The 56064-nt window shown below is 65.2% G+C and carries 52 protein-coding genes (2 of these 52 cut by a window edge); 21 read left to right on the forward strand and 31 right to left on the reverse strand.

Annotated elements, in window-relative coordinates:
- The 5 genes in view from EPK82_RS01205 to EPK82_RS01225 are tightly spaced (each overlapping or abutting the next) and all read left to right on the forward strand, a layout consistent with a single transcriptional unit that may run on beyond the window.
- Positions 1-121 carry the 3' end of a heme lyase CcmF/NrfE family subunit gene (locus EPK82_RS01205; RefSeq protein ID WP_134675542.1) on the forward strand. 1853 nt of this gene lie to the left of the window's left edge, so 121 of the gene's 1974 nt are visible here — the last part of the coding sequence; the start codon falls outside the window, past its left edge; its stop codon occupies positions 119-121.
- Positions 118-657, forward strand: coding sequence for a DsbE family thiol:disulfide interchange protein (locus EPK82_RS01210; RefSeq protein WP_037050505.1), 540 nt, complete (start codon positions 118-120; stop codon positions 655-657). Before EPK82_RS01205 ends, EPK82_RS01210 begins: the two co-directional genes overlap by 4 nt.
- Positions 654-1142 carry a cytochrome c-type biogenesis protein gene (locus EPK82_RS01215; RefSeq protein ID WP_037050507.1) on the forward strand — a complete coding sequence of 163 codons (489 nt, stop codon included), beginning with the start codon at positions 654-656 and terminating at the stop codon, positions 1140-1142. The genes EPK82_RS01210 and EPK82_RS01215 overlap by 4 nt, the downstream gene beginning before the upstream one ends.
- A complete protein-coding gene (gene ccmI / locus EPK82_RS01220; protein WP_134675543.1) occupies positions 1139-2350 on the forward strand; it encodes a c-type cytochrome biogenesis protein CcmI in 1212 nt (403 codons plus the stop codon). Before EPK82_RS01215 ends, ccmI begins: the two co-directional genes overlap by 4 nt.
- Entirely contained in the window at positions 2347-2673 is a 327-nt protein-coding gene (locus tag EPK82_RS01225) for a glycoside hydrolase family protein (RefSeq protein WP_037050511.1), read from the forward strand. Before ccmI ends, EPK82_RS01225 begins: the two co-directional genes overlap by 4 nt.
- Before the next feature lie 65 nt (positions 2674-2738).
- Here the strand turns inward: EPK82_RS01225 and EPK82_RS01230 are convergent, their stop codons facing one another.
- The 9 genes from EPK82_RS01230 to gcl form a co-directional block, all read right to left on the reverse strand.
- The gene (locus EPK82_RS01230; RefSeq protein WP_134675544.1) at positions 2739-4196 is read right to left on the reverse strand and encodes an SLC13 family permease; all 1458 of its coding nucleotides are present in this window, start codon (positions 4194-4196) and stop codon (positions 2739-2741) included.
- Positions 4197-4278: 82 nt separating this feature from the next.
- Entirely contained in the window at positions 4279-5145 is an 867-nt protein-coding gene (locus EPK82_RS01235) for an ion transporter (protein WP_037050516.1), read from the reverse strand.
- Positions 5146-5234: 89 nt separating this feature from the next.
- Positions 5235-5618, reverse strand: a complete 384-nt coding sequence (locus EPK82_RS01240; protein WP_037050518.1) for a hypothetical protein — start codon at positions 5616-5618, stop codon at positions 5235-5237.
- A 36-nt stretch (positions 5619-5654) separates the two neighbouring features.
- A complete protein-coding gene (locus EPK82_RS01245) occupies positions 5655-6569 on the reverse strand; it encodes an urea transporter (protein ID WP_134675545.1) in 915 nt (304 codons plus the stop codon).
- Positions 6570-6740: 171 nt separating this feature from the next.
- Positions 6741-8156 (reverse strand): pyruvate kinase, encoded by a 1416-nt coding sequence (gene pyk, locus EPK82_RS01250; RefSeq protein WP_047588620.1) that lies wholly within the window; start codon positions 8154-8156, stop codon positions 6741-6743.
- Entirely contained in the window at positions 8153-9427 is a 1275-nt protein-coding gene (locus tag EPK82_RS01255) for a glycerate kinase type-2 family protein (RefSeq protein WP_134675615.1), read from the reverse strand. The genes pyk and EPK82_RS01255 overlap by 4 nt, the downstream gene beginning before the upstream one ends.
- A 364-nt stretch (positions 9428-9791) precedes the next feature.
- Positions 9792-10688, reverse strand: coding sequence for a 2-hydroxy-3-oxopropionate reductase (locus EPK82_RS01260; RefSeq protein ID WP_134675546.1), 897 nt, complete (start codon positions 10686-10688; stop codon positions 9792-9794).
- A 130-nt stretch (positions 10689-10818) separates the two neighbouring features.
- Positions 10819-11601, reverse strand: coding sequence for a hydroxypyruvate isomerase (gene hyi, locus EPK82_RS01265; RefSeq protein ID WP_037050527.1), 783 nt, complete (start codon positions 11599-11601; stop codon positions 10819-10821).
- Between the two features lie 59 nt (positions 11602-11660).
- On the reverse strand, positions 11661-13436 hold the full coding sequence (gcl, locus tag EPK82_RS01270) for a glyoxylate carboligase (RefSeq protein WP_037050596.1): 1776 nt from the start codon (positions 13434-13436) through the stop codon (positions 11661-11663).
- Between the two features lie 111 nt (positions 13437-13547).
- Between gcl and EPK82_RS01275 the strand changes: the two genes are divergently transcribed.
- Both EPK82_RS01275 and EPK82_RS01285 read left to right on the forward strand, forming a co-directional pair.
- A complete protein-coding gene (locus tag EPK82_RS01275) occupies positions 13548-14462 on the forward strand; it encodes a LysR family transcriptional regulator (protein WP_037050530.1) in 915 nt (304 codons plus the stop codon).
- 342 nt (positions 14463-14804) lie between these two features.
- A complete protein-coding gene (locus tag EPK82_RS01285; protein ID WP_037050531.1) occupies positions 14805-15239 on the forward strand; it encodes a GlcG/HbpS family heme-binding protein in 435 nt (144 codons plus the stop codon).
- Between the two features lie 329 nt (positions 15240-15568).
- Here EPK82_RS01285 and EPK82_RS01290 read toward each other — a convergent pair whose 3' ends face one another.
- A complete protein-coding gene (locus EPK82_RS01290; RefSeq protein ID WP_047588626.1) occupies positions 15569-16213 on the reverse strand; it encodes a TetR/AcrR family transcriptional regulator in 645 nt (214 codons plus the stop codon).
- Positions 16214-16425: 212 nt separating this feature from the next.
- On the opposite strand from EPK82_RS01290, the gene moaA reads away from it, so the two are divergent.
- The gene (gene moaA, locus EPK82_RS01295) at positions 16426-17421 is read left to right on the forward strand and encodes a GTP 3',8-cyclase MoaA (RefSeq protein ID WP_134675547.1); all 996 of its coding nucleotides are present in this window, start codon (positions 16426-16428) and stop codon (positions 17419-17421) included.
- Between the two features lie 44 nt (positions 17422-17465).
- Positions 17466-18305, forward strand: a complete 840-nt coding sequence (locus EPK82_RS01300; RefSeq protein WP_134675548.1) for a substrate-binding periplasmic protein — start codon at positions 17466-17468, stop codon at positions 18303-18305.
- A 4-nt stretch (positions 18306-18309) separates the two neighbouring features.
- Here EPK82_RS01300 and EPK82_RS01305 read toward each other — a convergent pair whose 3' ends face one another.
- The 7 genes from EPK82_RS01305 to puuE all read right to left on the reverse strand — a co-directional run bounded on the left by EPK82_RS01305 (position 18310) and on the right by puuE (position 26304).
- On the reverse strand, positions 18310-19776 hold the full coding sequence (locus EPK82_RS01305) for an NCS1 family nucleobase:cation symporter-1 (RefSeq protein WP_037050540.1): 1467 nt from the start codon (positions 19774-19776) through the stop codon (positions 18310-18312).
- 499 nt (positions 19777-20275) lie between these two features.
- Positions 20276-21136, reverse strand: a complete 861-nt coding sequence (locus EPK82_RS01310; RefSeq protein ID WP_037050544.1) for an outer membrane protein OmpK — start codon at positions 21134-21136, stop codon at positions 20276-20278.
- A 77-nt stretch (positions 21137-21213) separates the two neighbouring features.
- Positions 21214-22728, reverse strand: coding sequence for a nucleobase:cation symporter-2 family protein (locus EPK82_RS01315; RefSeq protein ID WP_037050546.1), 1515 nt, complete (start codon positions 22726-22728; stop codon positions 21214-21216).
- 234 nt (positions 22729-22962) lie between these two features.
- Entirely contained in the window at positions 22963-24258 is a 1296-nt protein-coding gene (locus EPK82_RS01320; protein ID WP_134675549.1) for a urate hydroxylase PuuD, read from the reverse strand.
- Between the two features lie 47 nt (positions 24259-24305).
- A complete protein-coding gene (locus EPK82_RS01325) occupies positions 24306-24809 on the reverse strand; it encodes an ureidoglycolate lyase (RefSeq protein ID WP_037050551.1) in 504 nt (167 codons plus the stop codon).
- Positions 24810-24850: 41 nt separating this feature from the next.
- On the reverse strand, positions 24851-25366 hold the full coding sequence (gene uraD, locus EPK82_RS01330; RefSeq protein ID WP_047588638.1) for a 2-oxo-4-hydroxy-4-carboxy-5-ureidoimidazoline decarboxylase: 516 nt from the start codon (positions 25364-25366) through the stop codon (positions 24851-24853).
- A gap of 11 nt (positions 25367-25377) precedes the next feature.
- Complete coding sequence (gene puuE, locus EPK82_RS01335) at positions 25378-26304, reverse strand: allantoinase PuuE (protein WP_037050556.1); 927 nt, start codon at positions 26302-26304, stop codon at positions 25378-25380.
- Between the two features lie 401 nt (positions 26305-26705).
- On the opposite strand from puuE, the gene uraH reads away from it, so the two are divergent.
- Positions 26706-27059 carry a hydroxyisourate hydrolase gene (uraH, locus tag EPK82_RS01340; RefSeq protein ID WP_134675550.1) on the forward strand — a complete coding sequence of 118 codons (354 nt, stop codon included), beginning with the start codon at positions 26706-26708 and terminating at the stop codon, positions 27057-27059.
- Positions 27060-27635: 576 nt separating this feature from the next.
- Here the strand turns inward: uraH and EPK82_RS01345 are convergent.
- Positions 27636-28976 (reverse strand): NCS2 family permease, encoded by a 1341-nt coding sequence (locus tag EPK82_RS01345; RefSeq protein ID WP_037050561.1) that lies wholly within the window; start codon positions 28974-28976, stop codon positions 27636-27638.
- Between the two features lie 589 nt (positions 28977-29565).
- Here EPK82_RS01345 and EPK82_RS01350 point away from each other — a divergent pair.
- Positions 29566-30333 carry a GntR family transcriptional regulator gene (locus EPK82_RS01350; RefSeq protein WP_037050562.1) on the forward strand — a complete coding sequence of 256 codons (768 nt, stop codon included), beginning with the start codon at positions 29566-29568 and terminating at the stop codon, positions 30331-30333.
- A 213-nt stretch (positions 30334-30546) separates the two neighbouring features.
- Here the strand turns inward: EPK82_RS01350 and guaD are convergent, their stop codons facing one another.
- From guaD to EPK82_RS01375, 6 genes are all read right to left on the reverse strand, one after another.
- Positions 30547-31851, reverse strand: a complete 1305-nt coding sequence (gene guaD / locus EPK82_RS01355) for a guanine deaminase (RefSeq protein ID WP_134675551.1) — start codon at positions 31849-31851, stop codon at positions 30547-30549.
- Positions 31852-32010: 159 nt separating this feature from the next.
- The gene (xdhC, locus tag EPK82_RS01360) at positions 32011-32856 is read right to left on the reverse strand and encodes a xanthine dehydrogenase accessory protein XdhC (protein ID WP_134675552.1); all 846 of its coding nucleotides are present in this window, start codon (positions 32854-32856) and stop codon (positions 32011-32013) included.
- Positions 32853-32984 (reverse strand): hypothetical protein, encoded by a 132-nt coding sequence (locus tag EPK82_RS25100; protein WP_279634948.1) that lies wholly within the window; start codon positions 32982-32984, stop codon positions 32853-32855. The genes xdhC and EPK82_RS25100 overlap by 4 nt, the downstream gene beginning before the upstream one ends.
- Before the next feature lie 101 nt (positions 32985-33085).
- Positions 33086-35482, reverse strand: coding sequence for a xanthine dehydrogenase molybdopterin binding subunit (gene xdhB / locus EPK82_RS01365; protein ID WP_037050568.1), 2397 nt, complete (start codon positions 35480-35482; stop codon positions 33086-33088).
- A gap of 62 nt (positions 35483-35544) precedes the next feature.
- Complete coding sequence (gene xdhA, locus EPK82_RS01370) at positions 35545-36999, reverse strand: xanthine dehydrogenase small subunit (protein ID WP_037050570.1); 1455 nt, start codon at positions 36997-36999, stop codon at positions 35545-35547.
- A 339-nt stretch (positions 37000-37338) separates the two neighbouring features.
- Positions 37339-38472, reverse strand: coding sequence for an alkane 1-monooxygenase (locus EPK82_RS01375; RefSeq protein WP_134675553.1), 1134 nt, complete (start codon positions 38470-38472; stop codon positions 37339-37341).
- A 234-nt stretch (positions 38473-38706) separates the two neighbouring features.
- Here EPK82_RS01375 and EPK82_RS01380 point away from each other — a divergent pair, with 234 nt between their 5' ends.
- From EPK82_RS01380 to ligA, 4 genes are all read left to right on the forward strand, one after another.
- Positions 38707-39366, forward strand: coding sequence for a GntR family transcriptional regulator (locus EPK82_RS01380; protein WP_134675554.1), 660 nt, complete (start codon positions 38707-38709; stop codon positions 39364-39366).
- A 6-nt stretch (positions 39367-39372) separates the two neighbouring features.
- Complete coding sequence (smc, locus tag EPK82_RS01385) at positions 39373-42861, forward strand: chromosome segregation protein SMC (protein ID WP_134675555.1); 3489 nt, start codon at positions 39373-39375, stop codon at positions 42859-42861.
- Between the two features lie 170 nt (positions 42862-43031).
- Positions 43032-43853: a cell division protein ZipA gene (zipA, locus tag EPK82_RS01390; protein ID WP_037050579.1), complete on the forward strand. Its 822-nt coding sequence runs from the start codon at positions 43032-43034 to the stop codon at positions 43851-43853.
- 102 nt (positions 43854-43955) lie between these two features.
- Complete coding sequence (ligA, locus tag EPK82_RS01395) at positions 43956-46319, forward strand: NAD-dependent DNA ligase LigA (protein ID WP_134675556.1); 2364 nt, start codon at positions 43956-43958, stop codon at positions 46317-46319.
- A 214-nt stretch (positions 46320-46533) separates the two neighbouring features.
- On the opposite strand, the gene EPK82_RS01400 is transcribed toward ligA, so the two are convergent.
- From EPK82_RS01400 to EPK82_RS01420, 5 genes are all read right to left on the reverse strand, one after another.
- On the reverse strand, positions 46534-46902 hold the full coding sequence (locus tag EPK82_RS01400; RefSeq protein ID WP_047591510.1) for a glutathione S-transferase N-terminal domain-containing protein: 369 nt from the start codon (positions 46900-46902) through the stop codon (positions 46534-46536).
- Positions 46903-46965: 63 nt separating this feature from the next.
- Positions 46966-47511, reverse strand: a complete 546-nt coding sequence (gene folE, locus EPK82_RS01405) for a GTP cyclohydrolase I FolE (RefSeq protein WP_037050603.1) — start codon at positions 47509-47511, stop codon at positions 46966-46968.
- Positions 47512-47711: 200 nt separating this feature from the next.
- On the reverse strand, positions 47712-48269 hold the full coding sequence (locus tag EPK82_RS01410) for a Smr/MutS family protein (RefSeq protein ID WP_134675557.1): 558 nt from the start codon (positions 48267-48269) through the stop codon (positions 47712-47714).
- 110 nt (positions 48270-48379) lie between these two features.
- The gene (locus EPK82_RS01415) at positions 48380-48700 is read right to left on the reverse strand and encodes a hypothetical protein (protein ID WP_037050607.1); all 321 of its coding nucleotides are present in this window, start codon (positions 48698-48700) and stop codon (positions 48380-48382) included.
- Positions 48701-48781: 81 nt separating this feature from the next.
- A complete protein-coding gene (locus tag EPK82_RS01420; protein WP_037050610.1) occupies positions 48782-49378 on the reverse strand; it encodes a cysteine hydrolase family protein in 597 nt (198 codons plus the stop codon).
- Positions 49379-49533: 155 nt separating this feature from the next.
- On the opposite strand from EPK82_RS01420, the gene EPK82_RS25105 reads away from it, so the two are divergent.
- A complete protein-coding gene (locus tag EPK82_RS25105; protein ID WP_256662970.1) occupies positions 49534-49659 on the forward strand; it encodes a hypothetical protein in 126 nt (41 codons plus the stop codon).
- Positions 49660-49745: 86 nt separating this feature from the next.
- Positions 49746-50666 (forward strand): 50S ribosomal protein L3 N(5)-glutamine methyltransferase, encoded by a 921-nt coding sequence (gene prmB / locus EPK82_RS01425; RefSeq protein ID WP_134675558.1) that lies wholly within the window; start codon positions 49746-49748, stop codon positions 50664-50666.
- A 433-nt stretch (positions 50667-51099) separates the two neighbouring features.
- Here prmB and EPK82_RS01430 read toward each other — a convergent pair whose 3' ends face one another.
- On the reverse strand, positions 51100-51900 hold the full coding sequence (locus EPK82_RS01430; protein WP_037050614.1) for a hypothetical protein: 801 nt from the start codon (positions 51898-51900) through the stop codon (positions 51100-51102).
- A 36-nt stretch (positions 51901-51936) separates the two neighbouring features.
- Positions 51937-52929: an alpha/beta hydrolase family protein gene (locus EPK82_RS01435; protein WP_134675559.1), complete on the reverse strand. Its 993-nt coding sequence runs from the start codon at positions 52927-52929 to the stop codon at positions 51937-51939.
- A gap of 124 nt (positions 52930-53053) precedes the next feature.
- On the opposite strand from EPK82_RS01435, the gene aroC reads away from it, so the two are divergent.
- From aroC to EPK82_RS01455, 4 genes are all read left to right on the forward strand, one after another.
- Positions 53054-54145 carry a chorismate synthase gene (aroC, locus tag EPK82_RS01440; RefSeq protein WP_134675560.1) on the forward strand — a complete coding sequence of 364 codons (1092 nt, stop codon included), beginning with the start codon at positions 53054-53056 and terminating at the stop codon, positions 54143-54145.
- Between the two features lie 73 nt (positions 54146-54218).
- Positions 54219-55370 (forward strand): MFS transporter, encoded by a 1152-nt coding sequence (locus EPK82_RS01445; protein ID WP_134675561.1) that lies wholly within the window; start codon positions 54219-54221, stop codon positions 55368-55370.
- A gap of 15 nt (positions 55371-55385) precedes the next feature.
- On the forward strand, positions 55386-55925 hold the full coding sequence (locus tag EPK82_RS01450; protein ID WP_134675562.1) for an acireductone dioxygenase: 540 nt from the start codon (positions 55386-55388) through the stop codon (positions 55923-55925).
- 80 nt (positions 55926-56005) lie between these two features.
- On the forward strand, positions 56006-56064 hold the start of the coding sequence (locus EPK82_RS01455; protein WP_037050625.1) for a PLDc N-terminal domain-containing protein. It continues 133 nt past the right edge of the window; only the first 59 of its 192 coding nucleotides appear in the window; the start codon lies at positions 56006-56008; the stop codon falls past the right edge of the window.

A 56064-nucleotide genomic window follows, 5' to 3' on the forward strand; every position in this document is an offset into this window, starting at 1 on the left:
CTGGCTGGGCGGCCTGCTGATGGCCTTCGGTGGCTTGCTGGCTGCCGCGGACAAACGCTACCGGATCAAGGTGCGCACCCGCGTGCGCGAGGTACTGGGTCTGCAGGAGGCCAGCGCATGAAACGTCTACTGATGCTGTTGCCGCTGCTGGCATTCCTGGCGATTGCCGTATTCCTCTATCGTGGCCTGTTCCTCGATCCGTCGGAATTGCCCTCGGCGCTGATCGGCAAGCCGTTCCCGGCCTTCAGCCTGCCGTCGCTGGAGGACCCCGAACGCGCCATCAGCGAGGCCGATATCAAGGGCAAGCCGGCCCTGGTCAACGTCTGGGCCACCTGGTGTCCGTCGTGCCGCCACGAGCATCCGGTGCTGAACAAGCTGGCCGAGGCCGGCGTGGTGATCCACGGGGTGAACTACAAGGACCAGCGCGAGCCGGCACAGAAGTGGCTGCGCGAACTGCACAACCCCTACCAGCTCAACATCGAGGATGCCAAGGGCAGCCTGGGCTTCGATCTGGGCGTGTACGGCGCGCCGGAAACCTTCTTCGTCGATGCCAAGGGCATCATTCGCCACAAGTACGTCGGCACCATCGACGAGCGCGTGTGGCGCGAGCAACTGGCACCGATCTATCAGCAACTCGTCGATGAGGCCCGGCCATGAAGCGTCTGTTGCTTGCTGCCGGCCTGGCATTGGGCCTGGTGGCCGTGGCTCATGCGGCCATCGATACCTACGAATTCGCCAGCGAGGCGGAGCGTCAGCGCTACCGCACCCTGGTGGAAGAGCTGCGTTGCCCGAAGTGCCAGAACCAGAATATCGCCGACTCCAACGCGCCGATTGCCATGGACCTGCGCGACGAGGTCTACCAGATGGTCGAGGCGGGCAAGACGGACGCACAGATCATCGACTTCCTGGTCGCCCGCTATGGCGACTTCGTGCTCTACAACCCCCCGGTGACCAGCCGCACCTTGCTGCTCTGGTACGGCCCGGCCGGGTTGCTGCTGATCGGCTTCGTGGTGCTCGGCGTGATCGTGCTGCGCCGCCGTGGCCAGCAGAAGGACCGTGCCGACGCAGGCCTCTCCGTTGATGAGCAGGCGCGACTCGCCGCGCTGCTCGACCAAGCTTCTCAGGACAAGAAAGACCGATGATCGATTTCTGGTTGCCCGCCGGGCTGCTGTTGCTGACTGCCCTGGCGTTTCTGCTCATTCCTGTGCTGCGCATCCGCAAGCTGCAGGCCGAAGAAGACCGCACCGCGCTCAACGTCACCCTGTACCAGGAACGCCTGCAGGAGCTGGAATCCCAGCGCCAGGCAGGTGTGCTCGACGACGCGCAACTCGAGGCCGGCCGTGCCGAAGCTGCCCGCGAATTGCTGGACGACACCGAGGGCGTGCAGCGCCGCAGCAGTGTGCTGGGCGGCAAGATTCCGCTGTTCGCCGCCTTGCTGGTGCCTGTGCTGGGTGTCGGCCTGTACCTGCACTGGGGCGCCATCGACGAGCTCGAGCAGACGCGCCTGCTGGCGGCCCAGCAGCCGCAGAGCATCGAGGAAATGACCGCGCGCCTGGAGCAGGCGGTCAAGGAGCAGCCGCAGTCCGCCGAGGCCTGGTACTTCCTCGGACGTACCTACATGGCGCAGGAGCGTGCAGGCGACGCCGCCAACGCGTTCGAACAGGCGGTGAACCTGGCCGGGCGTGCGCCGGAGCTGCTTGGTCAGTGGGCGCAGGCGCTGTACTTCGCCGAAGGCAAGCAATGGAGCCAGCGTCTGCAGGCGCTCACCGACGAGGCGCTCAAGGGCGATCCGCAGGAGGTGACCAGCCTGGGTCTGCTGGGCATCGCGGCCTACGAAAGCCAGCGCTATGCGGATGCCGTGCGCTACTGGGAGCGCCTGGTCGCGGTGCTGCCGGAGCAGGACCCGTCGCGTGCCGCCATCGTCGGTGGTATCGAGCGGGCTCGCGAGCAGATGGGCGATGCCGGGCAGGCCAGTGCTGTCGCCGAACCGGGTGCCAAGGTGCATGCGCTGGAGGTCAGCGTATCGTTGTCGCCCGAGGTGCAGAAGAACGTGCAGCCGGATGATGCCGTGTTCGTCTTCGCCCGTGCCCTCAGCGGTCCGCCGATGCCGCTGGCGGTCAAACGCCTGAAGGTCTCCGACCTGCCGGCCCGGATCAGCCTTTCGGATGTCGACGCGATGATGCCGGAACTGAAGATCTCCCGGTTCGATCAGGTACAGCTGGTGGCTCGCGTGTCCCGCGCCGGCAATGCCACCCAGGGCGAGTGGACGGGCCAGGTCGGCCCGGTGGCCAACACCGCACGTGAGACCCAGACGCTGTTGATCGACAGCCGCGAAGGGCAGGTGCAATGAAGCGCCTGGTGCTGGCGGCATTGTTCGGATTCGGCCTGAGCGGCTGCGTGCTGCAGCAGCCGAACACACCGATCGACGATCTGCCGCCGGTCCAGCAGCCCTCGCATCCGCGTTATGCGCCGCCGCCTGGGGTGAAGAGCCACTGGAGCCCGGCGCTGGGGGTCTACGTGGTCGAAGGCGCGCGGGACCTGTACTACCGTGAGCGCGTCTTCTATCGCTTCGACGGTGGCTGGAGCTGGTCGCCCCGCGTGGCCGGTCCCTGGCAGGCGACCGACAGCAGTGGCATTCCGCCTGGGCTGTTCCGCCACTATCAGAACCGCTGATCAGGCGGTCCCCGCATATGAAAACGGCGCCCGCAGGCGCCGTTTTTCGTTTGTGCGAGCCGGGATCAGTGCGCCCAGATCAGCCCTACCAGCAGGTAGCAGATCAGCGTCACCAGCACCACGCCGAACAGATTGAGGGCGAAGCCCGCCTTGATCATCGACTGGATCTTCATGTGCCCGGTGCCGAACACGATGGCGTTGGGTGGCGTCGCCACCGGCATCATGAAGGCGCAGCTGGCGGCGATGGCGGCGGGAATCGCCAGCAGTTCCGCCGGCATCCCCTGGGACACGGCGAGGGCGCCGAGCAGCGGCAGGAAGGCGGCGGCGGTCGCGGTGTTGGAGGTCACCTCGGTGAGGAAGATGATCACCAGGACCACCACGCCGATCATCGCGATCACCGGCAGGGCGCCCAGCGCCCCCAGGCTCTGCGCGATCCACTCGGCCAGGCCGGTGCTGCGAATCACGCTGGCCAGCGACAGGCCGCCGCCGAACAGCAGCAGCACGCCCCAGGGCAGCTTGCTGGCGCTTTCCCAGTTCATCAGGAACACGCGCTTGCGGGTGTCCACCGGGATGATGAACAGGGCCATGGCGGCTGCGATGGCGATGCTGGTGTCGTTGACGCCGGGTAACTTGTCGGCGATCAGCGGCTGGAATACCCAGGCCAGGGCGGTGAGCACGAACACCAGGGCCACCAGCTTCTCGCCACGACTCAGTGGGCCGAGTTCGGCCAGCTCGCTGCGGATCAGCTGCGAGCTGTCGTGGCCGGCCAGCTTGAAGCCACCACGGGTCAGCCACCACCAGGTGAGCACCAGCATCACGAACGCCACGGGCAGGCCCAGCAGCATCCATTGGCCGAAGCCGATCTGCACGTCGTAGTTCTCGGCCAGGAAGGCCGCCAGCAACGCGTTCGGCGGCGTGCCGATCAGCGTAGCGATGCCGCCGATACTGGCGGCGTAGGCGATGGCCAGCAGCAGTGCGGTGGCGAAGCGCTCGCGCTCGGCGCCACCGGAGTCCTGTTCGCCGGCAAGCATGGCCACCACCGACAGGCCGATGGGCAGCATCATGATGGTCGTGGCGGTGTTGCTCACCCACATGCTGAGGAAGGCGGTGGCCAGCATGAAGCCGGCGATCTGCCGGCTCGGCTTGCTGCCCACGGCCAGCAGCGTCATCAGCGCGATGCGCTTGTGCAGGTTCCAGCGTTCCATGGCCAGGCCGAGGATGAAACCGCCGAGGAACAGGTAGATGGTCGGGTTGGCGTAGGGCGCGCTGGCGGCGTTGAGGCTGTCGATGCCCAGCGCCGGGATCAGCAGGATCGGCAGCAGCGACGTGGCCGGGATCGGGATGGCCTCGGTGGACCACCAGGTCGCCATCAGCAGGGTCAGGCCGATGGTGGCCCAGGCGGCACTGGAGAGTCCGGCAGGCGGTTCCGTGAGCAGGCAGGCGAGCAGCAGCAGTGGCCCGAGAATCAGGCCAATCCACGCCGCCTTGGCAGGCGCCGTGGTTTCATTGGTGGTAACGGCCATGGCGCTTCCTTCAGCGTAAAAAAGGCGGCTTTATAGCCCAGCGGGCGACTCTATGACCACGCGCTGGCCCATCGGTTTTGCTTCAGTCTGTTTCACGCCTGTCGCGAGGCGCTGAAGAGGCTGGATCGCAGCGCGTGAACAGCGGTCCGCCGCAGCGGTTGCAGAACGCCGCACTGTGCTCATGGCGGGGTTTGCGGCAGTGCGGGCAGTCGTGCTCCATCTGGCCATCCTGGCGCATCGCATTGGCCAGTTCCGCCGTGAAGATGCCGGTCGGCACGGCGATGATCGAGTAGCCGGTGATCATCACCATCGTCGCCAGCATCTGCCCCAGCGGCGTCTTCGGCGTGATGTCGCCGAAGCCCACGGTGGTCAGCGTCACCACTGCCCAGTAGATGCTGGTGGGGATGCTGGTGAAACCGTGGGCCGGGCCTTCGACCACGTACATCAGCGCGCCGAACACCGTGACCAGGGTAGAGACGCTGACCAGGAAGACGATGATCTTCTGCTTGCTGCCACGTAGCGCCACCAGCAGGAAATTGGCCTGAGTCAGGTAGTGGCGCAGCTTGAGCACGCGGAAGATGCGCACCATGCGGATCGCGCGGACAATCATCAGGTACTGCGCGTCGGCGAACATCAGTGCCAGGATGGCCGGCAGCACGGCCAGCAGGTCGACCAGGCCGAAGAAGCTGAAGGCATAGCGCAGCGGCTTGGGCGAGCAGTACAGGCGCAAGGCGTATTCGACCGCGAACAGTGCGGTGAAGAACCACTCCAGCGCACTGAACAGCCCGGCGTACTGGTTGTGGAAGCGCTCGATGCTGTCGAGCATCACCACCACCAGGCTGGCGAGGATGGCCACCAGCAGCCAGTTGTCGAAGCGCTGCGCTGCCGGCGTGCTGGTCTCGAAGATGATGATGTAGAGGCGCTGACGCCAGCTCTGCCGATTGTCCATGGCAATGTCCGAAATCTGAAAAGGGGCACAGCCTAGGCAGGAAGGGGGGAGAGGGCAAGGGACGATCACCTCCTGCGCGCCTGCCCAGGCTACTCGCCTTCCAGCGACGACTCCTCCCGTGGGTCGGCCAGGATGAAGCTGTCACCGGTCACTGCGGTGATGCGTGCCGTGCCCAGGTTGAGCAACTGCCACTGCCATTCCCCGTAGCGCGTGCGCAAGGTGCCGTGCGCCTGGCAGGGGCCGTGGAGGTACCAGTCGTGTTCCTGGCGCGGCGTGATGAGGATGGCGTGGCGCAGGAAGTCGGCGACCATCGCCGCGCTGACGGTGAACGTCTGGCAGCCCTCCTGCTGCGGGCCGCTGCGATCCTCGCTGACGAGGATGTCGCTGACCGGGCCGATCAGGCTGGGGCTGGTTTCTGCGCTGGCCGTGGCTGCAGCCAGCAGCAGGCCGAGGCCGAGTGTGCGTCTGTCCATGATCCTGGGGTTCCCTGAGCGGCTCATGGCGCGATCTTAACCTGTCGGCGTGCTGTCCTTCACTGCGCGCTGCCAGCTTTGTGCGCCGGCTCTGATCAGCCAGCAGGTCAGGATGAACGGCATGGTCAGGGCCGGCAGCCCGACGGCGCTGAAACCCGGCTGCAGGATCAGGGCGAGGAGGATGCCCGCTGCCGGTGCCAGCGGGCTGCGGTGCACCTGGGCCAGGGCGATGGCCGCGAGGCTGGCGTTGTAACCAAACAGGCCGGCCAGTGCCCCCTCGTCGGGCCAGCCCTGGGTGATTGCCAGGGCGAGCCCGCCACTCGAGCCGAGCAGCGCCCAGAAGGCCGCACGGCCATCGGCCAGACGCAGGCCGAGCAGCAGGCACAGTCCGGCCAGTGGCGAGTCGAGGAAGATGACCTGGCCGAGGCCGCGCAGCACGGCCAGCAGCAGCTGCAGCGCGTTCAGCTCAGGTATGCCGGGGGGCGCTGGTGGTGTGTCGGTCGGCCATTGCAGCTGGGCCGTCAGCGCCAGGAGCAACCAGCCCAGCAGCACGAAGGGGAAGGTGAAGGCCGGTAGCCAGCCCTGTTGGCGCATGCGCTGCATCCAGGGGGCCAGCAACAGGCTGGAAAGGCCGGCGCTGGTGAGGATCAGCACGGGCAGCAGTGGTGTCCAGGGCAGTTTCAGGCTGAGCAGCAGGCCGAGCAGGATGCCGTTGTAGCCGTACAGGCCGATGGCGATGTCCGCGGGCGGGTAACCGCGGCGCTGCGCGACCAGGGTCGAGGTCAGGCCGCCGAGCAGGGCGCCGGCGAGCAGTTCCGGCGCGCCGACGAGGATGGCCAGCAGCACCAGCAGGCCACAGCCCGGGTGTTGCTGGAGGAATATCTGGGCGAAGCCGCTGAGCAGGGCGCGCAGGCTCCGCAGGGCGGGGTAGGCAGTTGTCAGTGGACGCATGATCGATGTGCCAAGAGAGCTGTCTCCCCCAGCCCCTCTCCCGTACGCGGGAGAGGGGCGCCGTCCGGGCGGCTCGACGGCTCTGTGCAGGGCCGCCGGCGCGGTGCGTAGCCCAGCTGGAATCCCGGACGGGAGGCTGGGGCATTCCCCGGATTTCATCCGGGCTACGCCTCAATGCAGCGTTTCGATCCTCAGGCTGTTGGTGCTGCCTGGCTGGCCGAAGGGTTCGCCGGCGGTGATCACCACCGTCTCGCCGCGCTTGGCCATGCCCTGGGCCTGGGCGATCTCCAGGGCGGTGCTGGTGACTTCCTCGACCTTGCGCAGGCGTTCGTTGACCACCGAGTAGATGCCCCAGGCCACGGTCAGGCGGCGGGCGGTGGTCAGGCTCGGCGTCAGGCTCAGGATCGGGGCTTTCGGCCGTTCCCGCGAGGCGCGCAGGCTGCTGGCGCCGGACTCGCTGTAGTTGACCAGCGCGGCGACCGGGAGGATCGAGCTGATGCGGCGAATGGCGCAGCTGATGGCATCGCTGGCCGTGGCTTCGGCCTGCGGACGGCCGACGTCGAGCTGGCTCTGGTAGTCCGGGCCGCTCTCCACCTGGCGGATGATCTTGCTCATCATCTGCACGGTTTCCAGCGGATAGTCGCCGGAGGCGGTTTCTGCCGACAGCATCACCGCATCGGCGCCTTCGGCCACGGCGTTGGCCACGTCGGTGACTTCGGCGCGGGTCGGCGCCGGGGAGAAACGCATGGACTCGAGCATCTGCGTGGCTACCACCACCGGGCGGCCAAGCTGACGGCAGGTGCGCACGATGTCTTTCTGGATGCGTGGCACGTTCTCCGCCGGGACTTCCACGCCCAGATCACCGCGCGCGACCATGATGGCGTCGCACAGCCTGGCGATGTCTTCCAGGTGGGTGACGGCCGAGGGTTTCTCGATCTTGGCCATGAGGAAGGCCTTGCCACCGATCAGTTCGCGGGCTTCGATGATGTCCTCGGGGCGCTGCACGAACGACAGCGCCACCCAGTCCACGCCCAGCTCCAGGCCGAAGGCCAGGTCGCGGCGGTCCTTCTCGGTCAGCGGCGACAGCTGCAGCACGGCCTCGGGCACGTTGACGCCCTTGCGGTCGGACAGCTCGCCACCGGCCACCACGCAGGTGTCTACGGCGTCGCGCTGCTTGCCGGTCACCTTCAGGCGCAGGCGGCCGTCGTCCAGCAGCAGGCTCATGCCCGGCTGCAGGGCCTCGATGATTTCCGGATGGGGCAGGTTGACCCGGCTGGCGTCACCGGGCGTGGCGTCCAGATCTAGGCGCAGGCTCTGGCCGTTGACCAGTTGCACCTTGCCTTCGGCAAAGCGGCCGACGCGCAGTTTCGGCCCCTGCAGGTCCATGAGGATGCCGATGGGCTGATTCAGCTCGCGCTCCACGTCGCGTACCCACTGGTAGCGCTGGGCATGATCGGCATGTTCGCCGTGGCTGAAGTTGAGACGGAACAGGTTGACCCCGGCCTCCACCAGCTGGCGGATATGCGCGGCGTCGCGAATCGCCGGGCCGAGGGTGGCGAGGATCTTCACTTTCTTGTCAGCGTTCATTGGGTTGGGGCCTCGAGAATCAGGAGAGCGCGGAAATCGTTGACGTTGGTACGGGTCGGCCCGGTGACGATCAGCTCGTCGAGGGCGGCGAAGTAGCCGTAGCCGTTGTTGTTGTCCAGTTCGTCGCGGGCAGACAGGCCCTTGATGCCGGCACGGGCATAGCTGTAGGGCGTCATGATGGCGCCGGCGTTGTCTTCGGAGCCGTCGATGCCGTCGGTGTCGCCGGCCAGCGCATAGACACCGGGCAGGCCCTTGAGGCTGTCGGTGAGGCTGAGAAGGAACTCGGCGTTGCGCCCGCCGCGCCCGTTGCCGCGTACGGTCACGGTGGTTTCGCCACCGGAGAGGATCACGCACGGCGGCTTGATCGGCTGGCCGTGCAGCTGCACCTGGCGGGCGATACCGGCGTGCACCTTGGCCACGTCGCGCGATTCGCCTTCCAGGTCGCCGAGGATCAGCACCGGCAGGCCAGCCGCCTCGGCCCTGGCGGCAGCGGCGTCGAGTGACTGCTGTGGGGTGGCGATCAGCTGGAAGTGGCTGCGGGCGAGTACCGGATCACCCGGCTTGACCGTTTCCGAGCGCGGGTCCTGCAGCCAGCTGCGCACGTTGCTCGGGATGTCTATGGCGTAGCGCGCGAGGATCGCCAGGGCCTCGGCCGAGGTGGTCGGGTCGCTCACGGTGGGGCCGGACGCGATCACCGTGGCTTCGTCGCCGGGCACGTCGGAGATGGCGTAGGTGTAGACGGTGGCCGGCCAGCAGGCCTTGGCCAGGCGGCCGCCCTTGATCGCCGAGAGGTGCTTGCGCACGCAGTTCATCTCGCCGATGGTGGCGCCGGATTTCAGCAGCGCCTTGTTGATCGCCTGCTTGTCGGTCAGCGAGATACCCGCCGCCGGCAGGGCCAGCAGCGAGGAGCCTCCGCCGGAGAGGAGGAAGATCACCCGGTCGTCTTCCGAGAGGTTGGACACCAGCTCCAGCACGCGACGGGCGACGCGCTCGCCGGCGTCGTCCGGCACCGGGTGGGCGGCTTCCACCACTTCGATCTTCTTGCACTCGGCGCCGTGTTCGTAGCGGGTCACCACCAGGCCGCTCACCTCACCTTGCCACTCCTGCTCGATGACCTCGGCCATGGCCGCAGCCGCCTTGCCGGCACCGATGACGATGACGCGGCCGCTGCGGTCGGCGGGCAGGTGGTCGGCCAGCACCTGGCGCGGATGCGCGGCGGCGATGGCGGTGGCGAACAGGTCGCGCAGCAGGCGTTGCGGATCGAAGGTCATGGCGGTGTTCTCTTGGTCTTGGCTTGAGAGTCGCGCAGCGACGCCTTTCTTCATGGCCTTCTCCTGGCGGGAGCAGGTGGCGCGAAACGCCGGATGAGGGAGGCGGGCAGGCCGCGTAGGAGTCGATGAGCCGGGGTGCCTGCGCGGCATGTCCGTCAGGGTGATGCTGGATCGATTCCATTCCCCAGGCGCCGCCTGGCAGCACCTGGGGAATGGAATCGACCAACCTGGCAATCGGGCCGTGACACCTCCTGCCAGGAAGGTCGAAAGGGTGGGCGAAGGACTCAGGGAGCCCGTGGGAGGGGCTTCAGCCGCGACAGTCGCCGCTGAAGCGCCTCCCACAAGATCTGTTCCCGAATCGGCTTCAGGCCTTTTCGCCGCGGATATTGAAGTTGGCCATGTGCTCCAGACCCTTGATCAGGGCGGAGTGATCCCAGCCGCTGCCGCCGAGGGCCGCGCAGGTGCTGAACACCTGCTGGGCATTGGCGGTGTTGGGCAGGTTCAGGCCCAGCTCGCGGGCACCGGACAGCGCCAGGTTGAGGTCCTTCTGGTGCAGGCTGATGCGGAAGCCCGGGTCGAAGGTGCCCTTGATCATGCGTTCGCCGTGCACTTCGAGGATCTTCGAGCCGGCGAAGCCGCCGGACAGCGCTTCACGCACCTTGGCCGGATCGGCGCCGTTGCGGGCGGCGAACAGCAGGGCTTCGGCCACGGCCTGGATGTTCAGGGCGACGATGATCTGGTTGGCCACCTTGGCAGTCTGGCCGTCGCCGTTGCCGCCGACGCGGGTGATGTTCTTGCCCATGGACTGGAACAGCGGCAGAGCGCGTTCGAAGGCGTTCGGGCAGCCACCGACCATGATCGACAGGGTCGCGGCCTTGGCACCGACTTCGCCGCCGGATACCGGGGCGTCCAGGTAGGCGGCGCCGGTGGCCTTGATCTTCTCGGCGAAGGCCTTGGTGGCGGTGGGCGAGATCGAACTCATGTCGATCACCACCTTGCCGGCGCCGACGCCGCTCGCCACGCCGTTGTCGCGGAACAGCACGTCTTCGACCTGCGGGGTGTCCGGCACCATGACGATGATGAACTCGGCTTCCTGCGCGACTTCCTGCGGGTTGGCCAGGGCGATGGCGCCGGCGGCCAGGAGGTCGGCAGGAGCCGGGTCGTGGTGCTCCGAGAGGAACAGGGTGTGGCCGGCTTTCTGCAGGTTCTGCGCCATGGGTTTGCCCATGATGCCGGTGCCGATGAATCCGATTTTAGCCATGAGAGATAACCTCGTTGTAGGTGATGAACCGAGCCTGTAGGGGCGGGTTTACCCGCGAAACGGACGCCGCGGTGAGTGGCACCGGCTTCGCCGGTGGTCGCGGATGAATCCGCTCCTACAGGTGCAGCTTTCAGATTGCGTTGTGCGCTTTCATCCAGCCGAGGCCGGCAGCGGTGGTGGTTGCCGGCTTGTATTCACAGCCGACCCAGCCCTGGTAGCCGATGCGGTCCAGGTGCTCGAAGAGGAAGCGGTAGTTGATTTCGCCGGTACCCGGCTCGTTGCGGCCCGGGTTGTCGGCCAGCTGCACGTGGTTGATGGCGGCCAGGTTGGTCTCGACGGTACGGGCGAGGTCACCTTCCATGATCTGCATGTGGTAGATGTCGTACTGCAGGTACAGGTTGGTGCTGCCGACCTTGTCGCGAATCTCCAGGGCCTGGCGGGTGTTGTTCAGGTAGAAGCCGGGGATGTCGCGGGTGTTGATGGCTTCCATGACCAGGCGGATGCCGGCCGCTTCGAGCTTGCCTGCCGCGTAGCGCAGGTTGTCGACGAAGGTCTTCTCCACGGTGGCGCAGTCCACGCCCTGCGGGCGGATGCCGGCCAGGCAGTTGATCTGCTTGTTGCCCAGTACCTGGGCGTAGGCGATGGCCTGGTCGACGCCCGCGCGGAACTCCTCGACGCGATCCGGGTGGCAGGCGATGCCGCGCTCGCCCTTGCCCCAGTCACCGGCTGGCAGGTTGAACAGCACTTGGCTCAGGGCGTTGGCGTCCAGGCGGGCCTTGATCTCTTCTGCCGCGAAGTCATAGGGGAAGAGGTATTCCACACCGCTGAAGCCGGCTTCGGCGGCGGCGGCGAAACGGTCCAGGAAGTCCACCTCGGTGAACAGCATGGACAGGTTGGCAGCAAAACGGGGCATGGTGTCGCTCCTTTCGTGTGTCTCCCCTCGCCCGCAGGCGGGAGAGGGGATGGGTTGCATCAATCCAGCAGCGCGATGGCGGTCGGGGCGTCGACGCCGCGCTCGGCCAGTTCCTCGAACTCGTTGATGGCGTTGATCTCGGTGCCCATGGAGATGTTGGTGACCCGCTCCAGGATCACCTCGACCACCACCGGTACGCGGTGCTCGGCCATCAGGCGCTTGGCTTCGGCGAAGGCGTTCTGCAGCTCGTTCGGGTCGAACACGCGGATCGCCTTGCAGCCGAGGCCTTCGACGACCGCGACGTGGTCGACGCCGTAGCCGTTGATTTCCGGCGCGTTGATGTTCTCGAACGCCAGCTGCACGCAGTAGTCGATGTCGAAGCCGCGCTGCGCCTGGCGGATCAGGCCCAGGTAGGAGTTGTTCACCAGCACGTGGATGTACGGCAGGTTGAACTGCGCCCCTGCAGCCAGTTCTTCGATCATGAACTGGAAGTCATAGTCGCCGGACAGCGCCACGACCTGGCGTGCCGGGTCGGCCTTGACCACGCCGAGGGCCGCCGGAATGGTCCAGCCCAGCGGGCCGGCCTGGCCGCAGTTGATCCAGTGACGCGGCTTGTACACGTGCAGGAACTGCGCGCCGGCGATCTGCGACAGGCCGATGGTGCTGACGTAGCAGGTGTCCTTGCCGAAGGCTTCGTTCATCTCCTCGTACACGCGCTGCGGCTTGGCCGGCACGTTGTCGAAGTGGGTCTTGCGTTGCAGCGTGCGCTTGCGCTCGCGGCAGCTGTCGACCCAGGCGCTGCGGTCCTTCAGCTTGCCAGCGGCCTTCCATTCGCGAGCGACCTCGAGGAAGGCATCCAGCGCCTTGCCTGCGTCGGAAACGATGCCCAGGTCCGGGTTGAACACGCGGCCGATCTGCGTCGGTTCGATGTCGACGTGGATGAACTTGCGGCCTTCGGTGTACACCTCGACCGAACCGGTGTGGCGGTTGGCCCAGCGGTTGCCGATGCCGAACACCAGGTCGGAGGCGAGCAGGGTGGCGTTGCCGTAGCGGTGCGAGGTCTGCAGGCCGACCATGCCGACCATCAGCCGGTGATCGTCGGGAATCGCGCCCCAGCCCATCAGGGTCGGCACCACCGGCACGCCGGTGAGTTCGGCGAACTCGACCAGCTTGTCCGCCGCGTCGGCGTTGAAGATGCCGCCGCCAGCGACCAGCAGCGGGCGCTCGGCCTCGTTGAGCATGGCAATGGCTTTCTCGGCCTGAACGCGGGTGGTGCTCGGCTTGGCCACCGGCAGCGGCTCGTAGGCGTCGATGTCGAACTCGATCTCGGCCATCTGCACGTCGAACGGCAGGTCGATCAGCACCGGGCCCGGTCGGCCACTGCGCATCTCCTGGAAGGCACGCTGGAAGGCGCGCGGCACCTGGCCCGGCTCCATCACGGTGGTCGCCCACTTGGTGACCGGCCCGACGATGCTGGTGATGTCGACGGCCTGGAAGTCTTCCTTGTGCATGCGTGCACGCGGTGCCTGGCCGGTGATGCACAGGATCGGGATGGAGTCGGCGCTGGCCGAGTACAGGCCGGTGACCATGTCGGTGCCAGCCGGGCCGGAGGTGCCGATGCACACGCCGATGTTGCCGGCGTTGGTGCGGGTGTAACCCTCGGCCATGTGCGAGGCGCCTTCGACGTGACGAGCCAGGACGTGATCGATTCCGCCGAGTTTCTTCAGTGCAGCGTAGAGCGGGTTGATGGCGGCACCGGGGACACCGAATGCGGTGTCGACACCTTCACGACGCATCACCAGTACGGCTGCCTCGATTGCTCTCATTCTGGCCATGACCATTGTTCTCCGAGTCGGTGGTTTTTCTTCTTGGGAGCAAGGATGACGGCTGTACCGGAACGACGGAATTGTTGGATACTTCAGTTCTGTCGATATCTGGAGTATCGAATGGACCGTCATACCCTTATCCGTAGTTTCGTGTTGGTCGCCGACAACGGCAGCTTTGCCGCCGCCGCGCTCAGCGAAGGCGTGACCCCCGTGGTGATGGGGCGGCGCCTGGATGCCCTGGAGCGCCATCTCGGCGTCAAGCTGATGCACCGCTCCACGCGCGGCCTGCAGCTGACCGACCTGGGCGAGCAGTACCTCGACCGTGCCCGCAGCCTGCTCAAGGACTTCGATGAAGCCGATGCCAGCGTGGCCCGCGGCGGCAAGTCGGTGCGCGGGCACCTGGTGGTATCCGCCCCGGCGGCGTTCGGCAGGCGGCACATTGCGCCGCATGCGGCGGCCTTTCTGCTGCGCTACCCGGACCTGAAGCTGTCCTTCAACTTCACCGACAGCCTGGTCGACCTGGTGCGCCAGGGCTACGACATGGGCATCCGCATCGGCGAGGTCACCGACCCCAACTACGTCGCGGTGAAGCTGTTCCCCAATCGCCGCGTGGTCTGCGGTGCACCTGGCTACTTCGAGCTGCATGGCGTGCCGCGCACCCTCGAGGATCTGGCGCGGCACAACTGCCTGGCGTTCAACCTGCAGGGCGGTCAGCAGCGTGGCTGGACCTTCCTGCGCGAAGGGCGTCAGGTGGCGGTGAAGGTGGCGGGCAACCTCGACTGCAATGACGGCGAGCTGCTCTACAACTGGGTCAAGCAGGGGTTGGGCATCGGCTGGCGTTCGACCTGGGAGATCCAGGCGGAGCTCAAGGCTGGCGAGCTGGTGACGGTGCTGGACGATTACGAGATCCCGGCCTACGACATCCAGGCGGTCTATCCGCAGCAGCGTTATCTGCCGGCCAAGGTGCGTTTCTTCATCGACTATCTCAAGGACATCTACAACACGCCGGGGTACTGGGAGAACCGGGCGGACTAGCCCGTATGCTCGATACTTTGATTGTGATTTTCAGATAAAAATATTGTGTACATATTTTATTGATTTTGTGTTTTGTTGTTGCAACAAACCTTTTCTTCAGCTATTGCATAAGGCGCTTATCCATGCCGCATGCCTTCAGGGCACCTCTAAAAACGTAGGCGAGGCAGTCAGCGCAATACCGATGGCGGCCCCGCAAAAACAGGCGAAGAAGCGCAGTTTACGAGCTGTAAATGAGCATTCTGAGCCTGTTTTTAACGCCGCGATGGCAACGCAGGTCGTTTATAGAGGTGCCCTTCACCGGCCTGTGTGGCGAGTGCCCATTCGCTTTTCTGGAGAACCTGCATGACCACGATCACTCTTTCCACAGCAGTGAACATCACCCGCAATGCCCTGGCCGTCGGGCGTGACCTCAGCGCCGCGCCGCTGACGGTGGCGGTGCTGGATGCCGGCGGCCACCTGATCAGCCTGCAGCGCGAGGACGGCGCCAGCCTGCTGCGCCCGCAGATCGCCATCGGCAAGGCCTGGGGTGCGCTGGCGCTCGGCAAGGGTTCGCGGGCGATCGCCAACGACGCGCAGCAGCGTCCGGCCTTCATCGGCGCGGTGAATACCCTGGCCGAGGGCAGCCTGGTGCCGGCACCGGGCGGCGTGCTGATTCGCGACGAGCATGGCGCGGTGATTGGCGCCGTCGGTATTACCGGCGACACCTCGGACATCGACGAGCAATGCGCGCTCGGCGCGCTGGAGTCGCTTGGCCTGAAGGCGGATCCCGGGGTCTAGGGATCAGGCAGCCGCCCCGGATTTCCTGCGGGCGGCGACCAGGGTGGTGGGTCGGTACGGCGCGATCCACCCCCTGACGCTGAACAGAACCCTACGTAGGGTGGATGTCGCTTTTCACATTCACCAGAACGCTGCAGCGGTAACCCGCGATTCTGCGAGGGCTGGATGCGTAAGGCGCCCCGCGAAGTGTCAGGTACGGGAGTGCTGCGTAGGGTGGATGTCGCTTTTTACATCCACCAGAACGATGCAGCGGTAACCCGCGATCTTCCCGACGCCGGGTCGGGTGCACGCAGCGTTCCTGCAGAGTCGACGAATGACCCTGCGTCAATCTAGGCGCTGGTCACCAGCTCGGAGGCGCTCGATGGCAGCGGGTCGACGTCGCAGCCCTTGAGCACCAGGCGGATGATGGTCTGTGCGGCGGCTTCGTAGTCGGCATCGTCCAGGCTGGCCTTGCCGGTGACGATGGAGATCTGCCAGTCGAAGTCGGCATAGGTCTGGGTCGCGGCCCAGATGCTGAACAGCAGGTGGTGCGGATCGACCGGGGCCATCAGCCCCTGGTCCACCCAGCGCTGGATGCAGGCGATGTTGTGCTTGGCCTGTGCGTTGAGCTGTTCGGTCTGCTCCGGCGACAGGTGCGGTGCGCCATGCATGATCTCGCTGGCGAATACCTTGGAGGCGTGTGGCAGTTCGCGGGAGATGCGGATCTTCGAGCGGATGTAGGCCGTCAGCACTTCACTCGGGTGGCCCGGCTGGTTGAAGGGGGCCGAGGCGGCCAGCAGGGGGTCGACGATACTTTCCAGGACCTCGCGGTAGAGGTTTTCCTTGGATTTGAAGTAGTAGTAGACGTTGGGCTTGGGCAGGCCGGCCTTGGCCGCAATGTCACTGGTCTTGGTGGCGGCGAAGCCCTTGTCGGCGAACTCCTCGCTGGCTGCGCGCAGGATGAGCTCTTTGTTACGCTCGCGAATGCTGGTCATAGGCCCTGTGTTTTCCTTTTCCGCCGGGCGGCGGTCGGGCATGGTAGCACCGGCTCCGCGCGGGGCTCAAGGCAACGGCTGCGGGCTGCCTGGCGCTTATCTGACCCTTGGGTCAAATTGTTGTATACAAGAAAACGCTTTTCTGTTTTTATCCCGCGCAGCAATATCCATGACAAGAAAGTCTCGGCGCGTGACGCTGCAGGAGACCCACCGTGCACACCCATCAACTGGTCGATCCGTTCGGTCGTCGCATCACCTACCTGCGTCTGTCGGTGACCGATCGCTGCGACTTTCGCTGCACCTACTGCATGAGCGAAGACATGCAGTTCGCGCCGCGCCAGCAGATCCTCAGCCTGGAAGAGGCCTATGCCGTGGCCGACGCCTTCATCGCGCTGGGCGTGCGGCGCATCCGCATCACAGGCGGCGAGCCGCTGGTGCGCAAGAACGTCCTGAGCCTGCTGCAGCGCCTGGGCGCGCGGGACGAACTCGAGGACCTGGCGATCACCACCAACGGTTCGCAGCTTGGCGAGCTGGCGGCGCCGTTGCGTGCAGCGGGTGTGCGTCGCCTGAACATTAGCCTGGATTCCCTGCAGCGCGAGCGCTTTGCCGCCTTCACCCGGCGCGACAAGCTGGAGCAGGTGCTGGCGGGCATCGAGGCGGCGCGCGTCGCCGGGTTCGAGCGGATCAAGCTCAACAGCGTGGTGCAGAGCGGGCGCAACGACGACGAGGTGCTCGATCTGGTCGAGTTCGCCATCGCCCGTGGTCTGGATATCAGTTTCATCGAGGAAATGCCGCTGGGCAGCGTGGTCAGCCACAGCCGCGAGCAGACCTTCTGCTCCAGTGACGAGGTGCGCCGGCGCATCGAGCAGCGTCATGCGCTGGTGCGCAGCAACAAGGTCACCGGCGGGCCGTCGCGCTACTGGCAAGTGGTCGGCACGCAGACCCAGGTCGGTTTCATTTCCCCGCACAGCCACAACTTCTGCGGTGATTGCAATCGCGTGCGGGTCACTGCCGAAGGCAAGCTGGTGCTGTGCCTCGGGCATGACGATGCGCTGGACCTCAAGCGCCTGTTGCGCGCGCATCCGGGTGACGGCGAGCGCCTGCGCCAGGCGCTGGTCGAGGCGCTGCGCCTGAAGCCCGAGCGGCACCACTTCGCCAGCGACGAGCAGGTGCAGGTGGTGCGCTTCATGAGCATGACCGGCGGCTGAGACGGCCTGATCGGAATCCCACAACAAAAACAAGGAGGCTCGCAATGAAGCCCGTACGACCCTGTCTGCTGTTTGCCGTTCTGCTGTCACCCGCTGCCTGGGCGCAGACCTACGTGGTGGGGGTGGAGGACCTGCCGTTCGCTCCGCATTACAGCCTCGATGCGGGAGGCAAGTACCAGGGATTCGCCCGTGAGGTGCTGGACGCCTTCGCCGCCGACAGCGGCATCGATCTGACCTACAGGGCGCTGCCGGTCGAGCAGTTGCTGCCGGCCCTGCAGCGCGGCGAGATCGATTTCAAGTACCCGGACAGCCCGCTTTGGGCCGGCGCGCAGAAGACCGGCATGGCCCTCCACTACAGCGCGGCGGTGGTCGATTACGTCGATGGCGTGCTGGTGGCGCCGCAGCGCCAGGGGCAGGCGCTGGACAGCATTCATCGCCTGGCCATGGTGCAGGGCTGGACACCGCGAGGCTACGAGCAGCGCATCGACGACGGGCAGATTCAGCTGAGTTACAGCGACGACCTGCGGCAGATGATTCGCCAGGCGCTGAAGCAGGACACCGATGGCGCCTATTTCAACGTGGTGGTGGCGACCCACTACCTCGACAACATCCGGGCGCGCCCCGGTGCTCTGGTGTTCGACCCCAAGCTGCCGCATACCCGTGGCAGCTTCCACCTGTCGAGCGTGCGTCAGCCGCAGCTGATCGCCCGTTTCGACCGCTTCCTCGGCGAACGCTCGGCCGATGTGGCGGCGCTCAAGGCTAAGTACCGGGTCGAGGCCAACCTGGACAGCGAGTACATGGGGCTCGAGCAGTGGAAGGTCGACTTTCTCGAACGCCAGAAAGCCAAAGCCGGCGCACAGGCGCCGGCTTCGTCCCTGCGTTGATGGTTCAGGCGCTGGCGTTGGCGCGTTTCAGCGCCTGCGCCTGGCCGTGCATCAGGCCATAGTGCAGCACCGCGCCGAGCAGGGCGCCGAGCAGCCAGGCGTAGCCCGACAGCTGGCTCAGACCGGGGACCCAGACCGAGGCCACCGAGAACAGTGAGGCGACGACGAACGCGACCAGCGCCTTGCGGTTCCAGCCGCCGTCGAAGTAGTAGGCCGAGCCGACCTCGGCGCTGAACAGCTGCTGCAGGTCGAGCTTGCGCCGGCGTACCAGGTAGTAGTCGGCGACGATGATGCCGTACAGCGGCGCCAGTACCGCGCCCAGGGTATCGACGAAGGCGGCGATGCCGACGTTGCTGATGAAGGCCACCCACAGGGCACCGATGAAGAAGGCGATGGCCGCGGTGATGAAGCCGCCGGTGCGCGCACTGATGTGCGCGGGGGCGAGGTTGGCCAGGTCGTAGGCCGGCGGGATGAAGTTGGCCACCAGGTTGATGCCCACGGTGGCGGCGAAGAAGGTCAGCGCGGCGATGATGGTCAGGGTCAGGTTGTCGACCCGGGCGACGATGTCGGTCGGATTGGTCAGCGTCTCGCCGAACACCACCACGGTACCGGCGGTAATCACCAGGGCGATCAGCGAGAAGAACGCCAGGCTCACCGGCAGGCCGAGGAAGTTGCCGATGGTCATCTGCCTTTCGCTTTTGACAAAGCGGGCGAAGTCACCGTAGTTGATCACCACGGCGGCGAAGTAGGCGACCATGGTGCCGACCACGGCGAAGAAGGCGGCCACCGGCCCGGCGGCATAGTCGCCGCTGCCACGGAAGATGTTGCCCAGCTCGCCCAGCAGGCTCGGCCCGGCCTGGTACCAGATCATGATCATCAGGGCGATCATCACCACATAGACCAGCGGGCCGGCCCAGTTGAGGAAGCGGGTGATCCAGCTCATGCCGCAGATGAACAGGCCGACCTGGAACAGGCAGACGATCACGTAGGACAGCCAGCCGATGGCGGTCAGGCCGAGGTACAGGGCGGGTTCCTGCGGTTGCAGCAGCGAGTTGAGCAGCAACGCCACGGCGGTGGAGGCGAAGTAGGTCTGCACGCCGTACCAGAAGATGGCGACGATGCCGCGTACCAGTGCAGGGAAGTTGGCGCCGCGCACACCCATGCTGGCGCGGGCGAACACCGGGAAGGGGATGCCGTACTTGACGCTGGGCTTGCCGGTTAGCTGGACCAGGCCCATGACAATGAAGCCGGCCAGCACGATGCCGGCCAGCACCGCCCAGCCATTGAGCCCGTAGGAGATGAACAGTGTCGCGGCGAGGGTGTAGCCGAACAGGCTCTGGATGTCGTTGGACCACACGTTGAATATCTCGAACCAGCCCCAGGTGCGCTTCTCCGGCGCCAGTGGAGCGAGGTCCTCGTTATGCAGCGTGGGGTCGATCTGCTTGATGCGAAAGTCGTCAGTGTCGGACATGAACCGCTCCCAGTATTGTTCTTGCGCACGGTGGCGTATGAGGAGGTTTGCCTGCAGGTTTCATTCCGCTTTTGTATGCGCTTCGTGACTGGGCTTGTGTATACAGCCACTTCGACAGTGTTTCGGATGGAACCTGAGTGTCTTGTACACATAAAAAACCTTGATGAACATGGTTTTCTTGAAGATTGAACACAAAAATCATAGATATTGTGATCAAAAACTTGACCGCATGATCAGTTTCATGCGGGGAAAGAGGCATGCCTCAAGGTGGCAGCAGGGTTGCGGATCTGCACCGATACGGTGCCGGGGTGACATGCGCGGGTCGCAATGGTGCGCTGCGGATCGGCACGCGGTTGCGCGCTGCAGCCGAGGCAGGTGTGTCCGGGACGCCAGGGGGCTCGCCCGAAACGAAGAAAAGGGGGAAGGGCGCGAACGCCGATCCCCCCTTTACCCGGCCGCTGTCCCTACCCGACACCGGCCAAGTGCGTTGCGGCAATGGTCAGAAGTGGTACTTGACCAGTGCCTGCACGGCGGTCTGGTCGAAGCGGTCACCCGATCCGTCTACCGGTTTCACGCCGTACTTGGCGCGCCACATGTTCACTTCGGTGCCAACGTAGAGCTGGCGCTCCTTGCCGAACAGCGCCTTGCCCGCATCCCACTTGATCTGGATCGAGGAGCCTACCGAGGTCTGGGTGCCGGCATCGCGGGACGGTGAGCGCCAGTCGACGAAGCCATCCACCAGGAAGTCCTGTTCGCCCAGGCTGAACGGATAGGCCGCGCTGACCGTCAGCTGGGTCGCATAACCGTTGCTGTTGCGGTCGGCGAAGAAGGTGTGGTTGTTGATCTTCACCTGGTACAGGTTGGTCTTGAAGAAGTTGAAACCCGGTACGTCCCAGTCCAGGCCGATGCCGTACAGGTAGTTCTCCGGCCCCGGGCCGCCTTCGCCTTTCTCGTAGGTGAAGGCGGCATAGATGTCCTTGATCGGGCCGACGGCCAGCTCCTGCCCGGTCAGCCAGCTCAGGCTCACGCGCGGGGAGAACTCCATGTAGTAGAAGGAGTTGCGCTCGTGCTGGCGGAAGCTGCCGTTGTCGAAGCTGCCGCGCGTCTGCACGTTGTCGGTACGGATGTAGTCGAGGAAGTAGAAGATGTCGCCCCAGGCCCAGCCACTGGCATGCTCGAAGGTGAAGGTGGTCTGGGTGCGCTGCTCTTCGCCGTTGAAGTTCATGCGCTGGAAGTTCTCGCCGTACAGGTAGGACAGGCTGTTGTCCTGCCAGTGCAGCAGGTCGCCGGCAAGCGCCTGCTGACCGGAGAACAGTCCGGCAGAGAGGGCGAAGCAGTGAGGCAGATGCTTGAGTTTCATGGGTTTTCCTTGTTCTTTTGACGTGCAGACGGGTACCCCCGGCAGCGCGCTGCCGGGAGTGGACGGGTGGGGCGTGATCAGCTGGTGCGCGCGTCCGGGGTCAGGTCGCGGCCGAGGCTCTTGAGGCTGCTGTCGTCGACGCTATCGTCCTGGCGGTTCTGCAGCACGGTGTGCAGGTGCGCCTCCGGGTCGTAGTCGTCTTCTTCCACTTCCTGCTGTTCGTCGGGCAGGAAGATGTTCAGCGCAATGGCACTGAAGGCTCCGATGGTGATCGGCGAGCCGAAGATGTTCTTCAGCACGTCCGGCATGTGCGACAGCACCTCCGGTACGCCGGCGACTCCCAGGCCGAGGCCCAGGGAGATGGCCACGATCAGCACGTTGCGACGGTGCAGACCGGCTTCGCTGAGAATCTTGATGCCGGCGACCGCCACGGTGCCGAACATGATCAGGGTGGCGCCGCCGAGCACCGGCTTGGGCATCAGCTGCAGCACCGCACCGACCGCCGGGAACAGGCCCAGCAGGATGAGGATGGCGGCGATGTAGAAGGCCACGTGGCGGCTGGCGACGCCGGTGAGCTGGATCACCCCGTTGTTCTGGCTGAACGTGGTCATCGGCAGGCTGTTGAACATGGCGGCGACTGCCGAGTTGCAGCCGTCGGCCAGCACCCCGGACTTGATCCGGCGCATGTACAGCGGGCCCTTGACCGGCTGCTTGGAGATGATCGAGTTGGCCGTCAGGTCGCCAGCGGTTTCCAGCGGGGTGATCAGGAAGATCACGGCGATGGGCACGAAGGCGATCCAGTCGAAGCTGAAACCGTACTTGAACGGTTGCGGCACGCTGAGCAGCGGCACCTCGGCCATGTTGGCGAAATCCACCCGACCGTTGAACCAGGCCACGGCGAAGCCGAGGGTCAGGCCGATGATCACGGCCGACAGGCGCAGCACCTGTGATGGCGCACGGTTGAGCAGGACGATGGTGCCCAGCACCAGGCCGCCGAGCGCCAGGTGGTGCAGGGCGCCGAGATCGGCAGCGCCGTAGCCGCCGGCGAGGTCGGTCATGCCCACCTTGATCAGCGACAGGCCCATCAGGCAGATGATGGTGCCGGTCACCACCGGGGTGATCACCTTGCGCAGCTTGTTGATGAACTGGCTGAAGGTGATTTCGACGAAGGCCGCGCAGAAGCAGATGCCGAACAGCGTGGCGAGAATTTCCTCCTCGCTGGCGCCGCGGCCCTTGACGATGAAGCCGGCGCTGAGGATCACGCTGAGGAAGCCGAAGCTGGTGCCCTGCAGGCACAGCAGGCCGGAACCGATCGGGCCGATGCGCTTGGCCTGGACGAAGGTGCCGAGGCCCGAGACGAACAGGGCCATGCTCACCAGGTAGGGCACGTGGGCGCCGAGGCCCAGGGCACTGCCGACGATCAGGGTGGGGGTGATTATGCCGACGAAGCTGGCCAGCACATGCTGCAGCGCCGCGAACAGGGCGGGGGCGAAAGCGGGGGTGTCATCCAACTGGTAGATCAGGTCGCTGTTGCCGGTAGGCGCAGCTGGGGTGGGGGCGTTGCTGTTTGTGGTCATGTCATAGCCTGCCATTTGTTTTTATACGGTCATGGGCTTACACGAGGCTTCACGGCACCTCTTTCCTGTTTGCTAGAAAGTTGTCTAGGTGGTCAGGATGTGGCGACTATAGCAACATGTGGACATGGTTAAAAACAATTTATTTATGGATTGTGCACAAAAAAAGAACCGCCGGTCAGCTCGCGCTGCCGGCGGTTCCGGGGCGTAAAAAGATGCCGCGCCCAGTCACGGGCACGGCACGTGTGGCAATCAGTTGGTCGGTGCGCCCTTGGCGATCCAGTTGCCGATCAGGTCGCGCTCGTCCTGGGTCATCTGGGTGATGTTGCCCAGCGGCATGATCTGCGAGGCAACGCTCTGGGCGTGGATCTTCGCGGCCTGAGCCTGCATCTGCTCGGGCGTGTCGAGCATCAGGCCGGCTGGCGCCGCGCTGAACATCGGGCTGCTCGGGGTGGCCGAATGGCAGACGGTGCAGCGTTCATGGATCACGCTCTCGACCTTGCCGAAGTCGGCAGCCGTCGCCGCTCCACCTGTTGCCGGGGCCGGGTTTTCCTGGGCATCTGGCTGGCTGCTGGCAACTTCTTCCACCTTGCTCAGGGTCTCGCTGGCTGCCGGCTGTTCCACGGCTGCCACCGGGGCAGCAGCGGGAGCGCGGTTCGCCGGGGAGGTGACATAGGCCAGGCAGATCATGCCCAGGGCTGCGGCCGGCAGGGTCCAGACATACTTGCTGCTGTCGTGGCGGGTGTTGAAGTAGTGGCGTACCAGCACGGCCAGGATCGCGATGCCCGCCAGGATCAGCCAGTTGTACTGGCTGCCGTAGGTGCTCGGGAAATGGTTGCTGATCATGATGAACAGCACCGGCAGGGTGAAGTAGTTGTTGTGACGCGAGCGCAGCAGGCCCTTGGCCGGCAGCAGCGGGTCGGGGGTGGTGTTGGTTTCGATGGCCTTAACCAGCGCGCGCTGGGCCGGCATGATGGTGAAGAACACGTTGCCGACCATGATGGTGCCGATGATGGCGCCGACATGGATGTACGCGGCACGACCGCTGAAGATCTGGCTGAAGCCATAGGCCGCGGCGATGATCAGCACGAACAGCACGGCGCCGAGCAGGGCCGGGCGCTTGCCCAGCGGCGAGTCGCAGAGCACGTGATAGATCAGGTAGCTGGCGGCCATGGAGCCGAGGCCGATGGCGATGGCGGCGGCTGGCGCCAGATCGACACCCGGCTTGACCAGGTACAGGCTCGGGTTGAGGTAGTAGACCACCAGCAGCAGGGCGACGCCTGACAGCCAGGTGAAGTAGGCCTCCCATTTGAACCAGTGCAGGTTCTCCGGCATTTTCGGGGGGGCCAGCTTGTATTTTTCCAGGTGGTAGATCCCGCCGCCGTGGATCGCCCAGAGGTCGCCCGAGAGGCCCTCGCGTGGGTTGCTACGGTTGAGGTTGTTCTCCAGCCAGACGAAATAGAAGGATGCGCCGATCCAGGCGATGCCGGTGATCATATGGATCCAGCGGACGCCCAGGTTTAGCCATTCGGTGAAATGTGCTTCCACGATCTGTACCTCTTTCCCGGGGGAGACACGCCAGCCCCGGGCTTCTCTTATTGGTGGGGGTTGAGGAGAAGAAGCTCGTCCTCATTGAAGAAATGCTCATCGCAGTTGTTGCCGGAACCACTGCGATCAACCACCAGGAAGTCATCCCGCTTTTCGATCGTCAGCACCGGGTGGTGCCAGACGCCGCGATGGTAATTGACGCCCTGCCTGCCATTGCTGAGGAAGGCACGGACGGACCCTGATACAGGTACATCGCCAACTGGCGCGACCACGATCAGAAAGGGGTTGCCGAGCAGCGGGACGAAGGCCTGGCTGCCCAGCGGATGGCGTTCCAGCATGCGGATGGTCAGCGGCATCTGCAGCGCCTCGGCGCTGAAGATGCTGATGATGGCCTGGTCCTCCGGCTGCGCCGTCTCCACGCTGGCCAGCTTGTGATAGCGGCGGGTGGAGCCGTTGTTGATCATGAAGAAATCGCTGCCTTCGGTTTCGATCACGTCACCGAAAGGGGCGAAGGCTTCTTTGCTCAGGGGCTCGATGGTCAGGCTACGCATGGCTGTTCTACTTGTTCTGTTCGGTTGAAGGGGGCAGCGCCTTACAGCTGCTGCAGGCGGAATAGGGCGATCTTGTTGATCTCGGCCAGGGCGGTGCTGAACTCCTGCTCCGGGCTGTTGTGAATGCGCTCTTCGAAGGCTGCCAGGATCTGGTGGCGGTTGCTGCCCTTGACGGCCTTGATGAAGGGGAAGCCGAACTTGGCCTTGTAGGCGTCGTTGAGCTCGGTGAAGCGGGCGAACTCCTCGGCGGTGCATTCGTGGATGCCGGCACCGGACTGCTCGGCGGTGCTGGAGGCTGTCAGTTCGCCGCGCACGGCAGCCTTGCCGGCCAGGTCCGGGTGCGCGTTGATCAGCGCCAGCTGGGCATCCGCGCTGGCGGACAGGAGGATGTCGGCCATGCGCTGCTGCAGCCCGTCGATGTCGTCGACGCTGTCGTCCAGGCCAAGGTCATACGCCTTCTCGGCCACCCAGGGCGAGTGCTCGTAGATGTCGGCGAAGGCCGCGACGAACGCGTCACGGCTCAGCTGGGAAGGGGTCAGGGTCTGGAAACGGCTCATGGGCGGCTCTCTCATTCGGTCGCGCGGAAGGGGTGGGTGGCGTGCCAGTGCCTGGCGATGTCGACACGGCGGGCACACCAGACCTTGTCATGGCGCTTCACGTATTCGATGAAGCGGGCCAGCGACGCCAGGCGGGCCGGCCGGCCGAGCAGGCGACAATGCATGCCGATCGACAGCATCTTCGGCGCGCCGGCTTCGCCCTCGGCGTAGAGCACGTCGAAGGCGTCCTTGAGGTATTCGAAGAAGTCGTCGCCCTTGTTGAAGCCCTGCACCTGGGTGAAGCGCATGTCGTTGGTGTCCAGGGTGTAGGGGATCACCAGGTGCGGCTTCTCCACGGTACTGGCCGGGTCCCAGTAGGGCAGGTCGTCGTCGTAGGTGTCGGAGTCGTAGAGGAAGCCACCCTCTTCACGCACGATGCGCCGGGTGTTCGGGCCCAGGCGGCCGGTGTACCAGCCCAGCGGGCGTTCGCCGGTCAGCTCGGTGAGAATACGGATGGCCTCGAGCATGTGCTCGCGCTCGCCGGCTTCGTCCATGTTCTGGTAGTCGATCCAGCGATAGCCATGGCTGCAGATCTCATGGCCGGCGGCGACCATCTGCTTGATCACCTCAGGGTGACGCTGGGCGGCCATGGCCACGGCGAAGACGGTCAGCGGAATGTCGTGCTTGCGGAACAGCTCGAGCAGGCGCCAGACCCCGGCGCGGCTGCCGTACTCGTAGAGCGACTCCATGCACAGGTTGCGCTGGCCCTGCAGCGGCTGGGCGGCGACCATCTCGGAGAGGAAGGCCTCGGATTCCTTGTCCCCATGAAGAATGTTGCGCTCGCCACCCTCTTCGTAGTTGAGCACGAAGGACAGGGCGATACGGGCGTCGCCCGGCCAGTGCGGGTGGGGCGGGTTGGCGCCGTAGCCGATCAGATCGCGTGGGTAATCAGCGTTCACTGCAGTCTTCCTGTATGGAGCGTTGCGGTCACTGCGTGCCTGGCTTCAGGGTTACGCGACCGGGATGGCTAATTGTATACAAAGTAGATTGCCGTTTGTAAATCGACTTTTCATTATTTTATCGGCCGTGCGGCATAACCGGAAATTTGCCCGGATGGTCAGCTCTGAGCCGCTTACGCAGCGCCAAGCGTGCATCGCAACGGACTTCGCCATGAACCTGTTTGGTGCATGGCAGAAAGCGGCGAGCTAATTATTGTGTACAATTTGTCTGTGAAAGTGTTGTATATTCTGCCTGCATGCTATCCTGCCAATGCGTCGGAGCATTGCGACGAACCGATTTCAACAGAGCAGAGGAGGTGTGGTGTCCGTCTGGCGCTGGGCGCAACGGGCATCCGAGACCCATGGGACGTTTGACTACGCATGTACTGGACGCCGCGCACGGTTGCCCAGGGAGTGACATCAAGGTCGAGCTGTACCGCGTCGAAGGCGCGCAGCTGGAGCTGATCAACAGCGTTACCACCAATCACGATGGCCGCTGCGATGCGCCGGTGCTGCAGGGCGATGACTACCGCACGGGCGTCTATCAACTGCACTTCCATGCCGGTGACTACTACCGCGCACGTGGCGTGAAGCTGCCGGACACGGCCTTCCTCGACGTGATCGTGCTGCGCTTCGGCATCGATGCGGGCCAGGAGCACTACCACGTGCCGCTGCTGATTTCCCCCTACAGCTACTCCACCTATCGCGGTAGCTGAGTGAGCGGCAGGCCACTGCCTGCCGGACGAATGCTTGTCACCCTCAGACTCGTTTGAGTCCTTACGCCCGCTCACACTGCGGGCTTTTTTTTGCCCGCATTTCGGGGGGAGGGGCTGTAGCTGGGTGATCCATCATCACGGCCCATCGATGGCGCGTCTGTTTCGATTGGTGTGGGGGGAGAGCACCTTGCCGAGCTGATCTTCGGTGCACGCTCCGGATGAAAGCCGGGTATGGGCTGGCGGCGTGCCTGCCGCTGCTGAGACAAACGAAAAAACCGGTACAGGGCCGTAGCGCTGTTCACATAAGAAGTGGTCGGACACGATCAGTCCCCTAGCCCCCTTTGGGGAGAGGGAAACTGGCAGTTTTGTGGCATTTCGGCCCTCTCCCCCAGCCCCTCTCCCATGAATGGGAGAGGGGAGCCAAGCGTGTGCAACCCTGAATGCACAGACCCGTAGCCCGGATGAAATCCGGGGCCGGCAACCTGCTTGCGGATTGCGCATCCGCCCGTCGCTGCCGGGCCAAACGAAAAACCCCGGCACGAGGCCGGGGCTGCGATCAGCGCGGAACGCCTGCGTTCAGAGGAAGGCGAACTTGGCGATGAAGATCACGCACAGCACGTACAGGCTCAGCGACACCTTCTCGCGCTGGCCGGTCAGCAGCTTCAGCGTGGCGTAGGTGAGGAAGCCCAGGGCGATACCGTTGGCGATGGAGAAGGTCAGCGGCATCATCACCACGGTGACGATGGCGGGAATGGTGTCGGTATGGTCCTTCCAGTCGATGTGCGCCATGCCGCTCATCATCAGCATCGCCACGTAGATCAGCGCGCCGGCGGTGGCGTAGGCGGGGATCATGCCGGCCAGCGGGGCGAAGAACATCGCGGCGAGGAAGAGGATGCCGACGGTCATGGCGGTCAGGCCGGTGCGGCCACCGGCGGCGACCCCGGAAGCGCTCTCCACGTAGCTGGTCACCGGCGGGCAGCCGACCATGGCGCCGATCACGCTGGAGGTGGAGTCGGCTTTCAGGGCCTTGGACAGGTTCTGGATCTTGCCGTCCTCATCCACCAGGTTGGCGCGATGCGCCACGCCCATCAGCGTGCCGGCGGTATCGAACATGTTCACGAAGAGGAACGCGAGGATCACGCTGATCATCGCCACGTTGAACGCGCCGGCGATGTCCATGGCCAGGAAGGTCGGAGCCAGGCTCGGTGGCATCGACACCAGGCCGCCGTACTCGACCAGGCCCAGGGCCCAGCCCAGGGCGGTGACGCCGAGCATGCTGAAGAGGATGGCGCCGAACACGTTGCGGTGGCTGAGCACGGCGATCAGCAGGAAGCACACGGCGGCGAGCAGCGCCGACGGGTTGCCGAACGAGCCCATGGTCAGCAGCGTGGCCGGGCTGTCGACGACGATGCCGGCGGTCTTCAGGCCGATCAGGCCGAGGAACAGGCCGACCCCGGCGCCCATGGCGAAGCGCAGGCTCATCGGGATGCTGTTGAGCAGCCACTCGCGGATCTTCGACAGGCTCATGATCATGAACAGCACGCCGGAGATGAATACCGCGCCCAGGGCGATCTGCCAGCTGTAGCCCATCTCGCCGACGACGGTATAGGTGAAGAAGGCGTTCAGGCCCATGCCGGGTGCCAGGCCGACAGGCCAGTTGGCGTACAGCCCCATCAGGAAGCAGCCCAGCGCCGCGCCGATGCAGGTGGCGACGAAGGCGGCCCCGTGGTCGATGCCGGCGCTGGCCATGATGTTGGGGTTGACGAAGATGATGTAGGCCATGGTGACGAAGGTGGTCACACCAGCGATCAGTTCGGTCTTGATGGTGGTGCGGTGCTCGGTCAGTTTGAAGAAGCGGTCGAGCAGGCCACCTCTTGCCAGTTGAGTCGCGTGTTGTTCTTGTTTGACGCTTTCCACAGCGGGTACTCCTCATCTCTCTTGTTGTGTACCGCCCAGAGCGTTGCGCAAGGACAATGCTCTCTGAGGCAGGCGGTGTTCTCGGCGGTGCTTCCTGGCTAAGTTGTTGACCGAGCGGTCAAGAAGTCACTCAGGCGCGATTATGCTGTTGTATACAAAAAATGCAATTAATGTTTTTAATGTTGCATGAATCGCACCATTTGCCGATCTCCAGGATTCAGCGGGTGGATTTGGCGACAATCGCCTGCCTGTTGGTAAAAGCCCTTTTAAAACAGACAGATGGATGATCCATGCTGCAGCTCGTTCTGGTCTCGGGAGGGCATGCCAGGAGCGATTGACTCGGCCTTATCCGGTAACGACCTGAAGGGAGGCGTACATATAAGGAAAGAGTTTGAGGGCGCGCTCGGTTTTCTCGCCTGCCGGCTGACCTCTCAGGGAGGACGTCATACGACGACAGGTGTGGTGGCTGGTTGAGTTGTGTACAATTGGCCGAATATTTTTCTGATGTTTTTTCGCTCGGAGCTTGTCAGCTACCGGGTAGAACACAGTAGAGTCGCAGTGTCGCCGACTCTCATTGACGCGAGCCAGAATGAACGATCAATTGCAGCCACTGAAGAAGCAGCCGCGTGCGGGCAAGAGCAGCCGTAGCGGGACTCAGGACGATGTCGTATATGCCCATATCTTCGATGCCATTCTCGAGCAGCGCCTGGCGCCAGGCACCAAGCTGAGCGAAGAGGCCCTGGGCGAGATCTTCGGTGTCAGTCGCACCATCATTCGCCGTGCCCTGTCGCGTCTGGCCCATGAAGGGGTGGTGCTGCTGCGGCCGAATCGCGGTGCGGTAGTGGCCAGCCCCAGCGTCGAGGAAGCCCGGCAGATCTTCTACGCACGCCGACTGGTGGAGCGCGCGATCACCGAGCTGGCCGTCGAGCATGCCACGGCAGAGCAGCTCGCCGAGCTGCGGCAGATGGTCAAGGACGAGCAGGACAGCTTCTCCCGGGGGGACCGTGGCGCCGGCATCCGCCTGTCCGGCGAGTTCCACCTGAAGCTGGCCGAGGCCGCGCGTAACGCGCCGCTGGTGAGCTTCCAGCGCAGCCTGGTATCGCAGACCTCGCTGATCATCGCCCAGTACGAAAGCGGCAGCCGCTCGCATTGCTCGTACGATGAGCACAACCAGCTGATCGACGCCATCGAGGCACGCGATGCCGAGCGTGCGGTGCACCTGATGATGCACCACATGGACCATATCGACAGCAAGCTGAACCTGGACGAGGAAAGCGCTTCGGATGACCTGCACGCAGTGTTCTCGCACCTGCTGCAGACCAAGAAGAAGCCTGGGCGGAACGCGGCCAACCGCTGATTGGATGTGCTGGATACGAAAAAAGCCCCGATGTTCGCGCATCGGGGCTTTTTTGTCGGGCGGGCGTGGCAGGCCAGCGATGCGCAGCTGAGCTGATCGCCGGCAAGCAGGCTCTCCTGCGATCGTGTCGCGTGGTGAACATCTCGCGCCGCGCATTGCCGACAGCCTGATCGCGGATGGATCCGCTGCGACGAAAGCGCTCGGGTGCCGGCCTCAGCTGCGCTGGTGCACCGATACGCCGGCGGCGAAGGTTTCCTTCACGGCGCGATCGTCACCGAGCATGGTCAGGGCGAACAGGCGCTCTTCCAGGCTTCTGGCCTGCTGCATGCGGTAGCTGATCAGCGGCGTGGCGTTGTAGTCCAGCACCAGGAAGTCGGCATCCTTGCCCGGCAGGAAGTTGCCCAGCCGGTCGTCCAGGTACAGCGCGTTGGCGCCGCCCAGGGTGGCCAGGTACAGCGACTTGAAGGGGTCGAGCTTCTTGCCCTGCAGCTGCATCACCTTGTATGCCTCGTTCAGCGACTGCAGCTGGCTGAAGCTGGTGCCGGCGCCGACGTCCGTACCCAGGCCGACGCGGACGCCGTGTGCTTCCAGCTTGTTCAGGTCGAACAGGCCGCTGCCCAGGAACAGGTTGGAGGTCGGGCAGAAGGCCACTGCCGAGCCGGTTTCGGCCAGGCGCTGGCACTCCTCGTCGCACAGGTGCACGCCATGGGCGAACACGGCGCGCGGGCCGATCAGCCTGTGGTGGTCGTAGACGTCCAGGTAACCCTTGCGCTCGGGGAACAGCGCCTTGACCCACTCGATCTCCTTGCGGTTCTCGGACAGGTGGGTGTGCATGTACAGGTCCGGGTATTCGCCGAGCAGCTTGCCGGCCAGCTCCAGCTGCTGCGGCGTGCTGGTCGGGGCGAAGCGCGGGGTGACGGCGTAGTGCAGGCGGCCCTTGCCGTGCCAGCGTTCGATCAGCGCCTTGCTCTCGGCGTAGCCGGTTTCCGCGGTATCGGTCAGGTAGTCCGGGGCGTTGCGATCCATCAGCACCTTGCCGGCGATCATGCGCAGGTTGAGCTTGTCGGCTTGCTCGAAGAAGGCGTCCACCGACTGCGGGTGCACGCTGCCGAACACCAGGGCGGTGGTGGTGCCGTTGCGCAGCAGCTCCTTGAGGAAGATCGCCGCCACGTCGCTGGCGTGGGCCTTGTCGGCGAACTGTTGCTCGGTGGGGAAGGTGTAGGTCTCGAGCCAGTCCAGCAGTTGCTCACCGTAGGAGGCGATCATGCCGGTCTGCGGGTAGTGGATGTGGGTGTCGATGAAGCCGGGGGTGATCAGCGCATCGCGGTAGTGCTGTACCTCGACACCGGCCAGTTTCGGCAGCAGCTCGGCGGCAGCGCCAACCTGGGCGACCTTGCCATTCTCGATCAGCAGGATGCCGTCCTCGAAGTACTGATAGGACTGTTCCACGCCGACCACGGCCGGGTCGGCCAGGCTGTGCAGGATGGCGGCGCGGTAGGCTTTGACGGTATTGCTCATCGTTCGAATCTCATGGGTTGATCAATGCTGTGCGCTGGCCACGGGGCGAGCGCGAGCGGTCGTCGCGTCTCCCGGCGGGGAGGCGAGTAGAACTCATGCGTCCCCGGGTGAACAGCGTTGTGGCTGGGGTGCGCCTTGCGCACCGGAAAATCGGGGCAATCAGGAGCGGCGCGACGCCGGCAGCAGCCTGGCCACGCTGGATTCGCCTTTCTTGACCTTCTGGCCGGCCGTCTTTTCACCAAACAGGGCGTTGTAGGTGGCGATCACCTCGCCGGCGATGGACACGGCGATCTCCACCGGCAACTTGCCCTTCACCTCGGGCAGACCCATCGGGCAGCGCATGCGTGCCATGAGCGGCTCCTCGAAGCCGCGCTCGCGCAGGCGGTGCTCGAACTTGACGCGCTTGGTGCGGGAGCCGATCAGGCCGTAGTAGGCGAAGTCGCCGCGTTGCAGGATCGCCGCGGTCAGCTCCAGGTCGAGCTGATGGTTGTGGGTCATGACGATGTAGTAGCTGCCGGGCGGCATGTTCTCCACCTCGTCGACCACCTCGTCGTTGACGATCTTCTGCACGTTGGCCGGGATCTGCTCGGGGAACTCGTTCTCCCGCGAGTCGATCCAGCGCACCTTGCACGGCAGGCTGGCCAGCAGCGGCACCAGCGCACGGCCGACATGGCCGGCGCCGAACACGGCGATCTGCGCCTGGGGCTGGCCCATGGGCTCGAACAGCAGCACGGTGGCGCCGCCGCAGCACTGGCCGAGGCTGGCGCCGAGGGAAAAGCGCTCCAGGCGGGTGTCCTGGCTGCGGCTCTCGAGCATTTCACGGGCCATCTGCATGGCCTTGTACTCCAGGTGGCCGCCACCGATGGTTTCGAAGATGCGCTCGGCGGTGACCACCATCTTCGAGCCGGCGTTGCGCGGGGTCGAGCCGCGCTCCTCGATGATGGTCACCAGCACGCAGGCTTCGCCCTTGTCTTGCAGGTCGGCGAGGGCACTGATCCAGCTCATTTGCTCAGCCTCCAGGAAGGCGTGGTCTGTCCCGGGCGCGGCAGGCGCCAGTTGCTCGGCGACGGCTCGAGAATCGGCTCCGGTGTCGGGCGCGCGGGTGGATTGTTCGGCTCGGTGTGTCTTGTCATTGTTGTACACCTGTTGCGTTTTTCGATTGAAGCACTTGTCGTAGGAGCCGGCTTGCCGGCGATCCTGAGGCGCGGATCGCCAGCAAGCCGGCTCCTACAGGTCAGGCCGGCTCGGCCTCGGTGGCACTGGCCGCCTTGGCCTGAGCCTTCAGCTTGCGCATCTGCTCCACCCCCCAGAGCACGCGCTCGGGCGTGGCCGGGGCGTCGATCTGCGGTTGCACCTGGTAGTCGGCCAGGCTGGCCACGGCGTCCTTCAGGGCGCACCAGGCCGCGATGCCGAGCATGAACGGCGGCTCGCCGACGGCCTTGGAATGGAACACGGTGTCTTCCGGGTTCTTGCGGTTCTCCACCAGCTTCACGCGCAGGTCGATGGGCATGTCGGCGATGGCCGGGATCTTGTAGCTGGCCGGGCCGTTGGTCATCAGCTTGCCCTTGGCGTTCCACACCAGTTCCTCGCAGGTCAGCCAGCCCATGCCCTGGACGAAGGCCCCCTCGACCTGGCCGATATCGATGGCCGGGTTCAGCGAGTCGCCGACGTCATGCAGGATGTCGCCACGCAGCATGCGGTATTCGCCGGTCAGGGTGTCCACCAGCACCTCCACGCAGGCCACGCCGTAGGCGTAGTAGTAGAAGGGGCGGCCGGCAGCCTTGTCGCGGTCGTAGTAGATCTTCGGCGTGCGGTAGAAACCGGTCGAGGACAGCGATACCTGGCCGAAGTAGGCCTTCTGGATCATTTCCTCGAACGACAGGAAGTGATCGCGCACCCGTACCTGGCCATTGCGGAACTCGATGTCTTCCGGCGTGACCTTGTAGTCGCGCACCAGGAAGTCCACCAGGCGCTGCTTGATGGTCTCGGCGGCGTTCTTCGCCGCCATGCCGTTGAGGTCGGCACCGCTGGAGGCTGCGGTGGGCGAGGTGTTGGGCACCTTGTCGGTGTTGGTGGCGGTGATCTGGATGCGCTCGATATCGACCTGGAAGACCTCGGCCACGACCTGCGCGACCTTGGTGTTCAGGCCCTGGCCCATCTCGGTGCCGCCGTGGTTCAGGTGGATCGAACCGTCGGTGTAGATGTGGATCAGCGCACCGGCCTGGTTGAGGAAGGTGGCCGTGAAGCTGATGCCGAACTTCACCGGGGTCATGGCCAGGCCTTTCTTCAGCACCGGGCTCCTGGCGTTGAAGGCGCGGATTTCCTCGCGGCGTTTGGCGTACTCGCAGCTTGCCTCCAGCTCGGCGGTCATCTCGTGGATGACGTTGTGCTCGACGGTCTGGTGGTAGTGGGTGACGTTGCGCTCGGTCTTGCCGTAGTAGTTGCGCTTGCGCACTTCCAGCGGGTCCTTGCCCAGGCTGCGGGCGACGGCGTCCATCACTTCCTCGATGGCGACCATGCCCTGCGGGCCGCCGAAGCCGCGATAGGCGGTGTTCGAGGCGGTGTTGGTCTTGCAGCGATGACCGTTGATGGTGGCGTTGCCCAGGAAGTAGGCGTTGTCCGAGTGGAACATGGCGCGGTCGACGATGGAACCGGACAGGTCCGGCGAGTAGCCGCAGTTGCCGGCCAGGTCCATCTCGATGCCGTGCAGCAGGCCGTCGTCATCGAAGCCGACGTCGTACTCGACATAGAAGGGGTGGCGCTTGCCGGTCATGCTCATGTCTTCCATGCGCGGCAGGCGCATCTTGGTCGGCCGGCCGGTGAGGTGCGCGATCACCGCGCACAGGCAGGCGGGGCCCGCGGCCTGGGTTTCCTTGCCGCCGAAACCGCCGCCCATGCGACGCATGTCGATGACGATCTTGTTCATCGGCACGCCGAGCACCTCGGCGACCAGCTTCTGCACCTCGGTGGGGTTCTGCGTCGAGGTGTAGACCAGCATGCCGCCATCCTCGGTGGGCATGACCGAGGAAATCTGCGTTTCCAGGTAGAAGTGCTCCTGGCCGCCGATGTGCAGCGTGCCCTGCAGGCGACGCGGGGCGCTGGCCAGCTGGGCAGCCGAGTCGCCGATGCGGTGGGTGTGGCTGGCGAGGACGAAGTGCTGCTTGCGGTAGGCCTCGACCACGTCGAGCACCGGCTCCAGGTCCTCGTACTCGACGATCGCGGCCATGGCCGCCTTGCGTGCGGTTTCCAGGCTGTCGGCGGCCACTGCCAGTACCACCTGGCCGACGTACTCGACCTTGCCGTCGGCCAGCAGCGGGTCGCCGGCGACCACCGGGCCGATATCCAGCTGGCCCGGTACGTCATCCTTGGTGATGGCGATGGCCACGCCCGGAATCTCGTAGCAGGGGCGGGTGTCGATGCGCACGATGCGCGCGTGGGCACGGTCGGACTGGCGTGCGTAGACGTGCAGCTGGTTGGGGAATTCCAGGCGGTCGTCGACATAGACCGCTTCGCCGGATACGTGCTTGTCCGCACTCTCGTGCTTGACGCTGCGGCCCACGCCGCTGGTCATGCCGGCGCGAAACAGTGCGGCCAGCTCTTCCTGGGATTTGTGTTCGATATGACTGGACATCTTCGCCTCCAAAACTTCGCATGCCGCCGGACGGGCCGGCGGCGGATCAATTCACTGCACGCTTACGCGTAAGCGGTAACCCGGGTTTCGATCTCGGGTGACTGCTGTTCCAGGAAGAACTTGCGCAGCAGGTTCTGGGCAGTGAGCAGGCGGTATTCCTTGCTGGCGCGGAAATCCGACAGCGGGGTGAAGTCTTCACTCAGCGCCTCGCAGGCGCGTTCGATCACGCCTGGATACCAGGCCGAGCCGACCAGGGCCGCTTCGCAGGCGCTGGCGCGTTTGGGGATGGCGGCCATGCCGCCGAAGGCGATGCGCGCTTCGCTCACCACGCCGTCGACGAGGGTCAGGCTGAACGCCGCGCAGACGGCGGAGATGTCGTCGTCGAGGCGCTTGGACACCTTGTAGGCGCGGAACGCCTGGTTCGCCTGCTTGCGTGGCACGATGATCTTCTCGATGAACTCGGCTTCCTGGCGAGCGGTCACCTTGTAGTCGAGGAAGTACTCCTGCAGCGGCAGGATGCGCCGGTTGTTGCCCTGGCGCAGGGCGATCTGCGCACCCAGGGCGATCAGCAGCGGCGGGGCGTCGCCGATGGGCGAGGCGTTGCCGATGTTGCCGCCCAGGGTGCCCTGGTTGCGGATCTGCAGCGAGGCGAAGCGGTGCAGCAGCTCGCCGAAGTCCGGGTATTCGTGCGACAGCGCTGCGTAGCAGTCGGACAGCGCGGCGGCGGCGCCGATCTCGATGGCACTGTCGGTCACTTCGATGCGCTTCATGTCTTCGATATGGCCGACGTAGATCATCACCGGCAGTTCACGGTGGAACTGGGTGACTTCCAGGGCCAGGTCGGTGCCGCCAGCCAGCAGGCGCGCTTCGGGGTTGGCGGTATAGAGGTCGGCCAGGTCGGCCACGGTCAGCGGTACCAGGCAGCGCTTGTCGCCACTGTTGAGTTCGGCGGTTTCACGCGGGGTGATGGCCTTGAGCTGGGCGACGGTGTCGCTCTCGAAGGCATCGAACTGGTCCGGCTGCTTCTGGCAGCAGGCCTGCTCGGCGGCGTCGATGATCGGGCGGTAGCCGGTGCAGCGGCACAGGTTGCCGGCCAGGGCCTCCAGCGTGGCGCCCTTGTCGTAGCCACTGGCGCCCGACGCGGCCTGGTTCTTCTGCAGGGCGAACAGCGACATGATGAAACCGGGGGTGCAGAAACCGCACTGCGAACCGTGGCAGTCGACCATCGCCTGCTGCACGCTGTGCAGCTTGCCCTGGTGCTTGAGGTCTTCGACGGTGATCAGTTGCTTGCCGTGCAGGCTGGAGACGAAGGTCAGGCAGGAGTTGAGCGTGCGGTAGCGCACGCGCTCCCCGATCAGTTCGCCGACCACCACGGTGCAGGCGCCACAGTCGCCGGAGGCGCAGCCTTCCTTGGTTCCGGTCTTGCCGACGTGTTCACGCAGGTAGTTGAGCACGGTGACGTTGGGGTCCAGGGCATGCTCGGTACGCAGCTCCCGGTTGAGTAAAAACTGGATCAAGGACGACCTCCAGGCACTTTATTGTTATGAATCGGTTGGCCGCCAGTGAAATGCACGCGTCGCAAGGCGCTGGCGCGGTTGCCAATAGGGGCAATCTAGAGATTTCTGACTTTTGGGTCAACAAATATTTGACCTGGCGGTCAGCTGTTTGTCATGCGTTTCGGTTATGAGCGGCTGATGCAGAAAGCGTAGCGACTTTCATGCCAGTGAAGGGCGCTGGCACGGGGCCTGGAGAGGGGGAGGCGGTGTGAACCAGGAGAGGGTTGCGCGCATGGCGTGCGGTGCAGCAAAACAGCCCCGGGCGCTTGTGCGGCCGGGGCTGGCTGGGGCGAGCGATGCTCAGGTCAGCTGCGATTCGCTCAGCTGGTGTTCCTCGCCGGCGTAGTAGGCGCGCACCTTGGGGTCCATGATCGCGCGCCACAGTGGCGGAAAGAGGGCGAGCACGATCATTCCGGCATAGCCGTTGGGGAGTTGCGGGCTGTCGTCGAAATGGCGCAGCACCTGGTAGCGCCGCTTGGCGTAGGCGTGGTGGTCGGAGTGGCGCTGCAGGTGGAAGAGGAACAGGTTGGTCAGCAGGAAGTTGCTGTTCCACGAGTGATGCGGCGTGGTGCGCTCGTAGCGGCCGTTGTCCAGTTTGCGCCGGTGCAGGCCGTAGTGTTCGACGTAGTTGACGATCTCCAGCAGGGTGAAGGCCATCAGCGCCTGGCCCAGGAAGAACAGTGCGCCCAGCCAGCCGAAGGCCAGGCTGAAACCGAGCAACAGCAGCGCACTGATGGCGTACCACCAGATCAGCTCGTTGCGCCAGTGCAGGGCAGGCAGGCCGCGGCGCTGGAGGCGCTCGGCCTCCAGCCTCCAGGCATTGAGGAAGTTGTGCTTGTAGGCATGTGGCAGGAAGGCGTACAGGCTCTGACCAAACCGCGAGGACGAGGCGTCTTCCGGCGTCGAGACATGCACATGGTGGCCACGCACGTGCTCCACCTTGAAGCCTGCGTAGCACACCGCTGCCAGCAGCAGGCCGCCGGCGTTCTGTTCCAGCGCCGCATCCTTGTGAATCAGCTCGTGCGAGACAGTGATGCCGATGGCGCCCATCACCGTGCCCACCGAGAGTACCCAGCCGAGCTGGCCGACCCAGCTCCAGCCCGCGTAACTGACGAATATCCAGGCGCTCCAGACCAGCATCGCCAGCAGCATCGGCACCGTCGCCAGGCTCAGCAGGCGATAGTAGCCCTGGGCTTCCAGGGCTGGTACCTGGTCGCGCTCGTCCGGGTTGGCCGGGTCGCGGCCCACGACGAAGTCGAGCAGCGGAATCACGCCGAACACCACCGTGATCACCAGCCAGGCCCAGGCGTCGGCATGAGCGCTGCCCAGCGACCAGTGGTAGCTGAGGGGGATGCCGAGCACCGGGATCAGCCAGATCCAGTAGCCGACCTTCTTCAGGGCGAGCATCCAGTGCGAGGGAAGTCTTTCGAACATGCCGGTCTCCGTCTGATTGTTGTTATGAACTGACATGTAGGATTGTAGGACAATCAGTTTTTGTGACCATGGCTTCATGGCCGACCTTTAGAACGGAAAGCACATGCTGCGGACGCTTGGCCCGGTAACACCCTGTGTTACACTCGCCGCCAGATTTTCTTGCTTCCGCCCAGCCGTGGCGGGGCCCCCAGACTCGACCGCCTGCCCGCTGTATCGACGCACATAAGGAATGTCATGACGTTCAAGGCCCCGGACAGCCTCGCCGAGCAAATTGCCCACTATCTGGCCGAACGCATCATTCGTGGTGAGCTCAAGGAACGTGAGCGCATCCAGGAGCAGAAGGTCACCCAGGCCCTGAATGTCAGCCGTGGTTCGGTGCGCGAGGCACTGCTGATTCTCGAGCGTCGCCACCTGATCGTGATCCTGCCGCGCCGGGGTGCCCAGGTCAGCGAACTGACTGCACATCACGTCACCAGCCTCTATGCGCTGACCATCGAGCTCTACGCCATGCTGGCCCGCGCGGTGATCGAAGGGTGGAAGGTGGAAACCGACCTGGCGCCGTTCATCGACATCCAGCAGCGCCTGCTGGACAGCCTGCAGCGTGGCGACATCGGCGCCTTCGTCGAGAACAGCTTCGACGTCATGCGCGCGGCCTTTCCCTTCGCCGACAATCCCTACCTGCAGGAAACCCTGGAGAACCTGTTGCCGGCCATCAGCCGCACCTATCACCTGGCGCTGGAGCGCCGCAAAGGCGAGATGGGCCAGTTCATGGGCACCTTCGCCAGCCTGCTGCAGGCGATCGTCGGGCGTGACCACGAGCGTGCCCGCGAAGTCCTGCAGGCCTACGGTCAGCACAACTGCCAGCTGGTGCTGGCGACCCTGGCGGAGCGCTAAGCCCCGATGCGCCTGAAGAGCATCAAGCTGGCCGGCTTCAAGTCCTTCGTCGATCCGACGACGGTCAGCTTTCCCAGCAACATGGCGGCGGTTGTCGGGCCCAACGGTTGCGGCAAGTCCAACATCATCGACGCCGTGCGCTGGGTGATGGGCGAAAGTTCGGCGAAGAACCTGCGTGGCGAGTCGATGACCGACGTCATCTTCAACGGCTCCAACACGCGCAAGCCGGTGACCCAGGCGTCCATCGAGCTGATCTTCGACAACAGCGACAACTCGCTGGTGGGCGAGTACGCCGCCTTCGCCGAGATTTCCATCCGCCGTCGGGTCACCCGCGACGCGCAGAACACTTACTTCCTCAACGGCACCAAGTGCCGTCGCCGCGACATCACCGACATCTTCCTCGGTACCGGCCTGGGGCCGCGCAGCTACTCGATCATCGAGCAGGGCATGATCAGCAAGCTGATCGAGGCCAAGCCCGAGGAACTGCGCAACTTCATCGAGGAAGCCGCCGGCATCTCCAAGTACAAGGAACGCCGCCGCGAGACCGAGAATCGCATCCGCCGCACCCAGGAAAACCTGGCGCGCCTGACCGACCTGCGCGAGGAACTGGAGCGCCAGCTCGAGCGCCTGCACCGGCAGGCCCAGGCCGCGGAGAAGTACCAGGAATACAAGGCCGAGGAGCGTCAGCTCAAGGCTCAGCTGCTGGCGCTGCGCTGGCAGACCCTGAACCAGGAGGTCGGCAGCCGCGAGCAGGTGATCGGTGACCAGGAGGTGGCCTTCGAGGCCCTGGTGGCCGAGCAGCGCAGTGCCGATGCCAGCATCGAACGCCTGCGCGACGGCCATCACGAGCTGTCCGAGCGTTTCAACCTGGTGCAGGGCCGTTTCTATTCCGTGGGCGGCGATATCGCCCGCGTCGAGCAGAGCATCCAGCACGGCCAGCAGCGCCTGCGCCAGTTGCAGGACGACCTGCGCGAGGCGGAAAAGGCGCGCCTGGAAACCGAGTCGCACCTCGGCCACGACCGTACCCTGCTGGCCACCCTGGGCGAGGAGCTGGAGATGCTCCTGCCCGAGCAGGAGATGACTGCCGCCGCCGCCGAGGAGTCCGCTGCCAGCCTGGAGGAAGCCGAGACCACCATGCACGGCTGGCAGGAGCAGTGGGACAGCTTCAACCAGCGCAGTGCCGAGCCGCGTCGCCAGGCCGAGGTGCAGCAGTCGCGCATCGCCCAGCTGGAACAGAGCCTCGAGCGCCTGAGCGAGCGTCAGCGTCGCCTGGGCGAAGAATTGCAGCAACTGGCCGCCGACCCCGAAGACGCCGCCATTCTCGAACTGAGCGAACAGCTGGCCGCCGGCGAGCTGGAGCACGAGGCCCTGCAACTGGCCGAGGAGCAGCAGGCCGAGCGCCTGCAGCAGTTGCGCGAGGAACTGCAGCAGGCCGGTCAGGCGCAACAGCAGGCACAGGGTGAGTTGCAGCGTCTCGATGGTCGCCTGGCCTCGCTGGAGGCGCTGCAACAGGCCGCGCTGGACCCGGGGCAGGGCGCTGGCGAGTGGTTGCGCGAGCAGGGGCTGCAACAGCGCCCGCGCCTGGCCGAAGGGCTGCGCGTGGAGGCCGGCTGGGAGCTGGCGGTGGAGACCGTGCTCGGCGCCGACCTGCAGGCCGTGCTGCTGGACGATTTTGCCGGGCTGGACTTCTCCGCGCTGGAACAGGGCGAGCTGCGCCTGCTCAGCCCCGCCAGGGGCGGCATGCGCAACGCCGGCAGCCTGCTGGACAAGGTGGAGGCGAGCCACGACCTGTCGCCCTGGCTGGCCGGCGTGCGTCCGGTCGAGTCGCTGGAGCAGGCGCTGGCGGCGCGTGCGCAACTGGCCGAGGGCGAAAGCCTGATCAGCCGTGACGGTTACTGGGTCGGTCGGCATTTCCTGCGCGTACGTCGCGCTGCCGAGGCGGACAGCGGCGTGCTGGCGCGCGCTCAGGAGCTGGAGCGCCTGCAGCTGGAGCGCGAAGAGCGCGAGGCGGCGCTGGCGCAACTGGATGAGCGTCTGCTGGGCCTGCGTGACGAGCAGCGCCGTCAGGAAGAGCAGCGTGAGCAACAGCGTCGCCAGGGCCAGGAGCTTGGCCGCCAACTGGCCGAGCTGAAGGCGCGGCTGTCCGCCAGCCAGGCCAAGGCCGAGCAGCTGGGCCTGCGTCGCCGTCGTCTGCACGACGAGCTGCAGGAAGTGGCCGAGCAGCGTGCGCTGGAGCAGGAGCAGCTCGGTGAGGCGCGCCTGCACCTGCAGGATGCGCTGGATGCCATGGCCGAGGACAACGAGCAGCGCGAGAGCCTGCTGGCCAGCCGTGACAGCCTGCGCGAGCGCCTCGACCGGGTGCGTCAGGAGGCCCGCCAGCACAAGGATCATGCCCATCAGCTGGCGGTGCGCCTCGGCTCGCTCAAGGCGCAGCACGACTCCACTCGCCAGGCGCTGGAGCGTCTGGAAATGCAGGCCGAGCGCCTGCACGAGCGGCGCGAGCAGCTGTCACTGAACCTGGAGGAGGGCGAGGCGCCGCTGGAAGAGCTGCGTATCAAGCTCGAGGAGCTGCTTGAACGGCGCATGGCGGTGGACGAGGAGCTGCGTCAGGCACGCCTGACCCTGGAAGATGCCGATCGCGAACTGCGCGACGCCGAGAAGCGTCGCAGCCAGGCCGAGCAGCAGGCGCAACTGCTGCGCGGCCAGCTGGAGCAGCAGCGCATGGACTGGCAGTCGCTCAACGTGCGGCGCAAGGCCCTCGCCGATCAGCTCGCCGAGGACAATTACGACCTGCACGGGGTGATCGCCACGCTGCCGGCCGATGCCACGGAGAGTGCCTGGGAAGAGGAACTCGAGCGCATGGCCGCGCGTATCGCGCGTCTTGGGCCGATCAACCTGGCGGCGATCGACGAGTACCAGCAGCAATCCGAGCGCAAGCGTTATCTGGATGCGCAGGATGCCGATCTGGTCGAAGCGCTGGAAACCCTGGAAAACGTCATTCGCAAGATCGACAAGGAAACGCGCAATCGTTTCAAGGAAACTTTCGATCAGATCAATGGCGGTTTGCAGGCACTCTTTCCAAAAGTTTTCGGTGGCGGCAGTGCTTATTTGGAACTCACCGGCGAAGATTTACTCGATACCGGTGTAACCATCATGGCGCGGCCCCCGGGCAAGAAGAACAGCACCATCCATTTGCTCTCCGGCGGAGAGAAGGCGTTGACCGCTCTGGCACTGGTGTTTTCCATCTTCCAGCTCAATCCGGCGCCGTTCTGCATGCTGGACGAAGTGGATGCGCCGCTGGACGACGCCAACGTGGGTCGTTATGCGCGCCTGGTCAAGGAGATGTCGGCAACGGTGCAGTTCATCTACATCACCCACAACAAGATCGCCATGGAAATGGCCGATCAATTGATGGGGGTTACCATGCACGAGCCGGGCTGCTCGCGTCTGGTGGCAGTGGATGTCGAAGAGGCACTGGCGATGGTGGAGAGCTGATGCGTCTGCCTGTGTAAAGTTGCCTTTCGTCGTGCTAGCTTATTGCCCACTTTTGTTACACGCGGAAAACGTCAGACAGAACATGGAGTTGGCGCCGCGTTTTATAGTCGAGTCAGGGTCCGATTGATTGGATCTTTTTTTCACCAGAATTTTTAAGGGTCAGGTATTTCATGGAATTCGGTCTGCGCGAGTGGCTGATCGTTATTGGCATCATCGTTATCGCTGGCATTCTGTTCGACGGCTGGCGTCGCATGCGCGGTGGCAAGGGCAAACTCAGGTTCAAGCTGGACCGCAGTTTCGCCAACATGCCGGATGACGACAGTGACCCGGATCTGCTCAGCCCGCCGCGGGTGGTTCAGCGTGACCTCGAGCCACAGCTGGATGAAGACGACCTGCCCTCGATGAGTGCCAAGGACCTGCCGCGCCGTCCGCGTAACGAACCGCAGCAGGGCGACCTCAACCTGGCCGTCGACGAGCCGGTGCCGACCCTGCTCAACCCGGTCGATGACGAGCCCGTCGAACCGAAGAAGCCCGCCAAGCCGGCTGCCGATGCCGCGCCGGTCGAGGAAGTGCTGGTGATCAACGTGGTTGCCCGCGATGATTTCGGCTTCAAGGGCCCGGCGCTGCTGCAGAACATTCTCGAGAGCGGCCTGCGCTTCGGCGAGATGGACATCTTCCACCGTCACGAAAGCATGGCCGGCAACGGCGAGGTGCTGTTCTCCATGGCCAACGCGCTCAAGCCGGGCACCTTCGATCTCGATGACATCGAAGGCTTCAGCACCCGCGCCGTGAGTTTCTTCCTCAGTCTGCCCGGCCCGCGTCATCCCAAGCAGGCCTTCGACGTCATGGTTGCGGCAGCGCGCAAGCTGGCCCATGAGCTGGGCGGCGAGCTGAAGGACGACCAGCGCAGCGTGATGACTGCGCAGACCATCGAACATTATCGCCAGCGCATCGTCGAGTTCGAGCGCCGGCAGTTGACCCAGAAACGCTAAAGAGCAGCGGCAAGCTGCGAGCCTCAAGCTCAAGCCAAGCGCTTGGCTTGGGGCTTTTTTGTTCTTGCCGCTGCAAGTTTGTCGCTTGAGGCTTTATCTGCAATGACCGACGTCGCCCAACGTATATCCGCACTGCGCCAGGAACTGGACGCGCACAACTACCGCTATTACGTGCTGGACGAGCCCAGCGTGCCAGACGCCGAGTACGACCGCCTGTTTCGCGAGTTGCAGGCACTGGAGGCCGAGCACCCGGAACTGGTGACGCCCGATTCGCCGACCCAGCGCGTCGGCGGTGAAGCCCTCGGCGCCTTTGGCGAGGTGCGTCATGAGGTGCCGATGCTCAGCCTCGGCAATGCCTTCGAGGAAGACGACCTGCACGCCTTCGACCGCAGTGTGCAGAGCGGCCTGGGCCTGGCTGGCGGCGACCTGTTCGGCGGCGGTGCCGAGGTCGAGTACAGCTGCGAGCCCAAGCTCGATGGACTGGCGGTGAGTCTGCTCTACGAGAACGGCCAGCTGGTGCGTGGCGCTACCCGTGGCGACGGCAGCACCGGTGAGGACATCAGCAGCAACGTGCGTACCATCCGCAACGTGCCGCTCAAGCTGCAGGGCGAGGGCTGGCCGCAGGTGCTGGAGGTGCGCGGCGAGGTGTTCATGCCCAAGGCCGGTTTCGAGGAACTCAATGCACGCCAGGCCGAGACTGGCGGCAAGACCTTCGCCAATCCGCGCAACGCGGCCGCTGGCAGCCTGCGTCAGCTTGACCCGAAGATCACCGCCAGCCGTCCGCTGGAGTTCTGCTGCTACGGCGTCGGGCAGGTCAGCGGTGAGCTGCCGGGTACCCAGGTGGCCATGCTGCAGCAACTCAAGGCCTGGGGCATTCCCATCAGCCGTGAGCTGAAGCTGGCCAGGGGCGTGCAGGATTGCCTCGCTTACTACCGCGATATCGGCGAGCGGCGCATGAGCCTGGCCTATGACATCGATGGCGTGGTGTTCAAGGTCAACAACATCGAGGACCAGCAGCAGCTGGGCTTCCGTGCACGTACGCCGCACTGGGCCATCGCTCACAAGTTCCCCGCGCAGGAGGAGCTGACCGAGCTGCTCGACGTCGAGTTCCAGGTCGGCCGCACCGGCGCGGTGACGCCGGTGGCGCGGCTCAAGCCGGTCAAGGTGGCGGGCGTGATGGTGGCCAATGCCACCCTGCACAACATGGACGAGGTGGCGCGCCTGGGGGTGATGATCGGCGATACGGTGATCATCCGCCGTGCCGGTGACGTGATTCCGCAGGTGATGGCGGTGGTGCCCGAGCGCCGCCCCGATGATGCGCGACCGGTGCATATCCCCGAGCAGTGCCCGGTGTGCGGTTCGGCAGTGGAGCGTACCCAGCTGATCAAGCGCAGCAAGGGCAAGGAAAGCGTCAGCGAAGGCTCGGTGTACCGCTGCGTCGGTCGCCTGAGCTGCCAGGCGCAGCTCAAGCAGGCGATCATTCACTTCGTCTCGCGCCGCGCCATGGATATCGACGGCCTCGGCGACAAGACCATCGAGCAACTGGTCGATGAAAAGCTGATCGCCTCGCCGGCCGACCTGTACCAGCTGACCTTCGAGCAGATCATCGGCCTGGAAGGCTTTGCCGAGGTGGCCAGCAACAAGCTGCTGGCAGCCATCGAGGCCAGCAAGCGACCGACGCTGGCACGTTTCATCTATGCCCTCGGCATTCCCGATGTCGGCGAGGAAACCGCCAAGGTGCTGGCGCGCTCGCTGGCATCGCTGGCGCGGGTGCGCCAGGCGCTGCCGGAAGTGCTCACCTACCTGCCGGACATCGGTCTGGAAGTGGCGCATGAGATCCACAGCTTCTTCGAGGATGCGCACAACCAGCAGGTCATCGACGCGCTGCTCGGCGCCTGTGGCCTGCAGTTGCAGGAGGAGGGCGAGCTGAGCGCCGAGTTCAGCGCCGTCGCCACCCTCGGTGGCATGCTCGACAAGCTCAATATTCCCAGTGTCGGTCCGGGTGCGACGCAGAAGCTGGCCGAGCGTTTCGGCAGCCTGGAAGCGGTGCTCGGCGGTGACTGGCTGGACATGCGCCAGACGCTGCCGGAGCGGCAGGCCAAGGCCGTGCGTGAATTCTTCGACGGCGAAGGCAACGCTCAGCGCGCCCGTGCCATCGAACAGCAGCTACGTGACTTCGGCATGCACTGGGAAAGCGAGAAGAAGGTCGTCGAGGGGCTGCCCCTGGCCGGGCAGACCTGGGTGCTCACCGGCGCATTGACGGTCAATCGCGATGTGGCCAAGGACAAGCTCGAAGGGCTTGGCGCCAAAGTGGCGGGCTCCGTGTCGGCCAAGACCCATTGCGTGGTGGCCGGGCCCGGCGCCGGATCGAAGCTGGCCAAGGCCAGCGAGCTGGGTATTCAGGTGCTGGACGAAGCGCAGTTCCGCAGTTTCCTGCGTGACAAGCACCAGATCGAACTGGATTGACACCGTAGGGTGGATGGCGCTTTTTCCATCCACCACGGCGATGGAGCGGTTGCGGATGGCCTTGCGTGGCGGTGGATCGGTGAAGCGCGATCCACCCTACGGTCTGGACTGGACGAAGTGCAGGTGTCGAACGCTGAACCTGTAGGAGCCGGCTTGCCGGCGAGCTGATCGGAGAAGCATCGCCGGCAAGCCGGCTCCTACGAAAAGCTTGGCGTCAGCCGGCGAAGCGCTGGTCGAGGTAGGCGATGATCGCCTTGGACTCGTACAGCCAGGTGCTCTGGCCGTTTTCCTCGATGCGCAGGCACGGCACCTTGATGCGTCCGCCCTGTTGTTCGAGGGTCTGGCGATGCTGGGCGTCGTTCTTGGCGTCGCGCAGTTCCACCGGCAGGTTCAGGCGGTGCAGGTTGCGGCGTACCTTGACGCAGAACGGGCAGGCATGGAACTGGTACAGCGCCAGGTCGGCAGTGGCCTGTTCGACCTGGGCCTGAGCCTCGGGGCTGCGCGCCAGCTTGCGCGGACGGCTGATCCAGTCGCCGAACACGACCAGCTGGCCCAGGCCGATGCGAAGGGCTTTTAGCAACATTGTCTCTACTCCTGAAATGCGCACGGCCGTTCACGCGGGTGAACGGCCGTGGTTGTCCGCCGCTTAGCGAACCAGATTGAGGAACTCGCCACGGGTGGCCGGGTTCTCGCGGAACTCGCCGAGCATCACCGAGGTGACCATGGAGGAGTTCTGCTTCTCTACGCCGCGCATCATCATGCACATGTGCTGCGCTTCGATCACCACGGCGACACCCAGGGCGCCGGTGACCTGCTCGATGGCCTCGGCGATCTGCCGGCTGAGGTTTTCCTGGATCTGCAGGCGGCGGGCGAACATGTCGACGATGCGGGCGACCTTGGACAGGCCCAGCACCTTGCCATTGGGGATATAGGCGACATGGGCCTTGCCGATGAACGGCAGCAGGTGATGCTCGCACAGCGAATACAGCTCGATGTTCTTCACCAGCACCATCTCGCTGTTATCGGAGCTGAACAGCGCACCGTTGGTGACCTCTTCGAGGGTCTGCTCATAGCCGCGGCAGAGGTACTGCATGGCCTTGGCGGCGCGCTTGGGGGTATCCAGCAGGCCTTCACGAGAGACGTCTTCGCCCAGTTGGCCGAGGATGGCGGTGTAGTGTTGTTCCAGGGACATGGAGATTCCTGTTGGGTATCGAATGGCGCAGGGTAGGGCGCGAAACGGGGCCTGACAAGTACGTCAGGCGCCTGGAGGGCACCTCCGCCGACTCCCTGCGTCGTTTAAGACCGGCTGGCAGGCCAGCCCGGTCGAATGCTCATCTGCTGCTCGTGCACTGCGAGGGCCTCGTCTGTGTCTGGCAGGCGGTCAATGCCCGTTCACTCGTCGCGGCCGTCCATCATGGTGCGCTTGAGCATCACGTACACCGCGCCGGTACCGCCGTGCTTGGCCAGGCAGGACGTGAAGCCGAGCACCTTGGGGTGCTGGCGCAGCCAGGTGTTGACGTGACTCTTGATCATCGGCTTGCGCCCGTCCATGCGCACCGCCTTGCCATGGGTAACGCGCACGCAGCGGACTTCCAGCTTGGTGGCCTCGGCAAGAAACTCCCACAGCGTATCGCGGGCTTTCTCGACGCTCATGCCGTGCAGGTCGAGGCTGCCCTCGAAGGTGATCTGGCCCAGCTTGAGCTTGCGCATCTGGCCGTCCTGCACGCCATTGCCGGCCCAGTACAGCGGGTCTTCGGCGCCGACGTCGATGACAAACTGATCGGAAAGGCCGTCCACCTTGGTCTCGCCCTGGCTGATGGTCGCTGCCTGGCGCAGGGCGGTGAGCTGCTTGCGATCGGGTTTGGGTTTGCCGGTATCGGCGCGGTCATGCTTGAGCGGCTTGACGCCACGCAGCTCGGCCTGGAACAGGGAAAAGTCGTCGTCTTGCATCGGTGGCTCCGCGAAACAGGCGGCTATCTTACCCAAATGCCAGGCGGTTACGCGCAGAAAGACGGATTCGGCTGGCGATCATCCCGCCCTTTGGTGATGCGGTATCGCACTCAGTCGCGCTTCTTCATCAGGTTCGGTGACAGGCTCAGGTCGCTGGGGCGGCGCAGGCGTCTGCGGCAGCGCCGCCAGAAGGCGATGCCGGCCCAGAGCAGGAACAGACCGAGCAGGAGCAGGACAATGGCTTCGCCGGTCGAGTCGTTGAGCGTGCCCAGTACCGGTGCCCGCCCAGCCAGCGAGGCGACGCCCGCCATCCCCAGAAGAATGCCGAACGCCGCCAGCAACGCGCCCAGACCAGCCCCGATACGCAGGCTCCAGCTTCTCGGCTGGCGCGGGCGCAGGCGGCGTGCATCGAAATCGTCGGACAGCTTCATTCCGATTTCCTCCGGGTTATCGGCGGTGTGACCGGTCGCTTTCTCTGGAGTTCCGCCGCTCTGGCAAGGTTGCGACGTGCGTCAAATCAGCGATTTGCTGTGCGGCACGAGGGTGGCGAAGTTGTCGCCCAGGGCGATCATCTCGATGCGATGGACCTCGGCTGCGGAGATCACGCTGCCGTCCGCAGCGGGCAGGTCGCGAGTTGCGCAGGCCGCGTCGACCAGTGTGCAGCGATACCCGTAGTCCTTGGCGGCACGCACGGTGGTGCTGACGCTGGAGTGGGTCATGAAACCGCACACGATCAGGTCGAGATGGCCGAGCGCCTGCAGGCGGTCGTGCAGTTCGGTGCCGGCGAAGGCGTTGGGCAGGCGCTTCTCGACCACGATCTCGCCGGCCAGCGGAGCGGCTTCCGGCAGGTGGCGACCGCGTGGGCCGCTGGGGTCGAGCAGGCCGCCGGGGATGCCTAGGTGCTTGACGTGCACGATGTCGGCACCAGCGCTGCGCGCGGCAGCCAGCAGGTTGGCGATTTCCGCCAGCGCAGGGTTCAGGCCGGGCAGGGCGAGGACGCCGCTGCGGTACTCCTCCTGGGCATCGATGATCAGCAAGGTCGCATTGTTCAGGCTGGCCGGTGCGTGGCCACGACCGGTGAGCTGGAACATGGTTTGCGGATGGGACATCTCGGGCTCCTGGCTGATGGTGATAATGTGCCATTGTCCGCTTGCCAGCGCGGTCTGTGAACCTCTATCTGCGCCAAAGCTTGCTCAGTACAGATTGCCGGAGCAGAATCGGAACTGCCTTGAAGGACTCAGGGTCGTACGCAAAAGGAGTTGCCATGTCACTTTTGTCGCAGTTTTCCCCGCATTTCTGGCTGTTGTTCTCCATCGCCGTGGCCATTGCCGTGCTGCGCGAGTTGCGTCGTCCCAGTGACGATGGCGATTCCTGGCGCGACAAGCACTAGCCGCGCCGGGAATCGTTCGCCACAGGCCCATGCGCCTGCTGCCTGCTCTGGGCTAAACTTCCGCACTTTTCATCCGGAGGCCGCCCGTGACTGCTCTCACCACCCGTTTACGTACCCTGCGCGACTACATCCGCTGGGCCGTCAGTCGTTTTCAGGCCGAGCAGCTGTTCTTCGGCCATGGCACCGACAACGCCTGGGACGAAGCGCGCCAGCTGGTGCTCGGGGCGTTGCACCTGCCCTGGGAAATCTCCGATGCTTACCTGGACTGTCGCCTCGAGGACGAGGAACACGCGCACCTGCAGGCGTTGCTCAAGCGGCGCATCGAGGAGCGCGTGCCGACCGCCTATTTGCTGGGGGAGGCGTGGTTCTGCGGTCTGCCGTTCGTGGTCGACGAGCGTGTGCTGGTGCCGCGCTCGCCTATCGCCGAGCTGATCGATCGCCACTTCGCCCCCTGGCTGCCGAGCGAACCGGTGCGCGTGCTGGATCTGTGCACCGGCTCGGGCTGCATCGGCATCGCCTGCGCCTACGAATTCCCCGAGGCCGAAGTGGTGCTGGCCGACCTGTCGTTCGACGCGCTGGAGGTCGCCAACCAGAACATCGAGCGTCACGGGCTGGAGGAGCGTGTGTACTGCGTGCAGGGCGACGGCTTCGCCGGTCTGCCGGGCCAGCGCTTCGACCTGATCGTCTCCAACCCGCCTTACGTCGACGCGGAAGACTTCGCCGACATGCCTGCCGAGTACCAGCACGAGCCGGCCATGGGCCTGGCCTGCGGCGACGATGGCCTGGACCTGGTGCGGCGCATGCTGGCCGAGGCTGCCGACCACCTCAGCGAGCGTGGCCTGCTGATCGTCGAGGTGGGCAACAGCCAGGTGCATGTCGAGGCGCTGTACCCCGAGGTGGATTTCACCTGGCTGGACTTCCAGAACGGTGGGCACGGCGTGTTCCTGCTCGCCTCCAAGCAGTGCCGCGACCATCAGGCGCTGTTCCGTTCGCGTATCGGGGCGTGATGGGCGTGCCTGTTCGCCATGCATATCGGCATGGCGTGCACCGCTGATCGCGGCTGAAGCCGCTCCTACAAAAGCGGCGGGGTGATCAGCGCGTAGGGTGGATGTCGCTTCTTACATCCACCGCAACGTTGGCTCGAAACAGCGCGATCCACCCTGTGAGCGACACGCCGATGCAAGTGTGGGAGCGGCTTCAGCCGCGATCCGGGAAGCTCGCCGCTCAAGCGCCTCCCACCACGCGGTGCGCCGCCGGCGTGCTCAGCGCGTGGCGGCGTAGGGTGGATGTCGCTTCTTACATCCACCGCAACGTTGGCTCGAAACAGCGCGATCCACCCTGTGAGCGACACGCCGATGCAAGTGTGGGAGCGGCTTCAGCCGCGATCCGGGGAGCTCGCCGCTCAAGCGCCTCCCACCACGCTATGCGCCGAAGGCGTGCTCAGCGCGTGGCGATCCAGATCAGCAAGCCGGCCTGAAACAGGCTGAAGGCGATGAGGCAGGTGATGGTGAAGCGCAGGCCGGTATCCTCGCGCTTGAGGCGATCGACCCGGTCTTCCAGCTTGCGCAGCTTGACGCTCTGCTCCTGCAGGTTCTGGTCGGCCTGCTGCAGCATGGCGGCGGCGTCCAGCAATTCGATGATCTGCACCTTCTCGGCCTGCCAGTCGCCGTGCAGCGAGCTGACCCGTGGCGCACTGTAGAAAGGCTTGAGCTGCAACGGATCGCTGTATTCGATGGTGAAGCCCTGCGCCTTCAGAGCGTGGTCGCGCCGTTCACGGGCGGCTTCGTTGAAGTTGTCCTTGGTCGGCAGGGCGCCGCCCTCGACCTGATAGTGAGCGAAGTGCTTGCGCGCCCAGGCGATGCCCTGGGCCATGAGGAAGCGCCCGAGGCCGCGATTGGCCGGCTCCACGCTCAGGCCCTTGTCCGGGCCGAAGCGAATTTCCTTGCGCTGGTGGTCGGCCCAGACTTCCAGCAGGTTCTGCTGGCGATGCAGGCGCTGCCCGGGCACCTGCACGGTCAGGCGCAGCAGGCTGAGGTCCTTGGCGTTGCGCTCGACCCGGCCCAGCTGGACGAACCGCAGCGGCCTGGGGCCGGTCTCGCGGTCGACGGGCAGCGGCGCCAGGCGCAGCAGGCTGAACTGTTCCGCCGGCAGCTCAGACCAGGGATGTGGCGCAGCGGGCGTTTCGCTGCCTGCGGCTGCGTCTTCGGGGGCTTGCGCCGCCGGGGCTGGGTTCTCGCTCATGGACGTCCTGTGCGCTTGATCGGGTCATTTTGCAGGTTATCGACCGTTTTTCTCTGCACTGGAGCGAATGAAGGCGACGATCCGCTCGCCCAGTGCACGGGCCAAGGGTAGCTGCGGATCGTCATAGGACGCTAGCTGTTCCTGCCAGGCTGCCGGGGTGATACGCATGACGTGGTTCATGCCGGCGATCATGGCCAGCTCGGCGTCGGGCTTGGCCTGCTTGAGCAGCTCGGCGTTGTCCGGGCTGACCTGGGCGTCGTGGCTGCCCTGGACGATCAGCGCCGGGATGCGCAGTGCGGCGAAGTTCTCCGCCGGATCCTGGCGCAGCAGGCTGATCAGGTAGGGCTGCACGCTGGGGCGGTACACCACCTGCAGGGCTTCGGGCACCTCGGGTTGCAGCGTGCCGCGGATCAGGTTGGCGAGGATGTGCCGGCTCTCGGCGAGGAGAGCGGGCGGCAGGCGCATGGCCAGCTGCATGTCCAGCACCTGGCCGATGGGGTAGGCCGGCCCGGCGATGGATACCAGGGCATCGACCGGGCTGTCGGCGGCGGCGAGGCTGGCGATCAGTGCCCCCTCGCTATGGCCGATGAGGATCACGCGGTCGAAGCGCGGGTCGTCCTTGAGCTGCCTGGCCCAGCCGCTGGCATCGGCGACGTAGCGCTCGACACTGAGGTCGCGCTCATCCGGGGTGGCGCTGCGGCTGGCGGCGACGCCGCGCTTGTCGTAGCGCAGGCTGGCGATGCCGTTGCGGGCCAGTACCTGGGCCAGTTTCTTCAGCGCGTCGTTGTGGCCGCCTTCCGGGTTGTTGCCGTTGCGGTCGGTGGGGCCGGAGCCGGCGATCAGCAACGCGACCGGCAGCGGCTTGTCGCTCTGCGGCAGCAGCAGGCTGCCATGCAGGGTGCCCTGGTCGGTAGCGAGGCTGACGGGTTGTTGGCGAGTGGTGGCGGCCTGGGCCAGGCCGGCGATCAGGGTGAGGGACAAGAGCAGGGCTCGCAGCATGGTGAGGTTGGGGTAGTGGCAGACTGGCATTGGACGCCTGTGACCGCGCAAGGTTCGGGGTGAACTGCAAGGGGCTGGCAGGTATACTCGCCCACCTTGTGAATCGGGCCTGCGCAGCGGCAGGTCGGAGCTGAATCTCGCGGAGCGTCTTCCCATGTCCGGCAATACCTACGGCAAGCTGTTCACCGTCACCACCGCTGGCGAAAGCCATGGCCCGGCGCTGGTCGCCATCGTCGACGGTTGCCCGCCCGGTGTCGAGATCAGCCTGGAAGACCTGCAGCGTGATCTCGACCGCCGCAAGCCAGGCACCAGCCGCCACACGACGCAACGGCAGGAAGCCGACGAGGTGGAAATCCTCTCCGGGGTGTTCGAAGGCAAGACCACCGGTTGCTCCATCGGCCTGCTGATCCGCAATACCGACCAGAAGTCCAAGGACTACTCGGCGATCAAGGACCTGTTCCGCCCGGCTCACGCGGATTACACCTACCACCACAAGTACGGTATCCGCGACTACCGCGGCGGTGGCCGCAGCTCGGCGCGCGAGACCGCCATGCGCGTGGCCGCCGGCGCCATCGCCAAGAAGTTCCTGGCCAGCCAGGGCATCGTCATCCGTGGCTACATGAGCCAGCTCGGTCCCATCGAGATTCCGTTCAAGAGCTGGGACAGCGTCGAACAGAACGCCTTCTTCAGCCCGGACCCGGACAAGGTGGCGGAGCTCGAGGCGTACATGGATCAGCTGCGCCGTGACCAGGATTCGGTCGGGGCGAAGATCACCGTGGTCGCCGAAGGCGTGATGCCGGGGCTCGGCGAACCGATCTTCGACCGCCTCGACGCCGAACTGGCCCACGCGCTGATGAGCATCAACGCGGTCAAGGGCGTGGAAATCGGCGCCGGTTTCGCCTGCGTGGCCCAGCGCGGCACCGAGCATCGCGATGAGCTGACCCCGCAGGGTTTCCTCTCCAACCATGCCGGCGGCATCCTGGGTGGCATCTCCAGCGGCCAGCCGATCGTTGCCCACCTGGCCCTCAAGCCGACCTCCAGCATCACCACGCCGGGGCGTTCCATCGATGTCGACGGCAATCCGGTGGACGTGATCACCAAGGGTCGCCACGACCCCTGCGTGGGCATCCGCGCCACGCCGATCGCCGAAGCGATGATGGCCATCGTGCTGATGGACCACCTGCTGCGTCACCGTGCGCAGAATGCCGAGGTGCGTGTCACCACGCCGGTGCTGGGTCAGCGTTGAGCGACACGCCACGGGCGGCAAGTCGCGGGCGGCTGTGCCGCTGCCTCTGCGTGCCGCTTGAACCCTGCCGCTCATGACGGCGTCTCTGCCGTACTGGCGGCTGTCGGGTTTCTACTTCTTCTACTTCGCCTTGCTCGGGGGGACGGCGCCATTTCTGGCGTTGTACTTCGACCACCTGGGCTTTTCTGCGGCGCGAATCGGCGAGCTGATCGCGATTCCCATGCTGATGCGCTGCGTGGCCCCCAATCTGTGGGGCTGGCTGGGTGATCACACCGGTCAGCGCCTGCTCATCGTGCGCTTTGGGGCGTTGTGCACCCTGGCCTGCTTCGCCGGCATCTTCCTCGACAAGAGCTACGCCTGGCTGGCGCTGATCATGGCCACGCATGCGTTCTTCTGGCACGCGGTGCTGCCGCAGTTCGAGGTCATCACCCTGGCGCACCTGCGTGAGCAGGCCGCGCGCTACAGCCAGATCCGCCTGTGGGGCAGCATCGGTTTCATCGTCGCCGTGGTCGGCCTTGGCCTGTTGTTCGAGTGGCTGAGCCTGGATGCCTACCCGGCGGCGCTGGTGGTGATCATGGCCGGCATCGTCGCCGGCAGTTTCTGGGTGCCCAACGCCCAGCCGCTGCAGCGCCCGAGCACCCCGGAGCAGGGTGGTTTCCTGCGTCAGCTGCGGCGCCCCGGCATGCTCGCGTTCTACCTCTGCGTCGCGCTGATGCAGTTGAGCAACGGCCCGTACTACACCTTCCTCACCCTGCACCTGGAGGGCGTCGGTTACAGCCGTGGCGCCATCGGCCTGTTCTGGGCGCTGGGGGTGGTGGCGGAGATTCTCCTGTTCCTGGTCATGGCGCGCCTGCTGCAGCGCTATTCGCTGCGTGCGGTGCTGCTGGCCAGCTTCCTGATCACCGCCCTGCGCTGGCTGCTGCTGGGCAACCTGCCAGAGTATCTGCCCGTGCTGCTGCTGGCGCAGTGCATGCACGCCGCCACCTTCGGCGCCTTCCATGCCGCCTGCATCCACTTCGTGCAGCGCAGTTTCGCCGATCGCCAGCAGGGCCAGGGCCAGGCGCTCTACGCCAGCCTGGCCGGTATCGGCGGGGCCCTCGGCGCGCTGTATGCCGGGTACAGCTGGAACAGCCTGGGACCGGCCTGGACCTTCGCCATCGCCAGTCTGGTAGCCTTGCTCGCAGCCTTCGTCATTGCCACCCGCCTGCCGCCCGAGCGGCCCTGAATCGAGTGCCCCGTCATGAGCAGCCTCAGCGTCCACCTGAACACCTCTCCGGAACTGCCGAACAAGGTTCTCAACCATGCCGACGATATCGCCAGCACCCTGGCGGCCGTCGGTATCGACTACCGTCGGCTGGAGCTGCCGCAGGCGTTGCGTCCCGGCTGCGAGGACAGCGAGTTCGACGCGGCCTACGGGCTGTGGCTGCAGGCGCTGATGGGGGAGCAGGGCTATGTGTGCCAGGAGCTGTTCAACCTGCAGCGCAATCATCCGCAGAAGCTCGAACTGCGTGCGCGTCACCTCGACGAGCAGGTGCAGGCGAAGGCCAGCGCCTGGCTGTTCATCGGCGGGTTCGCCCAGCTCAACGTGCATCTGGATGGCTACGTCTACGTGCTGCAGGGCGAGCGTGGCGATCTGCTGACCCTGCCGGGCGGCACCCGCCACTGGTTCGACCTGGGCGAGGAGCCACACGTGCTGGCGCTGCGCCTGAGCCAGCAGGAAGAGGCGCCGGAACGCAGCGGTGAGGATATCGCCAGTCGCTTCCCGCGCCTGGGCGAGTGAAGCGCTCGGTCAACCCGCAGGGAACCCGCGCCGGCCGCTGACTATCCTATGCAGGCAACCCCTTACACAGGAGTGTCGTCATGGGTTCCACCTTCAATGGGCTGATCGGCCTGGTCATCCTGGCCCTGGATATCTGGGC

It is taken from the genome of Ectopseudomonas khazarica (assembly GCF_004521985.1).
Taxonomy (GTDB): domain Bacteria; phylum Pseudomonadota; class Gammaproteobacteria; order Pseudomonadales; family Pseudomonadaceae; genus Aquipseudomonas; species Aquipseudomonas khazarica.

Bases quoted from the DNA above. Each gene is read 5' to 3' on its own strand.
- EPK82_RS01210 (WP_037050505.1), top strand. From the start codon at position 118: ATGAAACGTCTACTGATGCTGTTGCCGCTGCTGGCATTCCTGGCGATT.
- EPK82_RS01215 (WP_037050507.1), top strand. From the start codon at position 654: ATGAAGCGTCTGTTGCTTGCTGCCGGCCTGGCATTGGGCCTGGTGGCC.
- ccmI (WP_134675543.1), top strand. From the start codon at position 1,139: ATGATCGATTTCTGGTTGCCCGCCGGGCTGCTGTTGCTGACTGCCCTG.
- EPK82_RS01225 (WP_037050511.1), top strand. From the start codon at position 2,347: ATGAAGCGCCTGGTGCTGGCGGCATTGTTCGGATTCGGCCTGAGCGGC.
- EPK82_RS01230 (WP_134675544.1), bottom strand. From the start codon at position 4,196: ATGGCCGTTACCACCAATGAAACCACGGCGCCTGCCAAGGCGGCGTGG.
- EPK82_RS01235 (WP_037050516.1), bottom strand. From the start codon at position 5,145: ATGGACAATCGGCAGAGCTGGCGTCAGCGCCTCTACATCATCATCTTC.
- EPK82_RS01240 (WP_037050518.1), bottom strand. From the start codon at position 5,618: ATGGACAGACGCACACTCGGCCTCGGCCTGCTGCTGGCTGCAGCCACG.
- EPK82_RS01245 (WP_134675545.1), bottom strand. From the start codon at position 6,569: ATGCGTCCACTGACAACTGCCTACCCCGCCCTGCGGAGCCTGCGCGCC.
- pyk (WP_047588620.1), bottom strand. From the start codon at position 8,156: ATGAACGCTGACAAGAAAGTGAAGATCCTCGCCACCCTCGGCCCGGCG.
- EPK82_RS01255 (WP_134675615.1), bottom strand. From the start codon at position 9,427: ATGACCTTCGATCCGCAACGCCTGCTGCGCGACCTGTTCGCCACCGCC.
- EPK82_RS01260 (WP_134675546.1), bottom strand. From the start codon at position 10,688: ATGGCTAAAATCGGATTCATCGGCACCGGCATCATGGGCAAACCCATG.
- hyi (WP_037050527.1), bottom strand. From the start codon at position 11,601: ATGCCCCGTTTTGCTGCCAACCTGTCCATGCTGTTCACCGAGGTGGAC.
- gcl (WP_037050596.1), bottom strand. From the start codon at position 13,436: ATGGCCAGAATGAGAGCAATCGAGGCAGCCGTACTGGTGATGCGTCGT.
- EPK82_RS01275 (WP_037050530.1), top strand. From the start codon at position 13,548: ATGGACCGTCATACCCTTATCCGTAGTTTCGTGTTGGTCGCCGACAAC.
- EPK82_RS01285 (WP_037050531.1), top strand. From the start codon at position 14,805: ATGACCACGATCACTCTTTCCACAGCAGTGAACATCACCCGCAATGCC.
- EPK82_RS01290 (WP_047588626.1), bottom strand. From the start codon at position 16,213: ATGACCAGCATTCGCGAGCGTAACAAAGAGCTCATCCTGCGCGCAGCC.
- EPK82_RS01300 (WP_134675548.1), top strand. From the start codon at position 17,466: ATGAAGCCCGTACGACCCTGTCTGCTGTTTGCCGTTCTGCTGTCACCC.
- EPK82_RS01305 (WP_037050540.1), bottom strand. From the start codon at position 19,776: ATGTCCGACACTGACGACTTTCGCATCAAGCAGATCGACCCCACGCTG.
- EPK82_RS01310 (WP_037050544.1), bottom strand. From the start codon at position 21,136: ATGAAACTCAAGCATCTGCCTCACTGCTTCGCCCTCTCTGCCGGACTG.
- EPK82_RS01315 (WP_037050546.1), bottom strand. From the start codon at position 22,728: ATGGCAGGCTATGACATGACCACAAACAGCAACGCCCCCACCCCAGCT.
- EPK82_RS01325 (WP_037050551.1), bottom strand. From the start codon at position 24,809: ATGCGTAGCCTGACCATCGAGCCCCTGAGCAAAGAAGCCTTCGCCCCT.
- uraD (WP_047588638.1), bottom strand. From the start codon at position 25,366: ATGAGCCGTTTCCAGACCCTGACCCCTTCCCAGCTGAGCCGTGACGCG.
- uraH (WP_134675550.1), top strand. From the start codon at position 26,706: ATGGGACGTTTGACTACGCATGTACTGGACGCCGCGCACGGTTGCCCA.
- EPK82_RS01350 (WP_037050562.1), top strand. From the start codon at position 29,566: ATGAACGATCAATTGCAGCCACTGAAGAAGCAGCCGCGTGCGGGCAAG.
- guaD (WP_134675551.1), bottom strand. From the start codon at position 31,851: ATGAGCAATACCGTCAAAGCCTACCGCGCCGCCATCCTGCACAGCCTG.
- xdhC (WP_134675552.1), bottom strand. From the start codon at position 32,856: ATGAGCTGGATCAGTGCCCTCGCCGACCTGCAAGACAAGGGCGAAGCC.
- EPK82_RS25100 (WP_279634948.1), bottom strand. From the start codon at position 32,984: ATGACAAGACACACCGAGCCGAACAATCCACCCGCGCGCCCGACACCG.
- xdhB (WP_037050568.1), bottom strand. From the start codon at position 35,482: ATGTCCAGTCATATCGAACACAAATCCCAGGAAGAGCTGGCCGCACTG.
- EPK82_RS01375 (WP_134675553.1), bottom strand. From the start codon at position 38,472: ATGTTCGAAAGACTTCCCTCGCACTGGATGCTCGCCCTGAAGAAGGTC.
- EPK82_RS01380 (WP_134675554.1), top strand. From the start codon at position 38,707: ATGACGTTCAAGGCCCCGGACAGCCTCGCCGAGCAAATTGCCCACTAT.
- smc (WP_134675555.1), top strand. From the start codon at position 39,373: ATGCGCCTGAAGAGCATCAAGCTGGCCGGCTTCAAGTCCTTCGTCGAT.
- zipA (WP_037050579.1), top strand. From the start codon at position 43,032: ATGGAATTCGGTCTGCGCGAGTGGCTGATCGTTATTGGCATCATCGTT.
- ligA (WP_134675556.1), top strand. From the start codon at position 43,956: ATGACCGACGTCGCCCAACGTATATCCGCACTGCGCCAGGAACTGGAC.
- EPK82_RS01400 (WP_047591510.1), bottom strand. From the start codon at position 46,902: ATGTTGCTAAAAGCCCTTCGCATCGGCCTGGGCCAGCTGGTCGTGTTC.
- folE (WP_037050603.1), bottom strand. From the start codon at position 47,511: ATGTCCCTGGAACAACACTACACCGCCATCCTCGGCCAACTGGGCGAA.
- EPK82_RS01410 (WP_134675557.1), bottom strand. From the start codon at position 48,269: ATGCAAGACGACGACTTTTCCCTGTTCCAGGCCGAGCTGCGTGGCGTC.
- EPK82_RS01415 (WP_037050607.1), bottom strand. From the start codon at position 48,700: ATGAAGCTGTCCGACGATTTCGATGCACGCCGCCTGCGCCCGCGCCAG.
- EPK82_RS01420 (WP_037050610.1), bottom strand. From the start codon at position 49,378: ATGTCCCATCCGCAAACCATGTTCCAGCTCACCGGTCGTGGCCACGCA.
- EPK82_RS25105 (WP_256662970.1), top strand. From the start codon at position 49,534: ATGTCACTTTTGTCGCAGTTTTCCCCGCATTTCTGGCTGTTGTTCTCC.
- EPK82_RS01430 (WP_037050614.1), bottom strand. From the start codon at position 51,900: ATGAGCGAGAACCCAGCCCCGGCGGCGCAAGCCCCCGAAGACGCAGCC.
- EPK82_RS01435 (WP_134675559.1), bottom strand. From the start codon at position 52,929: ATGCCAGTCTGCCACTACCCCAACCTCACCATGCTGCGAGCCCTGCTC.
- aroC (WP_134675560.1), top strand. From the start codon at position 53,054: ATGTCCGGCAATACCTACGGCAAGCTGTTCACCGTCACCACCGCTGGC.
- EPK82_RS01445 (WP_134675561.1), top strand. From the start codon at position 54,219: ATGACGGCGTCTCTGCCGTACTGGCGGCTGTCGGGTTTCTACTTCTTC.
- EPK82_RS01450 (WP_134675562.1), top strand. From the start codon at position 55,386: ATGAGCAGCCTCAGCGTCCACCTGAACACCTCTCCGGAACTGCCGAAC.